General features: G+C 47.3%; 30 protein-coding genes, 1 tRNA gene, 1 pseudogene and 1 riboswitch. Of the genes and pseudogenes, 25 read left to right on the forward strand and 7 right to left on the reverse strand.

Going from position 1 to position 43,177, the window contains the following annotated elements; genetic code table 11:
• Positions 1-224: 224 nt before the first annotated feature.
• The 14 genes and pseudogenes from EPO18_RS02000 to EPO18_RS02065 all read left to right on the forward strand — a co-directional run bounded on the left by EPO18_RS02000 (position 225) and on the right by EPO18_RS02065 (position 20,393).
• Positions 225-1,796, forward strand: a complete 1,572-nt coding sequence (locus tag EPO18_RS02000; RefSeq protein WP_292429808.1) for an FAD-binding oxidoreductase — start codon at positions 225-227, stop codon at positions 1,794-1,796.
• Between the two features lie 390 nt (positions 1,797-2,186).
• A pseudogene (locus EPO18_RS20650) lies at positions 2,187-2,779 on the forward strand (SLATT domain-containing protein).
• Between the two features lie 60 nt (positions 2,780-2,839).
• Complete coding sequence (locus EPO18_RS02010) at positions 2,840-4,075, forward strand: putative sensor domain DACNV-containing protein (RefSeq protein ID WP_292429814.1); 1,236 nt, start codon at positions 2,840-2,842, stop codon at positions 4,073-4,075.
• 312 nt (positions 4,076-4,387) lie between these two features.
• The gene (locus EPO18_RS02015; RefSeq protein ID WP_292429817.1) at positions 4,388-4,975 is read left to right on the forward strand and encodes a Maf family protein; all 588 of its coding nucleotides are present in this window, start codon (positions 4,388-4,390) and stop codon (positions 4,973-4,975) included.
• 507 nt (positions 4,976-5,482) lie between these two features.
• Positions 5,483-7,114, forward strand: coding sequence for a cytochrome P450 (locus EPO18_RS02020; RefSeq protein ID WP_292429820.1), 1,632 nt, complete (start codon positions 5,483-5,485; stop codon positions 7,112-7,114).
• Positions 7,115-7,759: 645 nt separating this feature from the next.
• Complete coding sequence (locus EPO18_RS02025; protein ID WP_292429823.1) at positions 7,760-8,362, forward strand: nuclear transport factor 2 family protein; 603 nt, start codon at positions 7,760-7,762, stop codon at positions 8,360-8,362.
• Positions 8,363-8,447: 85 nt separating this feature from the next.
• Complete coding sequence (locus EPO18_RS02030; RefSeq protein ID WP_292429825.1) at positions 8,448-10,691, forward strand: terpene cyclase/mutase family protein; 2,244 nt, start codon at positions 8,448-8,450, stop codon at positions 10,689-10,691.
• The gene (locus tag EPO18_RS02035) at positions 10,688-12,130 is read left to right on the forward strand and encodes an FAD-dependent monooxygenase (protein ID WP_292429827.1); all 1,443 of its coding nucleotides are present in this window, start codon (positions 10,688-10,690) and stop codon (positions 12,128-12,130) included. The genes EPO18_RS02030 and EPO18_RS02035 overlap by 4 nt, the downstream gene beginning before the upstream one ends.
• A 228-nt stretch (positions 12,131-12,358) precedes the next feature.
• Entirely contained in the window at positions 12,359-13,375 is a 1,017-nt protein-coding gene (locus EPO18_RS02040; RefSeq protein ID WP_292429830.1) for an NAD-dependent epimerase/dehydratase family protein, read from the forward strand.
• Between the two features lie 40 nt (positions 13,376-13,415).
• Positions 13,416-14,522: a Rieske 2Fe-2S domain-containing protein gene (locus EPO18_RS02045; protein ID WP_292429832.1), complete on the forward strand. Its 1,107-nt coding sequence runs from the start codon at positions 13,416-13,418 to the stop codon at positions 14,520-14,522.
• A gap of 209 nt (positions 14,523-14,731) precedes the next feature.
• Positions 14,732-15,328, forward strand: a complete 597-nt coding sequence (locus EPO18_RS02050) for an integrase family protein (protein WP_292429879.1) — start codon at positions 14,732-14,734, stop codon at positions 15,326-15,328.
• A gap of 4 nt (positions 15,329-15,332) precedes the next feature.
• Positions 15,333-15,566 (forward strand): DUF433 domain-containing protein, encoded by a 234-nt coding sequence (locus EPO18_RS02055; protein ID WP_292429833.1) that lies wholly within the window; start codon positions 15,333-15,335, stop codon positions 15,564-15,566.
• On the forward strand, positions 15,563-15,739 hold the full coding sequence (locus tag EPO18_RS02060) for a DUF5615 family PIN-like protein (protein WP_292429835.1): 177 nt from the start codon (positions 15,563-15,565) through the stop codon (positions 15,737-15,739). Before EPO18_RS02055 ends, EPO18_RS02060 begins: the two co-directional genes overlap by 4 nt.
• 343 nt (positions 15,740-16,082) lie before the next feature.
• Positions 16,083-20,393, forward strand: coding sequence for an NACHT domain-containing protein (locus EPO18_RS02065; RefSeq protein WP_292429837.1), 4,311 nt, complete (start codon positions 16,083-16,085; stop codon positions 20,391-20,393).
• A 76-nt stretch (positions 20,394-20,469) separates the two neighbouring features.
• On the opposite strand, the gene EPO18_RS02070 is transcribed toward EPO18_RS02065, so the two are convergent.
• From EPO18_RS02070 to EPO18_RS02085, 4 genes are all read right to left on the reverse strand, one after another.
• Positions 20,470-20,545: transfer RNA gene (locus EPO18_RS02070), tRNA-Thr, on the reverse strand.
• 37 nt (positions 20,546-20,582) lie between these two features.
• Positions 20,583-22,772: a YgiQ family radical SAM protein gene (locus EPO18_RS02075; protein WP_292429839.1), complete on the reverse strand. Its 2,190-nt coding sequence runs from the start codon at positions 22,770-22,772 to the stop codon at positions 20,583-20,585.
• A complete protein-coding gene (locus tag EPO18_RS02080; protein ID WP_292429841.1) occupies positions 22,772-23,581 on the reverse strand; it encodes a spermine/spermidine synthase domain-containing protein in 810 nt (269 codons plus the stop codon). The genes EPO18_RS02075 and EPO18_RS02080 overlap by 1 nt, the downstream gene beginning before the upstream one ends.
• A gap of 523 nt (positions 23,582-24,104) precedes the next feature.
• On the reverse strand, positions 24,105-25,778 hold the full coding sequence (locus EPO18_RS02085) for a formate--tetrahydrofolate ligase (RefSeq protein ID WP_292429844.1): 1,674 nt from the start codon (positions 25,776-25,778) through the stop codon (positions 24,105-24,107).
• Positions 25,779-26,185: 407 nt separating this feature from the next.
• Positions 26,186-26,280, forward strand: a riboswitch (cyclic di-GMP riboswitch).
• Positions 26,281-26,378: 98 nt separating this feature from the next.
• On the opposite strand from EPO18_RS02085, the gene EPO18_RS02090 reads away from it, so the two are divergent.
• A complete protein-coding gene (locus EPO18_RS02090; protein WP_292429847.1) occupies positions 26,379-27,086 on the forward strand; it encodes a VPLPA-CTERM sorting domain-containing protein in 708 nt (235 codons plus the stop codon).
• A gap of 302 nt (positions 27,087-27,388) precedes the next feature.
• On the opposite strand, the gene glyA is transcribed toward EPO18_RS02090, so the two are convergent.
• From glyA to EPO18_RS02105, 3 genes are read right to left on the reverse strand one after another with little or no spacing between them, the layout of a single operon-like run.
• The gene (gene glyA, locus EPO18_RS02095; protein WP_292429850.1) at positions 27,389-28,642 is read right to left on the reverse strand and encodes a serine hydroxymethyltransferase; all 1,254 of its coding nucleotides are present in this window, start codon (positions 28,640-28,642) and stop codon (positions 27,389-27,391) included.
• Between the two features lie 28 nt (positions 28,643-28,670).
• Positions 28,671-29,996 (reverse strand): glycerate kinase type-2 family protein, encoded by a 1,326-nt coding sequence (locus tag EPO18_RS02100; protein WP_292429854.1) that lies wholly within the window; start codon positions 29,994-29,996, stop codon positions 28,671-28,673.
• Positions 29,997-30,014: 18 nt separating this feature from the next.
• Complete coding sequence (locus tag EPO18_RS02105) at positions 30,015-30,872, reverse strand: NADP-dependent methylenetetrahydromethanopterin/methylenetetrahydrofolate dehydrogenase (protein ID WP_292429856.1); 858 nt, start codon at positions 30,870-30,872, stop codon at positions 30,015-30,017.
• 336 nt (positions 30,873-31,208) lie between these two features.
• On the opposite strand from EPO18_RS02105, the gene EPO18_RS02110 reads away from it, so the two are divergent.
• The 10 genes from EPO18_RS02110 to EPO18_RS02155 form a co-directional block, all read left to right on the forward strand.
• Complete coding sequence (locus tag EPO18_RS02110; protein ID WP_292429858.1) at positions 31,209-32,189, forward strand: malate dehydrogenase; 981 nt, start codon at positions 31,209-31,211, stop codon at positions 32,187-32,189.
• Between the two features lie 160 nt (positions 32,190-32,349).
• Positions 32,350-33,405 carry a heat-inducible transcriptional repressor HrcA gene (gene hrcA, locus EPO18_RS02115; RefSeq protein ID WP_292429860.1) on the forward strand — a complete coding sequence of 352 codons (1,056 nt, stop codon included), beginning with the start codon at positions 32,350-32,352 and terminating at the stop codon, positions 33,403-33,405.
• A 65-nt stretch (positions 33,406-33,470) separates the two neighbouring features.
• Positions 33,471-34,082, forward strand: a complete 612-nt coding sequence (grpE, locus tag EPO18_RS02120; protein ID WP_292429862.1) for a nucleotide exchange factor GrpE — start codon at positions 33,471-33,473, stop codon at positions 34,080-34,082.
• 70 nt (positions 34,083-34,152) lie between these two features.
• A complete protein-coding gene (gene dnaK / locus EPO18_RS02125; protein ID WP_292429863.1) occupies positions 34,153-36,087 on the forward strand; it encodes a molecular chaperone DnaK in 1,935 nt (644 codons plus the stop codon).
• Between the two features lie 206 nt (positions 36,088-36,293).
• Complete coding sequence (gene dnaJ / locus EPO18_RS02130; RefSeq protein WP_292429865.1) at positions 36,294-37,433, forward strand: molecular chaperone DnaJ; 1,140 nt, start codon at positions 36,294-36,296, stop codon at positions 37,431-37,433.
• 3 nt (positions 37,434-37,436) lie between these two features.
• Positions 37,437-38,240 carry a 4-hydroxy-tetrahydrodipicolinate reductase gene (dapB, locus tag EPO18_RS02135; RefSeq protein ID WP_292429868.1) on the forward strand — a complete coding sequence of 268 codons (804 nt, stop codon included), beginning with the start codon at positions 37,437-37,439 and terminating at the stop codon, positions 38,238-38,240.
• A 496-nt stretch (positions 38,241-38,736) separates the two neighbouring features.
• Positions 38,737-39,198 carry a DUF192 domain-containing protein gene (locus tag EPO18_RS02140; RefSeq protein WP_292429870.1) on the forward strand — a complete coding sequence of 154 codons (462 nt, stop codon included), beginning with the start codon at positions 38,737-38,739 and terminating at the stop codon, positions 39,196-39,198.
• Between the two features lie 826 nt (positions 39,199-40,024).
• Positions 40,025-40,810 carry a PhnD/SsuA/transferrin family substrate-binding protein gene (locus EPO18_RS02145; protein WP_292429873.1) on the forward strand — a complete coding sequence of 262 codons (786 nt, stop codon included), beginning with the start codon at positions 40,025-40,027 and terminating at the stop codon, positions 40,808-40,810.
• Positions 40,811-41,012: 202 nt separating this feature from the next.
• Positions 41,013-41,954, forward strand: a complete 942-nt coding sequence (locus tag EPO18_RS02150; protein WP_292429875.1) for an ABC transporter substrate-binding protein — start codon at positions 41,013-41,015, stop codon at positions 41,952-41,954.
• A partial coding sequence (locus tag EPO18_RS02155; protein WP_292429877.1) for a TonB-dependent receptor plug domain-containing protein occupies positions 41,947-43,177 on the forward strand: 1,231 nt, incomplete at its 3' end. The genes EPO18_RS02150 and EPO18_RS02155, both read left to right, overlap by 8 nt.

Below are 43,177 nucleotides of genomic sequence, written 5' to 3' on the forward strand. Positions count from 1 at the left end.
AATTCTGGATGAAAGGAGGGTGACATTGATCATGCCATGCCCAATCACTGGGTTATCAAGTATTCAGCTTCGTTAGTTTTAGCGGCCAAAAAAAACAGGCGAATGGCTGTTACCTGCACCAATAAAACCATTATTCCCGGCGAAGACACATTCTTGATGACAACCTTTCTACTCGGCTCATTGTTCAGACCACCTCCGTAACCGAATAATTTAGGATAAATCGAATGACAAAAATCGAGCAGATATTCGAATACGTACTAACCCATTACCGCGGAATATTCGCCACCATTTTCCTCCTGCCCGTTTCAGCGGCCTATGGCGCCTATGCCGGCGTCCGCAACTGGATTTCTTTTCGCCTCAACAGTGCTCCCGCAAAACACGACGCCAGGGTTGAAGCGGTGATCCGGCAAATCGAGGACTGGAAAATGCAAGGGGCGGAACAAAAACTTTGCACCGCAAGGTCAGGCTGGAAAACCATGAGCGAGCTGGTGCCTAAATACAAGCTTTCACACCGGAAGATCGATATCGGGATGTACGACATACTTGAAATCGACGAACATCGCGGAATTGTTCGGGTGGAGCCGCTGGCGACCATGGGCCAGATTTCGCGCAGCCTGATATCCCGAGGTTGGACGCTGCCGGTGGTGCCGGAACTGGATAGTTTGACGGTGGGCGGTTTGATCATGGGATTCGGCGTGGAAACCAGCAGCCACAAATATGGGCTGTTCCAGCACATTTGCGAAGCCTTCGAGATCGTGACGGCGGAAGGCAAGCTGCTGAAATGCACTCCTTCGGAAAATCCCGATCTTTTTTACCAGATTCCGTGGAGCCATGGCACTCTGGGCTTTCTGGTGGCTGCCGAATTGAAAGTCGTTCCAGTCAAAAAGTATATCCGTCTTAGCTACCGGCCTGTCTATACCCTTGATAGTATGGTCAGCGTTTTCGAGCAAGCCAGCCGCGATACCGAACAAAACGATTTCGTCGAAGGACTGGTTTACGGCCGCGACCGGGCAGTCATTATGGTCGGCAATTTCGTCGATGCCGTAGGCCCGGACGGATCTTTGAACGCCATCGGGCGATGGTACAAGCCCTGGTTTTACAAACATGTCCAAACCTACCTGGAGCGAAGAGAGAAGGGCGTCGAATATGTGCCGGTGCGGGATTATTATCACAGACATACCCGCAGTTATTTCTGGGCCATGGAGGAAATCATTCCGTTCGGAAACCATCCGGTATTCAGGGCGTTGCTGGGCTGGGCCGTGCCTCCCCGGATCGAATTACTGAAATTCACGGAAACGCAAACCACCCAGCGGCTCAGGGAAAAATTTCATGTGATTCAGGACATGCTGATGCCGATCCGGTATCTGAAACAGTCTATTGAGTATTTCGACGCGCATTTTTGCTTATATCCGTTATGGCTTTCGCCGATGACGATCAAGGATAAAGGCGGCCGTTCGGGCTTTGTGCATCCTTTCAGGACTGAGGACGGCTCCGTGGACGAAATGTACGTGGATATCGGGGCCTACGGCACTCCGGGCAAGAAAGGCTTCGATAATGCCGTCGCCTTGCCGTTGCTGGAAAAATTTGTCATCGAACATCAGGGCTATCAAGCCTTGTATGCAAGAACCTTCATGAGCAGGGAAGATTTCAGGATGATGTTCGATCATGCCGGCTATGACCTGTTGCGGGAGCGGTTGCCGCATTGCCGGCAAGCCTTCGACGAGGTGTACGACAAGGTTTCCTCGAAAGGAAGGGTTTCACCGGTCGAGATGAGGAGATTGGAAAAAGCGGGGTGAGGACCGTAACTTATATGTAAGAATCTGCACTCATCTGTCAGTTTCATGTTTTAGTTTGGATTTAACCTGGCAGCGATTGTCTCGGCTCGACGCTGTCCGGTCAATATGACTTAATTTGCAAAGACAAGAAATGACAAATAAACTGTCATTCAAAATGTAGGTGCGATTAGCTTGTGTAAACGCACATTTCGAAGCCAACATTCCTTCGATTACTCTATCGTTAATTGGGGTTGCGAGTTCTGCGCGGGCTTCATGCTAGTTAATATGTAAAATTTAACCTCTAATATTTATTAATAAACTATGTCTTATGATATTTATTCTAAATGGCTTTTCAGCCTATACCCCATGGAGCGAAGTATTAATGATCCGGGTGAAAAATTACTTAACAGCATGAGAACTACAGCAAGATGTAGGTTTCATGCAGCGCAACGCTTGAAGAAACAGGGTGATTTTTCATTCTTTACAACAACAATTTTGTCCCTTGGGCTTATCCTTATACCTTTGATACAAAATGCTGAGATAAAGCTAGCATATTCAGACAAAGCGTTAAACATGATGCAGATTTTCTTGCTGTATCAATTCTGGTTTACTCCACAATAAATTCAACAGCTAGGTATGATCTTAGAGCTCAAGTGTTAAGCGAGTGCGGAAATAAGCTGAAAGAATTAATAAGAGAATTAAGAACTGAATTAAAGCAAAAAAATGGCGCCCAGTTAGCTTTAGAGGATTATCACAGAAAATACAATTACATTGTCACCGATTCAGAAAATCACGAGAGAATAGATTACGATTTTTGTGTGCTTGAGATGAATGATGACTATTCAATAACAGGCTTGGTGCGATTATATCGCTATATGGTCGCCTATATAAGGTATTGTTGGGCCTACATCGTTCCTGTATCGGTAATATTGACAGAAACTATAATTATCACAGACATGATAAATTTTACCTCCTTTTTTACTCCTTATCTTTCTAATCACTAGTTTTTTGATACGAATAAATATGAGCTATAGGATATTTATTAAACTATTGTTAATTAGCGAATGTTAGACCCGAAGTTCGCAGAACAAATTATCGATGCGTGGACGGTAGCCCAAACTCGAAATGCTGTGGGGCTATCTGAACGAAAATTGCCGCCGTTTAATGTTATAAAAGAGTTCATTGATATTGCATTTCTTGCAACTTTGAGGGATGAAGAAGGACAACAAGCTCGTTTCTCTGTCGCGTTGGTTTCAGAGGAAGAGCTTGCTAGCCCCCAAAATCCAAGAATGCTTACTCCAATACAATTAGAGTTATCGAGCGACTTCTCAGCCGAAACCCTTGTGAAACTTGCGGGAGCGTTTGAGCCAGAATTGACCACAATTGTTGTAACATGGAAGGCAAATAAAAAAAGTTTTTCTTATTGGGGAATTATATTTCATGCGCCGGGCCTAAATAGATTTACTGAGATTCCTGTTGGAGTTGACGGTGGAGCAAACTTTCTCCCCGACTATTTTACTGTTATATCAAAAGGCAGAGCTGCACTAACCATTGCCAGAGGAAGGGCACAAGTTGGAATACTGCAAGCTGGATACTTTGTTGCAGCATCACCAACACCCTTTACAAGCTATTCTTTGGGTAAACATGTCCACGCAGTAATCCAGAGCGATCCACTATTCAGTACCTTTGGGAACCAATATTGGCTTTATGCTAGAGATGCAATTCAACAAATATTGTCCGAGGCTTCAATTCGGAGCCATGGTGGTTCAATTATATTTATCCCTTCAGACATACCACCAAATTCATGTCTATATAAGAGTAAATATGTTGTGAATGGAATGTATGGACTTCAAGCGACACTCCAGAAATGTATTGAGGCAGAGGGGACGAATAGAGGCAATCAGATTGAAAGCCTACAAGCTAATATGTTGATGAGTATAGCCTATCGCAAAATTGCCAATGAAACTATTCAACGTATTGCAAAACTTTCTGCGATTGATGGGGCTCTTTTAATAACTTTTAGTTTTGAAGTAGTTGCTTTTGGTGCAACCCTCACTCCTCCACCATCAACTCTCTTGCCAGTTATCGGACCAGATGGATATGGTCATAGCCCCGCTAATTCAGTGTTTGAAATTAACCGTTATGGTACGCGCCATAGATCTGCGTTTGAATTTGTATCTGCACTCCCAGGCTCGATAGCTTTCGTTATATCGCAAGATGGACCAGTACGAGCATTTCGCCGTGAGAATGACACTACTGTTCACGTTTGGCCTGATTGTACTTCGTCAATGTTTGTATAAGCTGCGCCAGATTTGTTTCACTAACGCTGTAAGGCGGATTCGCGTAGCAATCCGCCATGAAAAGTACTTTGAACCTGATTCTCGCCCGGATTGTTCCAATCGGCATTTTTTATGTCCAATCGATCGGATATTCTGCGTCGCCTAAAGCGCCTACTGTTGGCGGTTTGCTAGCGCGAAACCGCCCTACGATCTACCGCTTTTGGCCGATCCAAGACGATAGGACTTATTCAACAAGTATAAGTCGAGCTTGAAGCTTATTTCTGAAATGCCGGATTGGGCTCAGATTTCTATAATTTTTAGATACTTATCATTATGACTACTGCCATTAAATTGGTCCTCGCATCGGGTTCGCCGTACCGCCGCGAATTATTGAAAAAACTCTGTCTTACTTTTGATACGGCTAACCCGGATATCGATGAGACGCCGCTGCCCGATGAAGCGCCAATGCAGACCGCAATGCGTTTATCGCTGCAAAAGGCGGCAGCGCTGGCGCCTAAATTTCCGCAACACCTGATTATCGGCTCGGATCAAGTGGCGATGCTGGAAGACAAACCGCTAACCAAACCCTGCTCCCGCGAAAACACTATTGCGCAATTGGCGGCTGCCTCGGGTAAAACGGTGCACTTTTATACCGGCGTCTGTGTTTACGACAGTCGTAACGGGCAACATCGAGTCGACTGTGATCATTGCGCCGTAACGTTTAGAGTGTTATCGCGAGAGCAAATCGAGCACTATGTCGATCTTGACGAGCCTTTTAACTGCGCGGGCGGATTTAAAGCGGAAAGCTTAGGTATTGCATTGTTTGAGCGAATCGAGGGTGACGATCCGAATACGTTGATAGGTTTACCGTTGATCAAGCTGATCAGATTACTGGAAGCCTTCGGAGTCAAGGTGATTTAACTTCGACTCCAACGCGATAAGGTGCGCTAACTATAGGATGCTCTCGTCATTCCGATAGTTCTTGATTTGGCGTTAGGCGAGAAACGCGCCGATAGGCAGACCTTCCAGGTTTTTAAAACCTGGAAGGTCTAACCGTGGAGTATGCGAATGAATGCCGGCTATAGCGCTGTCCGCGACAAACCTACAGCAGGTATTTTTTCGTGCCTTTTGTGCTTTTCGTGGACAATGCGTAACATCAATTATTTAAAAAATAATGTCAGAATAAGTCCGAACTTGATTTCGCTAAGTCAGATCAGATTTTTACAGCTTATATTCGCTCAAACCTCTCGCTGGCAGCATGGTTTTTCCTGCGCTGCCTGGAGTGTTAAAAGAGAATTTTTTCATGATTGATTGAATATAAATTTAATGAGGTTTATTGTTGAGTTCGAATGCTAACGCTTTCCGAGGAAATAGGAATTTATAGCGTCAGCGTTATCTAATGCACAAATACATCAGATGGAGCGAGCTATGGTTGCAATTAATACCCAAAAAAACGTTTTGTCCGGCAAAGAGCCTCCTAAAATGCCCGGCGCATTGCCTCTTCTAGGGCACATGCTTGAATTCGGCAAAAATCCTTTCGACTACATGATGAGACTCAGGAATAAACTGGGAGAAATCGGTGAATTCCGCATGTTTCATCAAAAAATGGTGCTGATGACCGGCCCTGAAGCAAATGAAGCTTTTTTTCGCGCGCCCGACGCTCAGCTGGACCAAAGCCAGGCGTATAAAATCATGACGCCTATTTTTGGCAAGGGCGTGGTTTTTGACGCGCCGCCGCATAAAAAAGACCAGCAGCTTAAGATGCTGATGCCGGTATTGCGCGATAAACCGATGCGCGGCTATGCCCAAGTGATCGTCCGGGAAGTCGAGCAAATGATTGCCGATTGGGGCGATAGCGGTGAAATTGATTTGCTTGAGTTTATGAAGGAACTCACCATTTACACTTCCAGCCACTGCCTGCTTGGCGATGAGTTCCGTTACGAACTGAATGAAGAGTTTGCGAAAATCTATCACGATCTTGAAAAAGGCGTAAATCCGCTGGCCTTTGTTTTTCCCTATTTGCCGTTACCTGTATTTCGCCGCCGTGATAAAGCGCGCGCAAGACTTCAGGAACTAGTCACCGGCATCATTGCCAAAAGAGCACAGAAACCGGAAAAAAGCGAAGATGCGTTTCAATTACTCATTGATGCCCGCTATGACGACGGCAGCCGCTTATCCGCTCATGAAATAACCGGCATGCTAATCGGCACCATCTTCGCAGGGCATCATACAACAGCAGGGACAGCCGCCTGGACCTTGCTGGAATTGGCGCGCCGGCCTGAACAGTTGGCGCAGGTACTGAATGAACTGGATGCGCACTTCGGTGCCGATGGCGAAGTGACTTTTCAATCTTTACGGGAAATTCCGGCACTGGAAAATGTCATTAAGGAAGTGCTGCGCTTGCATCCGCCGTTGATATTCTTAATTCGCAAGGTGATGCAAGACTTTCAGTTTAAAGATTACACGGTCAAAGCCGGAAAATACGTTTGCGCCTCGCCACGCGTATCGCATCGCATTGCGGATGTTTTTCCGGACCCGGAAAAGTTCGATCCCGATCGTTACTCGGAAACCCGCCAGGAAGATGCCGCGCCTTTTAGTTGGATTGCCTTCGGCGGCGGTAAACACAAATGCAGCGGCAATGCTTTTGCGATGCTGCAACTCAAAGCCATTTTCAGCATTTTGCTGCGCCGATATACCTTTGAACTGATCGATAACAAGGATACTTATCAGGATGACTTCACTCAAATGGTCGTGCAACCGCTATCGCCTTGCCGTGTTCGATACAAAAAACGCTCGCTCATTAAAGAAGCTGCTGTCTGGTCAACGACAGACATCGTCCAGGAAAGAGTGCAATCAGGTCCGCACTTTCAAATAACAATCGACAGAGAGCTATGCCAAGGCCATGCAACCTGCATGACTGAAGCGCCTGAACTTTTTCAGGTAGACGATGCAGGGAATGTAACCGTCTTGCAAGAGAACCCGCCGCTGGAGTTGCTGAAAAAAGCGCAACAAGCCGAAAAATACTGCCCGGCCAAGGCGATTAAAATTAAATCCAACTAGAGCAATTATCAGTTATTTAAGATCAATCATATAGTTAAACAATAGCTGTTGAGCAGTAGTAATTTGCTAGGGTACGGATTGTGTCCCGTTTGCCGCGCCGAGCACCGGAGCTTTCGCCGGGATAATGCCCGTTAGGGGCGCGGCAGGAAGCCGCTCGTTGCCAGAGGGCCAAGGATGGCCCTTCTGGCAGCCCCCGGTGAAAGCGAGGAGCGCACGATTCAAGCGGGCAACGGGTCGCCTTTTCTTTGGTTACTTTCTTTTGGCGAAGCAAAAGAAAGTAACTCGCCTTCGGGTGCGAGGAACCCGATTCAAATAAGCGTCGCGGCAGCGACACCTCAATAACAACGTAGCGTATAAAGGCGGGAAGCTGGAGCTTCCGACACTGAATTCCCAAGCTGGAGCTTGGGAACTAGCGAAATCACTATTTTTGGCCGTCAAGCCGTTCGTGCTGAGTCCTTCGATAAACTCAGGAGAGCCCTGTCGAAGCCTGTCATGAGCTTGTCGAATGGCATGATCGGCTTGACGCGGTAGGCCGAAATTTTTCCGCCCACCCTTCGACAAGCTCAGGGCGAACGGAAAAATTTTATTCGATCCATGTGAGGAGTTATTTCTAACCAAATCCCTAACACACAAAAGAGGCAAATAATGACTACATATCCCAGAGCAGAACTTGAAGAAATGGTTGAACGTTGGTTGCAGGCGAATCGTGACGCTGAAAAAGCAGGCAACTGGCCTAAATATTTGGGCGCGATGTATACCGACGACGCAGAATATCGCTGGAATATCGGGCCTAATGAAGAGTTTGTCGCGCGCAGCCGCAAACAAATAGAAGAATGGGCTTTAGGTGTGCAAATGGAAGGCTTTGAAGAGTGGCGCTATCCGTACCACCGCATATTAATCGATGAAAAACAGGGCGAAGTGATTGGCCTCTGGCGACAGGTGTCGCCTGCGCTGCGGGAAGACGGCACGCATTATGAAGTCGCAGGCATAGGCGGTTCCTGGTTTCGCTATGGCGGCAATTACAAATGGGAATGGCAACGGGATTTTTTTGATTTAGGCAATGTGAAAGCCTTGTTTTTCGAATTAGCCGCTGACGGTAAGCTCGATCCGGCCGTGAAAAGAAAAATAGGTAAATTGGCCAAAGGGCAATTGCTGCCAGGCCATGAGCGTTTGCGCACCCCCCCCGGTTTATTGAAAAAAATGAAAGGCTTCCTAGTAATGTTACGTATTGCTCTGCTTAATAAATAAATTAAAAATATCGTTGCCATTCATCCATCCATTCAAGCATGGCATCTGGCGTTTAACCAAGATAATAGTCAATACACAGGAACCTATGCTGAATATAAAATCTGGTTGGAAAAACTGGCAACTACTCACTGAAGAAGGACGGCAAGTTTGGGCGTTCAAGCCCAGCTCGAACGATATCGATGCACATTTACAAAATGTCGATAACATTACAGAGCAAGAAATAGCGCAGTTTGCGGAAGATTTTCAGTTTGATAAATCCGGCAATCCCAATTCCGGCGACAAGGTTTTCAGAAATACAGCCACTGACACGAAGTTCCAGAAATTTACCGGGCAAATACCGCAGTTAGAGAACCCCTATGAGCAAAAAGTCATCGATGCGCTTATCAAGGGAATGAATTACTACTCTTATTTGCAAAGTGAAGACGGTCATTGGCCGGGTGATTACGGCGGCCCGCTATTTCTTTTGCCCGGCCTGCTTATCGCCTCTTATATTTCAGACACACCGTTTCCCAAAGCGCACCGGGAAATGATGAAACTTTATTTATTCAATCATCAAAATAAAGATGCCGGCTGGGGCATGCATATCGAGGGCGAATCGACGATGTTCGGCACCGTCATGCAATATGTGTCATTGCGTCTTCTTGGCGTCGATAAAAATCATCAGCAATTGGTCCAGGCTAGGACGTGGATCAAAAACAATGGCGGTGCGACCGGCATTCCCTCCTGGGGAAAGTTTTATCTGGCGGTGCTGAATTTATATGACTGGCAAGGCTTTAACAGCCTGTTTCCTGAAATATGGTTGTTTCCCCGGTGGCTGCCGGTCCACCCATGGCGTTACTGGTGTCACACCCGCATGGTCTACTTGCCGATGGCCTATTGCTATGCGCAGCGAATTAAAGCGCCCGAAAATGAATTGATTTTGTCCTTAAGAGAGGAAATTTATAGCGAGGATTTCGCGTCGATTGACTGGCGGAAACAACGCAATGCCGTGTGCGAAAAAGACTGTTACACGACGCCGTCTCCGGTGCTGAAGTGGATGAACTTTTTTACCAATAACTACGAAAAGTTCAAATCCACCTGGTTAAGAAAAAAGTCCACGGACTATATTTTAAAATATATTAATGCCGAGGATCAGCAAACCAACTACATCAATATAGGCCCCGTCAATCAAGCCATTAATTCCATTTGTATCTGGCATGCCTACGGCAAGGATTCCGGGCAATTCAAAAAGCATGCGGCGCGCTGGTTTGATTATTTATGGGTGGCCGAAGATGGCATGAAAATGAACGGCTACAACGGCTCGCAGCTTTGGGATACCGCTTTTGCAACCCGCGCCATGCTGGAAAGCGACTTGGGCAAACTATTTCCTGCGACTATCGCAAAAAGCTATCGGTTTATCGATCTGTCGCAAGTCAAGGCTGAACACCCGACGCATGCCGAGTTTTTCCGTCATCCGATGATCGGCAGCTGGCCTTTTTCAACGGCAGAAAACGGCTGGCCGGTTGCCGATTGCACGGCCGAAGGTCTAAGCGCCAGTTTGGCCGTTCATCATTCCGGCTTGGTTAAACCGGCGATTGACGATCAGCGCATCAAACAGGCCGTAGACACACTCCTTTCTTATCAAAATAGCGATGGCGGCTGGGCAACGTATGAACTAACTCGCGCACCAAAATGGTTGGAAAAACTCAACCCGTCCGAAGTGTTCGCCGACATTATGATCGATTACTCCTGGACGGAATGTACTGCGGCTTGCGTTATTTCATTAATGGAAGTTCAGGAAACTTATCCAGCCTATAAAAATAGCGAAATAAGCAAAGCCATAAGGGCAGGAATCGATTTTATCCTTAAGCAACAAAAACCGGATGGCTCCTGGTACGGCGGCTGGGCGGTCTGTTTCACCTATGCGACCTGGTTTGGCGTGGAAGCGCTCAGTAAGGCTAGGGGTAAAAGCTATTATGACGATACGATCTTAACGGCCAGTATTAGCAAGGCCTGTGATTTTTTAGCCGGCAAGCAAAAAGCGGATGGCGGCTGGGGAGAGACGTTTAAATCCTGTTCGACATTGACTTATACCGAAGCTGGCTCGTCTCAAGTGATTAATACGGCTTGGGCGTTGCTGGCACTGATGGCCGCTGATTTTGGCGATAAGACAGTTACCGAAACGGGTATCAACGTGTTGCTGAACAGGCAGACCGACATCGGCGATTGGCCCCAGGAAAACATTTCCGGCGTATTTAACTACAACTGCATGATAACTTACGCCAATTATAGGAATATCTTTCCTATCTGGGCGTTGAATCGACACTTTAAGTTGGACGTCCAAAAATGATAAAACAATTACTGCAGTTTAAAAGACGTACCTCAAGTAACTTGGAAGAATCAGGGTTCGATATCTGTATTATCGGCGCAGGCATGGCGGGGGCAACTATTGCCGCTTATCTAGCTCCCAAAGGTGTCAGGATCGCGTTAATCGATCAGTCCTTTGAAGAAAAAAAACGCATTGTCGGTGAATTGTTGCAACCCGGAGCGGTGTTGTCGCTTAAGCAGATGGGGCTTGGGCATTTACTGGACGGCTTTGATGCGCAGCCGGTTGAAGGCTACGCCATCCTGCAAGGCGACGAGAGAATCACCATTCCTTATCCTAACCATTGTAAAGGAATGGGCTTGCACAATGGCCGGTTTTTGCAGCAAATCAGGGCTTCCGCGCTGCAAAATACAACGGTTACGCAAATTCATGGTAAAGCATTACAACTTCAGGAAAATGAACGGCACGAGATTACCGGCATCAGTTACCGGGACTCGCTTACGTCCAAGATTAAGACCATACATGCGGCTTTGACCATTACCAGTGACGGGTTCTTTTCAAACTTTAGAGATCATCTCAGCAATAATGAAAAAACCGTAACGTCTTACTTTATCGGCTTGATTTTAAAAGATTGTGAAACGCCTTTTCCAAAACATGGCCATGTGTTTTTATCAGGGCCGACGCCGTTCATTTGTTATCCGATTTCCAGTTATGAAGTCAGGCTGTTAATCGATTTTCCAGCCGAACAGCTTCCCAAAAAGCAGTTGATACAAACCCATTTGGATGTCAATGTGACGCCTTATATCCCTGATTGTATGCGTAACAGCTATCAACAAGCCTTGCAGGAAGGCGGATTTAAGGTCATGCCCAACCATTACATGGCGGCAAAACCCATCATACGGAAAGGAGCCGTGCTGCTGGGAGATGCGCTGAATATGCGCCATCCCTTAACGGGCGGCGGATTGACAGCGGTATTTTCGGATATCCAAATATTGAGCGCGCATTTATTGGCTATGCCTGATTTCAGTAATACCGATTTGATTCACGAAAAAATCGAAGCCTATTATCGGGAAAGACAGCACGCCAATGCCAATCTTAATATTCTTGCTAATGCACTCTACGGTGTTATGTCTAACGATTTGCTTAAAACGGCGGTATTCAAATATCTGCAATGCGGCGGTATGAATGCGCAAGAGTCGATTTCCATGCTGGCCGGCCTGAACAGGAACCATTACACGTTGATGAAACAATTTTGTTTTTTGACAGCGTTCGGCGCCTGCAATTTAGTGCAGCACAGCATTTCGAATTTACCCAAGGCGTTAAAACTGCTTTCGGATGCGATTAGTATCATTAAGCCCTTGTTAAAAAACGAGGTTCCGTTGGCAGTGCTTTTTTATCATTATCTCGAAAAAATAAATTACCGTGCTTATTCCGGTTATGGCGCAAATGTTCAACGGCCTTGAGCTGTGCTGTTTGCGGATGAAACGATCCGCTGAAGCCATAAACCGCTTGTTGCCTAATAAAAGGTTGGAAACATTAAAAATGAACTTACAACTGAATTGCAAAAGACAGAATAACGCAATGGCTATGATATTTTGCCAAACCGATTTTAAAACAAGCCCTATGGCATCTGAATTCCCCGGCTTGATCTGTCGTCTCCCTCCTCGGAGGCGCTACCTCGGGCTGATGCAATGAGCGCTGGAATCACGCTCGTTACTGGTGCCACCGGACACCTTGGCGCTAACCTGGTGCGCCGCCTGCTCGAAGAGGGCGAGCAAGTGCGGGTGATGATGCGCTCCGAACGCGGCAACGACGCATTGGAAGGTCTCGACGTGGAGCGTGTGTTTGCCGACCTGCGCAACAGCGAGGCAGTATCCGCCGCCGTGCGCGGCTGCGCCCGCGTTTATCATTGCGCCGCTCTGGTCTCGACCATCGAAGGTAATGCGGCCCATAAGCGCGAAATATTCGATACCAACGTCCGCGGTACCATCCATATCCTCCAGGCGGCCGAACGCCACAGCGTCGACAAGGTGGTAGTGTCCGGATCGCTGAGCGCCACCGGCTACGAGCCGGACCGTTCCAGCCACGAGGGCATGCCGTTCTATCCCTTCGAACGCCATCTGCCTTACGGCCTTACCAAGCATCTCACCGAGCATGAGTGTCTTAAGGCACACGCCAACGGTCTTAATGTAGTAGTCGCTACTTCCTGCGCTATCATCGGACCCCACGATTACGTGCCTTCGCGCATGGGCCGCGTACTGATCGATTACGCTCACGGCAATCTGCGCGCTTATATTCCCGGAGGCTTTGAGTTCGTATCCGGCCGCGATATCGCTGAAGGTCATGTATTAGCCATGCGGCATGGGCGTTCAGGACAGAAGTACATCTTCAGCACCGCCTACGCCAGCGTGGACGATCTGATGGCGCTGTTTAGGGAAACCACCGGCCGTCCATTGCCCCGGTTGCGGCTGTCGCCATACCTGATGGCCATGCTGGCCGAAGTGACCGACAAGACCTGGTATAGGGCATTCCCCAACTTACCCAGACGCTTTACGCCGGGCGCAGTGCGCTTGCTCCAGATGCGGCGCCGGGCCGACCATGACAAGGCGAAACAAGAATTGGGCTACCAGCCCACCCAATTATCCCAGGCAGTGCAGGAAGCCTATGAGGATTTCGTACGCAGGGGTTTGATCACCCTTGCCAAGTAAACAATCGATCCTTCCTTAACCACGAACCGGAGTCCCGAAGATGAACAGCGTGCAGACGAAATCCCCACCTCCTTCCTTTGCGGAAGCTAAAAATTCTCGGCAAAAGGCCCGCGCTGCTGGAATGGACCCTGACCGCTGGTACGTAGTGGAATACGATAGCGCAGTAAAAAAAGGCCAGGTCAAAGAGGTGATTTTTTGGAATACCTCGATTGCGCTTTATCGCGGCGAAGACGGCGAACTCGCGGCCATGCGCAACCTTTGCATACACCGTCAGCTAAAGCTTACCCATGGCGCGGTGGACAAGTGCAATTTGCGCTGCGCCTATCATGGCTGGGCCTACAATAGGGAAGGCTGGCTGGAGGATTACTCCCACGACAGCTTTGGCAACCCGTTGATCAAGAAACAGCTGCGGACTTATCCCGTGCAAGTCCGCTATGGCCTGATCTGGTTGTTCCCCGGCGATCCGGAATTGGCCTCCGAGCATAAGATTCCGGACATACCCGAACTTACCGGGGATGACACTTGGGCCAACTTTGCCGTTGATTACACTTGGCGCACTCATCATTCCATGGTGATCGACAATATCTGCGATTTCTCCCATGCCTTCCTGCACCGTAAATACAAGCCTTTCATCGATGCCAAACTGACTCATCACGAGGCCGATGAAGACAGGGTTTACCTGACTTATGACGCTTATATGGCCGGCGGCCGGATTTCCGGGGTTTTCGTTGACCGCAACCGGGTCAATACCCGATCCATCGAGTTGTGCTATGAGTATCCCTACCAATGGACCAACACGGGCGACAGTATCAAGAATTGGTCGTTTATGCTGCCAATCAACGAGAAGACCACGCGGGTGTTTTTCCTATTTTATTTCGATGCCCTGAAGATTCCGTTGATTTCCATGAAAACCCCGAAGTGGCTGACCCAATGGGTGTTGAATATTGCCAAGCCATTGGTGTTCAAACCCATACTCGACGAAGACGGCATCGCTCTGGAAGCAGAGTTATTGAGCTATGAAACCTACTGGAATGCACCGCCCATCGAACTCAACCCCGTGGTGCCGATGTTCCAGCGCTTGACCGCGCGGAAGTGGGAAGGCTATTTGGAGCGCGCCAAAAACACGCAAGCTGTTTGCGCGGATTGATGAACGGAATCTCCCGCCAATGAAAATCACCTAGCGCATTGCCAGGCTCGCCGAATACTCCGCCCGAAACCCTTATAGCACTATTAGCCCTTGTTACATATAGGTTTGTTATTATAATTAAGTCAGATGGTCTTTGAATGGCTTTTAAATAATATGCCTATTAATTACCTATCAAATTTTGGCGGGGGAAGGATGAAGATTAGAAAAAAATCACCAAGACTTTTGTTGATAGTCTGCCTTACCCTGATAAAGGACAAGTATTTTATTGGGATGCCGACTTGATGGAGTTTGGCGTTTACGCCGGGACAACATCCAAGACTTGGTTTGTTGAAAAACGTATCGACAACAAAACCAAACGCCTATCACTGGGTAAATATCCAGTTCTGACAGCCGAACAGGCCGGAGCGAAAGCTATGGAGCAACTGAGTAAAATGTCAGTCGGTATTGATCTAGTAAAAGAAAAGCGTGAGAAGAAAATCAAGACGGTCACTTTGGGCGAGGTATTCACGGCGTTTCTGGATGCTCGAACGCTTAAACCCAAAATCATTGAAAAAACGGAGCTGCCTTTCAGTATGCACGACTTACGCCGAACCTTTGTCACCATAGCCGAATCGCTGGATATTTCATCCTTTGCAGTCAAGGCTCTGGTGAATCACAAACAAGGTGATGACGTGACCAGCGGCTATATTCAACTGAACGTGGAGCGATTGCGGCAACCGATGCAGATCATTACCTATTTCATGTTAAAGTCGGCAGGCCTAAAACAATCCGCCGAAATTGTCCCACTCAAACAAAACAGAGGTTAATACAATGACTATCGACTATCACGATATTATTACCATAGAACCCGGCAAGCGTAGCGGCAAGCCCTGCATCAGAGGGCTTAGGATAACGGTTTATGACGTACTTTCCTGGCTGGCTGAGGGCATGAGTCGTGATGAAATTATTGACGACTTCCCGGAACTCAGCAACGACGATATTACTGCGTGTTTGCTGTTTGCCGCCGATCGGGAGCGCCGTTCAATTACCATCAAGGCATTATGAAACTGTTGCTTGATGAAAATTTATCACGGCGTATAGTGCCTTTTATCCAAGACAGTTACCCCGGCTCAACGCAAGTAGCGCTGATATGTATGGAACAGGCTGATGATAAAACCATCCGCCAATATGCTATTGATAACGGCTACGTGATGACCACCAAAGATGCCGACTATTAAAACCTTGTTGGATAATTGTCACATCATAGAGCAGGCATTGTGCCAAGACGATAAGGATTACATAGAGATTTTATAATCAAGGCCACTGGATAAAAACCTATCCCCAAAAATAATGGCAGCCCTAGCGGCATTTTCCCTGATTCGGCACATGTTGAGTCGATTGGTTTAGGCGGCGGATAGGATAATGACGTTTGGCGTTACGCCGGTGAGCTGGGCGAATGACTCTTGAAGATTTTACTTGCGACAGGCTGCAATTTGTTTGACTTCATTGTATTCAGCCTACCAATCAATTAAGCAAACTATCAAATACACAACTTAACTCGGTTTTTCCATCAGATATTTTATGAGCCCTATTGGCAATTACATTGAACTTGATCGCCGATTTACGGAATATACACCCACCGAAACTCCTGAGCGATTAGCGGAACGTAGCTACCTTGCCGCTTTTCATGGATTACAGCAGGGCATTTCCTGGGACGAGTTGTTGCAACACAGGTTGGTAGTGATCTTGGGTGAGCCCGGCAGCGGAAAAACTCAGGAATTACACACCCAACAGCAAAAACACCGTTCGACTCATTTTTTTCTACCATTGAATAGACTGGTCGATGAAGATGTGTCCGCCATTCTCGACGATGACGAAACTCGCAGATTCGACCAATGGAAATCCAAATCCTACGATGCGACATTCTTTCTGGATGCGGTTGACGAATCCAAATTGAAGCAAGACAACGATTTCTTTACAGCCCTTGACCGGGTTAGAAAAGCTATCGGTCCGTCAATGATACGCGCTCGTTTTGTTATAAGTTCACGGATCAGCGAATGGCGGCCGCAAACCGATCAGCATGGCGTCATTCAACGGCTTGGCGAGCCGCAAAATTACCGAAAGCCTGATTCGGCAAATGATAGACAAGGCGAAACACCGGAAACTCCACCCATCAAGATCGTAACGTTGCTGCCGTTAGATGCTGAACAGGTAAAGCGATTTGCCGCAGCCCAAGGTGTCCGCAATCCGCAACTATTCATCAATGCGCTAAACGAGAATAACGCTTTGGCTTTTGCGGGACGACCACTGGATGTCAGGCATTTGTATGAATATTGGAATGAAAAAGGCCAACTGAGTAATCTGACTGATCTATCGGAATTTATGATTCAGCGCCTTTTAGCTGAAGTCGAAAACAAGGAAAAGCAAGATCCGCTGACACCAAAAGAAGCCCGTCTCGGCGCAGAACATTTAGCGGCTGCGGTGATATTTTGCCGGAATTTGAGAATACGGATAGCCGACGACAGCGGATTGCCCGATAAAACGATGATCTCGCCAGCCGCAGTGTTACCGGAGAACTGGTCAGCCAAACAGCGCAGAGCATTACTTGATCGCGCCTTGTTCGATGCAGCCAGCCATGGCGCAATTTCATTTCATCATCGCTACCATACGGAATTCCTGGCAGCCTCATGGATAGACTCTTTGATGGTTAACAACTGTGGGCTAGAAGCATTGGAAGGGCTATTGTTTGCACGCATTGACGGTGAACGCGCATTACGCGCAACTCTTGCGCCTGTTGCGGCTTGGCTGGCGAAATCCGGCGATGAGCCTTGGAGGTCACGACTACGGCAATGGTTGCTGGAAGCAGCACCGGAAATCCATTTGCGTCACGGTGATCCGGCATCACTGCCGCTGGACTATCGCCGTCAAGTGTTGAGTGTTTTGATCGAGCGGTACCAAGGGCGTCGTTTGGTTAGGTTAAATGCGGACCGAGCCGCTTTGGCGCGTTTTGCCAATAAGGAGTTAAAGGACGATATCACTCGCTACCTATTGGACTCGAATATAGGCGAGAGTTTGCGTGCCGATCTGTTATTACTCGTTTGCGACGGCAAACTATTCGATTGCGTTCCGGCAGCGCTTGAGCTGTTTGCCGAGCCAACTAGTTCGGATAGTTTAAAAACATACGCCGCCATGGTAGTTAGGGATATTGGCAATACACAACATCGCCGTCAACTGTGGCAATTGTGCATCGGTCAATCGGGTATGTCTAATACGCTGACAGGCTGTTTATGTGATGCTTTGTTTCCGCAGGCGATTGGGGTTGATGGATTGTTGGAGTTAATACGGAAAAGTCAGCCCATCAAAGAGTACGGAGTTGATCTTTCCTATGGGCTCAGGCCATTACTTGAACAGGAACTGAAGGCAGCCGATGCGAAAAACCTGCTGGAAGGGATATTGGCGCTAGTTAAATCACCGCCTCTGCTGGAACATACCAACCTATCAGAACACTTTATCTGGCTGACCGACCTGATACCCATTTGTCTCCAGCGCTTGCTTTCCATACCTGAATCGAGCAATGAAGAAATTGATTTGGCGGTAACCGCTATTTTGGTACTCGAACAAGCTCACAGTCATGGCAGCACATATCTGTTACGTAAAGAAAAAGAGCATGATGCCAATTTAATAAAACAAGCAATGTCCTGCAATGTGGCTTTAAGGAGTGGCCTATATTGGCGACGCGTTAGCAAATATAGGGAAAAGCATGGGAAGGAACCGGAGATTTTTAAACTTACCGGTTATCGCAATGATTCGACTACCATCTCACAGGACGATGTGGCTTGGCTGCTTTCGGAGGCCGGTAACGATTTGTCTTTGCCTGACCGATGCTTAGCATTCGAAACCGCAGCATACTTACTTCAGAATAATCAGGATTCGCTCGTGAAATCGGCATGGCAGCTGTTACGGCATGCCGGGAGCAACTTTACCTTATTGAGGATCTGCCGCCGCAATTTCTGGAACCGGTTACGTGCTCCGGTTATGAGAATATGGCTTTATCAATTCCGGAATAAATTGTTGGAAAAATATTGGTGGGATCATCGTCTTTACAGGTTGAGTCAATTTAAGTGGAAAATTTACGATAAGGTTTGGTTATGGCGTCATCGTGGCGATTTGCAAAAAGGATTCTATCCAAACACGTTGTGTCACTTTGCTAGACAGGTCGCAGACAGAGATAGCAGTCAATACAGCGGTTCAGATTGGGAGCGTCTAACGAACGACTGGAGCAAGTCAGTTGTTGCGTCGGTCAAGCAAGGTTGTACAGTTGTCTGGAAAACTTTCGCTCCACCATATCCACATGAAAAAACAGACAAACATGCTGTAGATGATCGGGTGGTTGCTGGGTTGGCCGGTTTACAAACGCTTTGGCATGGAGGTTGTTTAGATTTTGCCCAGTTGCCTGCGGACGAAGTTGATCTGGCGATTCGCTACGCATGCAATGAACTAAACGGTCTACCCGAATGGTTTCAATTTCTGGTGGAATCACGCCCAGTCGAAGCCGCTAAATCGTTGGGGGTAGCCGTGGATGGCGAGTGGCATCTGCCAGTGGAGTTGGAGCATGTTAATGATGTAGTCGCCAAACTGGCTAGGCCGGATAATACGGTCGAAGCTGTTACTCAGGTTATTTCGACTTGTTTACGTGCTAAAGACCCTATTCATCCGAGGATCTTGGAATATGCATTGTCGGCCATTTTGCGACCCGGCTGCGCTGCCGTCGATGAACTCAAAACACTTGCCGAAATTCGCATCAGGCAGTATTCCTGTGAACAGCCTCAGTGGGTCACTTGGATGAACATATGGTTGCAACTGAATGCCTTAGCAGCGCTAGATTATCTGGAAAACCTGATTGAAACACTCTCAGCGAAGAAATCGGATGCATTGATGCTGCGCTTGTGCGCTTCCATGGCTAATGACTATGGTGTGCGTTATGGAGCTGATCAATCGTCTTCTCTCGAGCCGGCGGCGTTGCTGCGGTTTATTCCGTTGGTGTGCCGGTATATTAGGCCTTCAGAAGATATAGATCGGTTTAATCAGGGAACCTATTCGCCAGGATTGAGAGATCATGCCCAGGATTTACGATCCGGTTTATGGGAAAGATTAAAAAATCATTCAGGATCGGAAGCTGATATAGTGCTTCGAATCTTATTGGACGATCCGGTTGTAGAGAATGAACGCGATTGGATGTTGCATCTTCTAGACAACCGTAAGGGCTTGAGAGCGGATGATACTGCTTGGCAAGCGAGCGATATCAGAGTTTTTACGACGCTACATTGCTTCGAACCGAGATCGGATTATCAATTATTCGGAAGAATTAACCGCTTGCTCAACGACATCAAGGATCATATCGAACGTTCTGATAATGCTGCCAACCGGCTACAGCTTAGAGATGGCGATTTAGAAAAGGATCTTCGCGGATTTATTACACAGGAATTGCGCGAACGCTCTCGGAATTGGTTTGTCGTAACCCAAGAGAACGAAGTAGATTTGGAGCAACGACCTGATATTACAATTGATCGACCAGAGCTCAACTCTGTACCCATCGAGGTTAAACTTGCCAACCTCAAGCACTGGAGTTTGGATAAGCTCTTGGAGCGTCTTGAAAATCAATTGGTGGGTCAATATCTGAGGCCGTCAACTATTCGACATGGCATTTACGTACTCGGCAATACTGATCCCAAACGTAGCTGGAAAGATCCTGTAACAAATGAAAAGTTGAACTTCGAACAGTTAGTTCTGCGTATTCAGGCTCGTGCAGTCGAATTACAAGCTGAATTGCGAGAAGGCGTCGATGGGGTAGAAGTTATCGGTATCGATTTTTCTGATCCGCGAGAAAGATAATGGCACTTACACCTAAATACACATCCTTCTGGGCATAAAAAAGGCCTAGGTGGTTTCCACCTAGGCCTTTGATATATGGAGCTGGCGATGGGAATCGAACCCGCGACCGGCTGATTACAAATCAGCTGCTCTACCGACTGAGCTACACCAGCGAAGAAGCGCGTATTATACACAACAAATTTTTCTTGGCTAGTACTTTTTGGGCTTTCTTTTTGCTTTGTTTTTGTTGGCCGGATGGGGCTTGCTTTTCTCAGAACGGTTGTTGTCCAGTCCGGTGTGCTTGGTTTTAAAGCGTTGAATTTTTTCAGGCGTTTCAATCGTGCCTTTGGGCTGAAAGCTCGGAATCAAATGCTGCTTGCCGTTGCCGATCAAATCGCTGCGGCCCATATCTTTTAAGGCTTCGCGTAATAGCGGCCAGTTTTTGGGGTCGTGATAGCGCAGGAAGGCTTTATGCAGGCGGCGCTGCTTGACGCTTTTGGGTATCGGGATGTCGGCGACGGTGCGGCTGACTTTATGCAGAGTGTCTTTGCCGGAGTGGTACATCGCGGTGGCAATTGACATTGGCGAAGGCAGGAAGGCCTGCACTTGATCGGCCCTGAAACCGTTGCGCTTTAACCATAATGCCAGGCTGAGCATGTCTTTGTCGGTCGTGCCGGGATGCGCGGCGATAAAGTACGGGATCAGGTATTGCTCTTTGCCGGCTTCCTTGGAAAACTTGTCGAACATGCTTTTAAACCGGTCATAAGTACCCATGCCCGGTTTCATCATTTTGGATAACACGCTTTGTTCGGTATGTTCGGGGGCGATTTTAAGGTAGCCGCCGACGTGATGGGTAACCAGTTCCTTGACGTATTCCGGCGATTCCACGGCCAAGTCGTAACGTAAGCCGGACGCGATGAATATTTTTTTGATGCCGGGCAAAGCGCGGGCTCTACGGTAGAGTTTAATCAGCGGGGTATGGTCGGTGTTCAGGTTGGGACAAATGCCGGGATAAACGCAGGACGGCTTGCGGCAGGCGGCCTCGATTTTCGGGTCTTTGCAGGCCAGCCGGTACATGTTGGCGGTCGGGCCGCCCAGGTCGGAAATATGGCCGGTAAAAGCGGGCGAGGTGTCGCGGATGGCTTCGATTTCTTTGATGATTGAATCTTCCGAACGGCTTTGGATAATCCGTCCTTCATGTTCGGTGATCGAGCAGAAGGTGCAGCCGCCGAAGCAGCCGCGCATGATGTTAACCGAATGCTGGATCATTTCAAAGGCGGGTACGTTGGCGTTGCCGTATTCGTTATGCGGTACGCGGGAGTAGGGCAGGTCGAACACGCCGTCCATTTCTTTGGTGGTCAGCGGAATCGGAGGCGGGTTAATCCAGACTTGCCGAGTTCCATGCAGTTGAATCAACGGGCGCGCGTTGCCGGGACTGGTCTCGCCGTGCATGACTCGCGAGGCATGGGCGTATAGTATCGGGTCGTCTTTTACGTCTTCATAGGCAGGCAGACGGATCACGGTTTTTGCTCTTTGATCTTTGATCAGTTGCCTGTGCGTTCCCAAGCTGGAGCTTGGGAACGAGATCACTTTTTCGCCGGTATTATCGGCAGGTTTTTTATCGCAAGCCGGCGCTTCTTGATAAGGGTTTTGCGGCGGTATAACCGCTCCCGGATGATCAATATCGGTGGAGTCTTTAACCGCAAAGCCTTCCGGTATTTGTTTGACAAAGTGCACGGTGCCGCGAATACCTTTCAGATCCGATATAGCTTCGCCGCTCGCCAAGCGATGGGCGATTTCGACAATCTGGCGCTCGGCATTGCCGTAAACCAGCAGGTCGGCTTTGGAATCCAGTAGTACCGATTTCCTGACCTTATCCGACCAGTAATCATAATGCGCAATGCGCCGTAAACTGGCTTCGATGCCGCCAATAATAATCGGTACATCTTTATAAGCTTCGCGGCAGCGGTGCGAGTAGACATTGACGGCACGGTCAGGGCGTTTGCCGGCCGCGCCGTTCGGGGTGTAGGCATCGTTGGAGCGGATTTTTTTATCCGAAGTGTAACGATTGACCATAGAATCCATATTGCCGCCGGTCACGCCGAAAAACAGGTTCGGACGACCGAGTTTCATGAAATCCGTGGCGCTGGTCCAGTCGGGCTGGGAGATGATGCCGACCCTGAATCCTTGCGCTTCAAGCAGTCTTCCAATCAGCGCCATGCCGAAGCTCGGGTGGTCGATATAGGCATCTCCGGTTACCAGAATTACATCGCAGGCATCCCAGCCGAGTTCGTCCATTTCAGCTTTGCTCATCGGCAAAACAGGGGCAATGCCAAAGCGGTGCGCCCAGTATAAGCGGTAGCTGAAAAGGTTGGGTTCAGTTTGTAAGGCGGTAGACATTATTTCTGTATCGAGTTGTTGATGACGCTGGAATTGTGTTTGGCTATATCTTTTAAATAAGAGATAAATTCGATCTGGTAGAGCTGTTCAAGAATGATAGCCCTGGTTCTCAAATCTTTCATGGAATGGATCGGGGCATTCTCATTAAAAGCTAGGCCGATAATATTGCCCCGGCCCTTGACCGGAAGAAACAAAATTCTCCAATCGAAAGTGCGGCCCAGCCACAGAGCGACTTGTTTGAATAGAGAGTTGCCGGTACCGCCCCAAAGATTGATGATTAACATGCCGTCTTTTTTTAATAGCATTTTGCAGGCGTCGAAAAATGCATGATTAGAAATAGATGGCGCCATGCCTTCATGATCGAACGCATCGATAAACATTAGACTGTATTGTTCGCTTTGGCTTTCTGTTCGTTGGCGTACATATTTTGCGCCGTCATCGACAATAACTTTAAGGCGCGGGTCTAGGGGTAGGCCGAAATGACTGCGTGCAATTTTAACTACGCTTTCCCTGTATTCAATGACTTTTAAGCGGCAGTCCGGGAAATGATGCAGTAGATGCTTAGTTAATGAACCGCCGCCCAAGCCGATGATTAATGCCTCGTCATCAAGCGTGGGTTTGAATAACATCCAGCTGGTCATGGCCCGCACATAATTCAGGTACAGTTTGTCCGGCTCGGCCAGCAGCATGCTGCTTTGCCGGGGGAATGAGCCAAAGTGCAGCGATCTTACGCCATCGCACTCGACGACTTCCAAAATGCCGTCATCATCGTGGCTTTCGTGGATAATCCTGCCTTCATATCTATACATAAACGCGGTAGGTTGTTAAAAGAGTGGCTAAATATTATATAGGAGATAAGGGTTAGCTGGTGTGCCGATCGGCTCTTGCTGACGATTCAGCGAGCGGCGGGAGGTAAACACAATTGCCGGGGACAGGAAGCTTACCTTGGTATACTTCGTGTCCATGCCGGAGTACAAGGCTTGCCTTGTACAATAAACCGTTCAACCTGAAAATAGCAGTTGAGCCACGAATGGACACGGATTTACACAGGTGAACAATGAGTTACATGAGTTCTTTGCGGCACCCGTTGGGTGAACCGCTAGTCTTGCATAACTCAATGTATTATCGGCGTTTATTTGTGTAAATCTGTGGCTAACTGATTTTTCTAGGTTCAAAGCTAGCTTTGAACTCCGAATAGACTGTCACTCACAGAGGTCAGAATGAGAATGGAATAGGTCCGAACAACTCCTTATCACTGCGTGTAACGAGCCGAATTTTTGGGTCTGTCAAAGAAAAATAGATAGGGGCTCAATATATTGAGCCCCTATGCGCTTAGAATAAGCCGGTGATTTTACCGTTATTATCAATATCAATTCTTTCCGCAGCAGGCACTTTAGGTAAGCCTGGCATCGTCATCATGTCTCCGGCAATCGCTACAATAAAACCAGCGCCGTTTGCCAGACGAACATCCCTTATTTCAATGACATGCCCGGAAGGCGCGCCTTTGGAATTGGGGTTGGTTGAAAACGACATTTGGGTTTTTGCCATACAAATAGGGAACTTGCCGTAATCTGCATTCCATGCAGACAACTGCGCTTTCACTTTGGGACTGGCAGTGACGTTTGCTGCTCCATATAGCTTGGTGGCAATGGCTTCGATTTTTTCCCAGAGGCTTAAGTTTTCATCGTAAACGAATTTAAATCCCGGCTCGCGATGATCAACAATATCGCTGACTACCTCGGCCAGTTCCTCAGCACCCGCGCCGCCTTCCGCCCAATGCTTGGAGACTACGCACTTTGCGCCCAGGGCTGCGCATTTTTGTTGTAGCAAGGCGATTTCCGCATCGGTATCGAATGTGAAATGATTAACGCACACTACACAAGGTAGGCCGTAATGTTGGGTAATGTTGTGGTAATGACGCTCAAGATTTGCAAAGCCTTGCTCCAAGGCAGTCAGATTCTCCTGGTTCAATTCTTCTTTAATCACGCCGCCGTGGAATTTAAGCGCTCTTACGGTAGCGACCAACACTATGGCAGACGGTTTGAGTCCGGCCATGCGGCATTTAATATCTATAAATTTTTCAGCGCCCAAATCGGCCCCGAAACCCGCTTCGGTTACTACATAATCAGCCAGTTTCAACGCAGTTTTGGTGGCGGTTACGGTGTTGCAGCCGTGAGCGATATTGGCAAACGGTCCGCCGTGAATAATCGCGATGTTGTTTTCCAATGTTTGCACCAGATTGGGTTTTATCGCGTCTTTTAGCAAGGCCGCCATCGAGCCTTGAGCGTTCAGATCGCTGGCGTAAACCGGCGTTACTTTGTCGGATTTGTAGCCTATCACGATGCGGCCCAGCCGTTCTTTAAGGTCGCCCCGGCTGGTCGCCAGGCATAAAATCGCCATGACTTCGGAGGCGACCACGATGTCGTAACCGTCTTCACGCATATAGCCGTTGGCCGGGCCGCCCATGCCGACCACGATGTGACGCAGGGCGCGATCGTTCATATCGACAACGCGTTTCCATTGGATACGTCGTGGGTCGATGTCCAACTCGTTGCCGTGATTGATATGGTTGTCGATCAACGCCGACAGCAGGTTATGCGCCACGCCGATCGCGTGAAAGTCGCCGGTAAAATGCAGGTTGATGTCTTCCATCGGCACCACTTGCGAGTAACCGCCGCCCGCCGCGCCGCCTTTTACCCCAAAGCACGGGCCTAATGACGGTTCGCGCAGGCACATCATGGTTTTTTTGCCGATGCGGTTCATCGCATCGCCGAGGCCCACCGTAGTCGTGGTCTTGCCCTCACCGGCCGGGGTAGGGCTGATCGCGGTAACCAGAATCAGTTTGCCGTCTTGTTTATCGGACAGGCTGTTGACGTATTCCAGAGATAGTTTAGCTTTATAATGACCGATAGGGTCAAGGTGTTCAGCATCAATGCCGAATTGTTCTTTAGTCAGACCTATAATGGGCTTCATACTGGCTTTTTGTGCGATTTCTATATCGGACATTAATGTTTCCTAACTTGTAATATGGATATTTCTAGCAGATTAAACTTTTAAAAAACAGTTTCTTAGCACTAAATTTTTGGCTTTTTTCAGCGCGCATTCAACCTCTTCCTCAGTCAAGAGGAGGGTGTGCTATTGCTATTTTTATAGTCATGGGGTTACTTCTAGTTTCAGGGTATCTATTTGGATACCGTTTTTTAAACCATTGCCGGTAAGCAATGGTCTAATGATTTCTAAAGTTTATAAAGGGATCTCAAAAATCTCTTTTTTATTCATCTCCCTCCAGAAGAGAAAGTTATCTTTTCTAACTGAGCGGTATTGTAGTAGGGAATGAGGGTTATATCGAGTCTATTTCATGTTTCATTGCCCATTAAAATAATTGACATCGAAATGTCATTTAGGTGCTGTAGACTCCGATTAGCCAACTCTGCCGTGAGGCAGAGGTCGGAAAGCCACGAATCTCAAATATCGGGTTGAGATGTTTATAGATAGTCGGGTTGCCTTTCTAAGTGATGGAGAGGGTCGGGCACAGAGATCTGGAAAGAATTCGGTGCTGCGGGCATCACTGTTTGTTTTGGAAACATAACTATGATGAGAATTACTATGAAATCAACTTTTAAAATGCTGGCATTGGCTGGTGCAATGAGCAGTCTGTTGGCTGGTGAAGTCCAGGCGTCTACTTTAATTTATACGCTGAATCAATCCAATGTGGATTCTGTGTTGAGTGACGGTGTGAATTATCTCACGGTTAAGATCGAGGATGGTCTGGCTTTCGGTACTGACACGAACGCTGTTAAATTTACCGTTAATATTCTTGACGGAGTTTTCAACTTCGGTACACATACCAGTTATGGCATTCAGGCATTCGGATTTAATCAGGCAGTTGGTGCGCCGACGCTTTTAGACGCGAACATCGTTGGGCCATCCGGATGGTCTGGAAATGTACCAAATCCGCCTAATCAATTCGATGGCTTCGGCAAGTTTTTTGGCGCCACCGCTGGAAGCGGAGTGACGCGATTTAATCCGCTGGAGTTCTGGATTACTGGCGTGGCTGGCGATACGGCGAGCAGCTATGCTGCGGCTTCCTCAGGTAATGCCGGTCAAGGCAATGCTTGGTTTGCCGCCCATGTGGCCGGTTTCATAATCGACGGCAGCGCTATAACCAGCGGTTATTTCGGTGGTGGCAACGGTATCACGCCTCCTCCTGTTATTAATGTTTCCGAGGTGCCGCTTCCTGCTGCAGCATGGATGTTGGGGATTGGTTTGATGGCGGTATCGAGCTTGAACCGTCGTAAATCATTGGCTACATAAGTTTCGTAGGGCGGGCATGCTGTTTATGTCCGACATTCCTATGTTTTAATAACAGCGCGGATTTTGGGGTTGCCCGCTGTGTTTCATCGTCAGCTAAAATATCGAGCAACGAAAAGCAGTCGTCTCGGCAATTGCTCCTGCATTGCTCTCGGCAACCGCTCCTTGCGTTGCTCTACCTCCCCCATCCGTGGGGTCGTACCTCCTGCATGACCCACAGGGATGTGGGAAATGCAGAGAAATGACTGGATCATTTCCTGTCCATACATTAATAAAGCGCCTACTTTGGGTGCCCGATCTACCCATTAACTATAAACCGGAAATCGCGCACATAGATTGCTGACTTTCTCGCGTACTGCAGCAAGCACATTTTCGTCTTCCATATTTTCCATCACGTCGCACATCATATTGGCGATTTCAGTCATTTCCGCTTCCTTAAAGCCGCGTGTGGTTGGCGCTGGCGTACCAACGCGAATGCCGCTGGTCACGAATGGCGATTGCGGGTCGTTAGGCACGGCATTTTTGTTAACGGTGATATGTGCTTTGCCTAGGGCCGCGTCAGCCGCTTTGCCGGTGATTCCTTTGGCAATCAGCGAAACCAGCATTAAATGATCGTCGGTGCCGCCGGAAACCACGTCAAAGCCGCGTTTCATAAACACTGCGGCCATGGCTTGGGCGTTTTTGATGACCTGTTGCTGGTAAACGCGGAACTCCGGTTGCATGGCTTCTTTAAACGCAACGGCTTTGGCCGCAATCACATGCATCAACGGGCCGCCCTGGATGCCGGGGAAGATGTTGGAGTCGAATTTTTTCTCCAATTCCGGGTTGCTCTTGCACAAAATCAAACCGCCGCGTGGGCCGCGCAAGGATTTATGCGTGGTGCTGGTAACCACGTCGGCAATAGGCACGGGGTTAGGGTATAAACCTGCCGCAACCAAACCGGCGACGTGCGCCATATCGACAAACAGGTAAGCGCCCACTTTATCCGCGATGTTGCGGAATCGTTGCCAATCCCAGATGCGTGAGTAAGCCGAAAAGCCAGCGACAATCACTTTAGGTTTGTGTTCCAGTGCCAGGGCTTCAACTTGCGCATAATCGATTTCACCGGTTTCAGGGTGAAGGCCGTATTGTACTGCGTTGTAGATTTTGCCCGAGAAATTGGGTTTAGCGCCGTGAGTTAAATGGCCGCCATCGGCAAGGCTCAAACCCAATATGGTGTCGCCGGGTTGAACTAAAGCCATGAATACCGCCATGTTAGCTTGTGAGCCTGAATGCGGTTGTACGTTAGCGTAATCGGCGCCGAACAGTTCTTTTGCGCGGTCGATGGCTAATTGCTCGACTTTATCGACAAACTCGCAACCGCCGTAGTAACGCTTGCCCGGATAGCCTTCGGCATATTTATTGGTTAATTGCGTGCCTTGCGCTTCCAAAACTCGTGGGCTGGCGTAGTTTTCAGAGGCGATCAGTTCGATATGATCTTCCTGGCGTTGACGTTCTTCTTCGATTGCCTGAAACAATTCATCATCGAAGCCTTTGATGGTCATGGACTTTTTAAACATGGTGTTCTCCTGAATTAATATTTGTTATTTAAGATGCGGGCTGTATCAGCAATATTTGCAGATCGGCGACATTGGTGCCTGTCGCGCCGGTATTCACTAAGTCGTTAGACGTTTTTAAAGCAGTATAGGAATCGTTATTCTCAAGCAGATTGATCGGATTTACGCCAGCTTGAGCCATGCGTTCTATGGTATATCGGTCAACAAGGCCACCCGCCGCGTCGGTAGGGCCATCGCGGCCATCGGTGCCGCCGCTAAGAAATACCCAGTTGCCGGTTAGGCCGTGTTGTTTGGCGGCAATCGCAAAAGCCAGCGCCATTTCCTGATTACGGCCGCCGCGTCCATTACCTTTTAATGTGACTGTGGTTTCACCGCCCGCCAACAGGGCTGTGGGTTTGCTTATCGTAAGCGCTTTGGCGTGAATAACCAATTTTTCAGCTTCCTCTCTGGCTTCTCCGCATAAACGATTGCTGTACAGTTTTATCTCGTAGCTCTGATTCTGAGCGGCTTGCAGCATTGCGTTAACGCTGATCGCATTGCTGCCGATCAGGGTATGTTCATTATGCTTAAACGCGTCGTCGCCCGGCTTTGGCGTTTCGGCAATAATGCCCAGTTTGCCCTGTTCCAGATACTGCCGAACATTGATCGGTGCCTGATCCCAAACGCCTTTGGCTTTAAGAATCTCGACGGCATCGGCGAAAGTGGTGTTGTCAGCAATGGTAGGGCCGCTGGCAATAGTACTTAGATCATCGCCTAATACATCGGATAAAATAAGCGCATGCAAATGGGCAGGCACAGCCATTCGGGCTAAGCCACCGCCTTTTAGTCGCGATAAATGCTTGCGTACACAGTTAATTTGGTTGATGGTCGCTCCGGAGGCTAACAGCAGATCGGTAGCGGCAATCTTTTCCTGCAAGGTAATTTGGTCGGCAGGGTAGGGGATCAGCGCCGAGCCGCCGCCGCTCACCAATACCAGTACCAGTTCATTTTTTTGCGTATTTTTCATACGATCCGCAATGATGTGCGCAGCTTTAAGGCCTGTTTCATCGGGCAACGGATGCGATGCGCCAATCACATCGATATTGTCGATGCGGGTTACATTCTCATAATTGGTGACGGCTAAGCCTCTGCTCGCCAGCATTCCGGCAGGAATGATTTCTTGAGCCGCCTTTGCCATTGCGCAGGCGGCTTTGCCGAAAGCGATAAGATGAACTTTTGAACAATTGCCAAAGAGCGTGGGGGCAAGATAGTGTTTTACGGCTTGGTAAGGATCAGCCGCCGCTATGCCTGCCTGAAAAATGCTAAGAGCATCTTGTCTTATTGATGCCAAGCCGGCTTGATCTTCTAGATCGCTCATGTCAGGCTCTGTAGCTGTTTACGCCATTTCCTTAGCCAGCGCAAAGATATTTTCGGCATCGAAAACCTGTTTGTTATCCTCAAATAGTTTTGCGATACAGGCTCGGTGCAATGCCAGCTTTAACGATCCGAAACCGATAGCGCCCCAGATGATTTTGCCGTTGCGGACAGTCCCTTTGTCCATTACCTCTATTCCGCCGATGCCTAAAGGAGGCGTAGCATTGGCATCGGCCATCATTTCAATGTTGGTATTATGCTGCCATTGATCGGCCGAAAGCAGTTCTACACCTGCCGCGCCGGTGGCAAAAACGATATTTGCATATTCAATGGCCTTGGCTCGGGCATCGTTATCGAATGCTTCAACAGGGGTCAAATCTACGCCAAAGCGCGCTTTCATGTTGTCGCAGGCTTGAACGGCACGCGCCATTTTGCGGCCGGTCAATGTGACTTCTGCGCCTTCTTTAGCCAGCATTGCCGCGGCACGTTGACCTACCGGGCCGGTACCGGCCAAGACTACCGCTTTTTTACCGGCCAGGGTGCCGCTGGACGCAAGTTTTGCAACAGCGGCGGCGGCTGTGGTATTGCTGCCGTTACTGTCGAGCATGACCGACACCTGAAAGCCTGGAAAAAAGTGTTTTTGCACGGCAATAAATAGCGCCTGACCGGCTATCATGTCACTGCCGCCGACAAAAATGGCGGTATTTTTCTTGTCTTTAGGCGCACGAGTAAATATCGCGCCTTCTACCAGAGCCGATATATTTTCAGGCGTCAATCCTCCGTGTCCGATCACATGATCTGCACCGCCATCATAGGCTACAACAGTATCGAAAACTGAAGGGTGAGTGTCTGTATCGAATTGGAATAACAGTTTTTTCATTAAATTACTCTAAATTACTCGTGGTGGATTTGGCTAGTATGTATGAATGCGGTTATCAGACCGGCATATTATACTCAATAAACAAAACACTGCCTTATTTAGGCCGCTTACTATTGGATATGGCTTGTAATCTTGGCGTCTTTTCTCGATATGCTTGCTTGCTAAGGCTTATCTTCGTTATTATCTGTGAAAATTAAGTTATATTGCAGTTGCCGGGCATTGTTGGCACACCGCTATGTTACTCCCGCATCATCCAATCGTCGGGAATGGGGTATTTTTCCGATTATTTTGGTGTCTTTCGGCTAATCTTAGGAAATAAAATTAAAGGAGAAACAGATGAAAACACCCGTTCACATTGCTGTCACAGGCGCCGCAGGGCAAATTAGTTATTCTCTGCTGTTTCGATTGGCTGCTGGTGCGTTGCTCGGAGCCGATCAGCCGATCATATTGCATTTGCTTGAAATACCCTCTGCAATGAACGCCTTGCAAGGTGTGGTCATGGAGTTAAAAGATTGCGCTTTCCCCTTACTGCATCGCATTAAAGTTACAGATGATCCTAGAGTAGCATTCAAAAATGTCGATTATGCGTTTTTGGTCGGCGCACGTCCAAGAGGGCCGGGCATGGAGCGCAAGGATTTATTGGAAGTGAACGCAGAGATATTTGCGGTTCAAGGCAAAGCCTTAAGCGATGTCGCAAGCAGAAAAGTAAAAGTTTTGGTAACTGGAAATCCTGCAAATACCAATGCCCTGATTGCGCTGAGCAATGCGCCGGACTTAAGGCCGGAGAACTTTTCCGCAATGACAAGGTTGGATCATAACCGGTCTCTAAGTCAATTGGCGGAAAAATGCGGCGTTTTGCCGGTTGACGTAAAAAACATGACTGTCTGGGGCAATCATTCGACTACTCAGTATCCCGATATCTTTCATGCCAAGGTCAAGGGACAGGATGCGTTGTCTTTGGTTGGCAACGATTGGTATGTTAATGAGTTCATTCCGGTTGTTCAGCAGCGGGGGGCGGAAATCATCAAAGCCAGGGGGCAGTCCAGTGCCGCCTCGGCCGCAAATGCAGCGATAGGTCAGATGAAATCTTGGGCTATGGGCACAGAAGCTGGTGACTGGGTGAGTATGGCCGTGTTATCGGACGGTGCTTACGGCATTGAATCCGGGCTGGTTTATTCTTTCCCGGTAACAGTAGTCGACGGCGAGGTTAATATAGTAAGAGGTCTGGATATTAACGATTTTAGCAGGCAAAGAATGCGGATCACCGAGGCTGAATTAAAAGAAGAAAGGGACGCGGTTAAGTATTTATTGAAATAGAGAGACGGTTTTAAACCAAGTTCATCGTCATTTTAAATTAGGAGTAAAGGTTTGTTGTTGCTTAACTTTTAGGTTTATTGACAATAGTTCGATGAGCTGATACTTTGCGCCGCTGGCACTCGTCCTAATGGAGTGCTAATTTTAGTCGCAGAGGTTGGGTGTGGGTAATACGCAGGTTTTAAATGAGCGGTCGCTACAGCTACTGAAAATGCTGGTCGAACGCTATATCAATGATGGTCAGCCGGTGGGTTCACGGGCTTTATCCAAAGATTCGGATTTAAATTTAAGTCCGGCGACTATTCGCAATGTCATGGCCGATCTGGAAGATTTGGGCCTGGTGCATTCACCGCATACTTCGGCGGGCCGGGTGCCTACGGTCAGCGGCTATCGTTTGTTTGTCGATACCTTATTAACGGTTAAGCCGTTGGAATCGAAAGATTTAACCCTGCTACATCAAAGTTTGTCGGTAAGCGAGGACACCGGCGATGTGATCGGCGTTGCGTCGCGGCTGCTTTCGGAATTAACACAAATGGCCGGAGTGGTGACCTTACCCAAAAGAGAGCTGGTATGTCTAAGGCATATTGAGTTTTTATCTTTATCTCACACCCGCGTGCTGGTCATTTTTGTTACCAATGAGCAGGAAGTCCATAACAAAATCATCCACACCTCCAAAGTTTTCAGTCCCGCCGAACTACAGCAGGCGGCCAATTATTTAAACTCGATTTATTCCGGGCGCAGCCTTGATGCGATTCGCAAAGCTGTTTTAAAAGATTTGCAGGAAGATCAGGAGCGCGTCAGCCAAGGTATGTTGGATGCGGTGAAAATGGCGCAGCTGGCGTTCGATCATAGCAATAAAAAAGATGATTATGTGCTGACCGGCGAAACCAATTTGATGGGGTTTTCCGAGTTATCGGATATGGATCGGCTAAAAAACCTATTTGAAGCATTCAGCCAAAAGCAGGGCGTTATCCATTTGCTGGATCAATGCATGAAAGCCGACGGCGTACAGATTTTTATCGGCGAAGAATCCGGCTATCGGGCTTTCGATCATTGCAGTTTAGTGACTTCATCGTATTCGGTCAGTGATGAAGTGGTCGGGGTGCTGGGCGTCATTGGCCCGACACGCATGGCCTACGAGAAAATTATCCCTTATGTCGATGTCACGGCAAAATTGTTGGGCGCCGCCTTGAATCCAAAATCGACGACCCCATTATAAATAATATCTGTTGTTTGTGCCGTTGGGCATGGATATTAATTTTAAATGTTAAGGAGCTATAAATAATGAGTACTGATCAGGAAGCGCCTGAATCTCAGGTTAAAACTGAAAGCGAAACGGTTAATGAGCCACCGCATACCGAATTAATCGAGCATGAACCCACGATTGAGGAGTTACAGCAGGCGTTGGTTCAGGCTGAGCAAAAAGCGCAAGAGAATTGGGATAAAGCGGTTCGCGCACAGGCAGAAATGGAAAACCTGAAAAGAAGAACGCAAAAAGACCTGGAAGATGCGCACAAATTTGCTTTAACGGGTTTTGCCAAGGAATTATTGCCGGTATTAGACAGTCTGGTGTTAGGTTTGCAGGCTGCAACAGGCGATAGCGAAGAAGTGAAAAAATTCCGTGAAGGCAGCGAACTCACAATTAAACAGTTCGAATCAGTATTTGCGAAATTCAAAATTGAAGAGATTGATCCGATTGGCCAGCCGTTTAATGCCGAACTGCACCAGGCTATGGCCATGCACGCAGTAGAAGGCGCTGAACCCAATACCGTGGTTAACGTTTTCCAAAAAGGCTATGTGTTGAACGGGCGCTTGCTCCGCCCTGCGATGGTTTTGGTCGCCAAAGCAGTCGAAAAAAAGCCGGAAGATATTAATAGCATTGATGAACAGGCTTGAAATCAAATAAAGCAGCCTCATATTTGTAACAACTTTTACTTTTTAAATAAATTCAAGCCCGGAGAATTCAATGGCTAAAATAATCGGCATAGATTTAGGAACAACAAACTCGTGCGTCGCAGTTTTGGAAAACGGCGTAGCAAGAGTAATTGAAAACAGCGAAGGTGCACGTACCACACCTTCCATTATTGCTTTTACCAGTGACGATGAAGTATTGGTTGGACAATCTGCAAAACGCCAAGCCGTTACCAATCCCAAAAACACATTATTTGCGATCAAACGTTTGATCGGCCGCCGTTTTAAAGACGATGTCGTACAAAAAGACATTAAAATGGTGCCTTATAAAATCGTCGAAGCTGAAAACGGCGATGCCTGGGTTGAAGTGCATGGTAAAAAAATGGCGGCTCCCGAGGTTTCGGCTCGCGTCTTGATGAAGTTGAAAAAAGACGCTGAAGCCTATTTAGGCGAAGAAGTTACTGAAGCGGTAATCACGGTACCGGCTTATTTTAATGATTCGCAACGTCAGGCCACTAAAGATGCCGGCCGTATTGCCGGTCTTGAAGTTAAACGTATTATCAATGAGCCGACTGCGTCTGCATTGGCTTTCGGTATGGATAAGCCTAAAGGCGATACCAAAATTGCAGTGTATGACTTAGGTGGCGGTACGTTCGATATTTCGATTATTGAAATTGCCGAGATAGAAGGCGAGCACCAATTCGAAGTGTTATCGACTAATGGCGATACTTTCCTCGGTGGTGAAGATTTCGACTCAAGAGTCATTGAGTATCTTGCGTCAGAATTTAAAAAAGAAAGCGGCGTTGACTTGCATAACGATCCGCTGGCTTTACAGCGTTTGAAAGAAGCGGCCGAAAAAGCCAAGATCGAATTGTCTTCAAGCCAGCAAACCGATGTGAATCTGCCTTATATTACCGCAGATGCGTCAGGCCCTAAGCATTTGAACGTTAGATTGACCCGCGCCAAACTGGAATCGCTGGTTGAAGAGCTGATTAACCGTACTAAAGGCCCCTGTGAAATAGCCCTGAAAGACGCGAAGCTAAAGGCCTCGGATATTAATGACGTGATTTTGGTCGGCGGTCAAACCCGTATGCCGAAAGTGCAGGAAATGGTAAAAGCCATTTTCGGTAAAGAACCGCGTAAAGACGTTAACCCCGATGAAGCGGTAGCTTTAGGCGCGGCGATCCAGGCTGGCGTTTTGGGCGGTGAAGTTAAAGACGTGTTGTTGTTGGATGTTATCCCGTTATCGCTGGGTATCGAAACAATGGGCGGTGTGATGACTAAACTGATAGAGAAAAACACCACGATCCCGACCAATGCATCGCAAGTGTTCTCTACCGCGGACGACAATCAAACCGCAGTGACCGTTCATGTATTGCAAGGCGAGCGCGAAGTCGCATCGGCGAATAAGTCGCTGGGACGTTTTGACCTGGCCGATATTCCACCTGCGCCGCGCGGTGTGCCGCAAATCGAAGTCGCATTCGACATCGATGCCAACGGTATTTTGAACGTGTCTGCCAAAGACAAGGCGACCGGCAAAAAACAATCCATCGTCATAAAAGCATCCAGCGGTTTATCGGATGACGAAGTTGAACGCATGATTAAAGATGCCGAAGCGCATGCCGATGAAGACCGTAAACTGGCGCAATTGGTGGCAGCGCGTAACCATGCGGACGGTATGATTCATGCGACTGAAAAATCGCTGAAAGAACTGGGCGATCAAGTCAGTGCCGATGAAAAAACCAGCATTGAGCACGCGATTGAGTCGCTAAAAGCCGTAATTAAAGGCGATGATAAAGAGGCAATCGAAGCCAAAACTCACGACTTAACCGAGTTATCAGGTAAACTGGCCGAACGCGTTTACGCGCAAAAATCGGCGTCTGAAGGTGAAGCGTCCGGCGCACATGCTTCTTCAGAGCATCATACTGCGGCGGATGACGGTGTTGTCGATGCCGAGTTTGAAGAAGTTAAAGACGACGAAAAGAAATAAAATGTAAATTGGGGTGTACCTTATCCCCTTATGCATTAACTTAAGGCATAAAACCACGAAGAACACGAAGCTCGCGAAGAAAAAACTTCGTGTCCCTTCGTGTTCTTTTTGCGGTTTAGTAACCCGTCTCTTATCCTCTTCACGGGGTATCCCGGACAAAATCAGACGATGATAATCATCAAAATCCAACAATAGAATATTGAACCATGGCAAAAGAAGATTTTTATAAGCTTCTCGGTGTAGACAGAAACGCCAGTGATGCAGAGATTAAGAAAAGCTATCGCAGCAAGGCGATGAAATTTCATCCGGATAGGAATAAAGACAATCCGGTGGAAGCTGAGGCCCAGTTTAAGCAGATTAAAGAGGCTTACGAAGTTTTGTCCGACCCTAAAAAACGCGCTGCTTATGATCAATTCGGCCATGCTGGGGTTGACTCTTCGATGGGCGGTGGACGTGGAGCCGGCGGTTTCGGCGGTTTCGGCGCAGGCGAAAGCTTCAGCGATATTTTCGGTGATATTTTCGGCGGAGGGAGACAGCAGCGGAGCAACGTTCAGCGCGGTTCGGACCTGCGCTACAATCTGGAATTAACGCTTGAAGAAGCCGTATTCGGCACCGATGCCAAAATCCGCGTACCGGTGCTGGTTACCTGCGGCGAGTGCAGCGGTTCCGGCGCCAAAAAGGGTTCCAGTCCTATCATCTGTTCGACTTGTCACGGTCATGGTCAAGTTAGAATGCAACAGGGTTTCTTTTCGGTTCAACAAACCTGTCCAACCTGCCGCGGCACCGGCAAACAAATAAAAGATCCTTGCGGCGTGTGCTATGGTCAGGGTCGAGTCCAGGAAAATAAGACCCTGTCTGCAAAAATTCCAGCAGGTGTCGATACCGGCGATCGCATACGTCTGGCCGGGGAAGGTGAGGCCGGAGAACACGGTGGACCGGCAGGCGATCTTTACGTTCAGGTTCAAGTAAAAGATCATGAGATTTTTACCCGCGATGGCGCAAATTTATATTGCGAAGTGCCGATCAGCTTTCCTACCGCCTGCTTGGGCGGTGAATTGGAAGTGCCTACCTTAAACGGCAAAGTGCTATTAAAAATCCCTGCTGAAACGCAAACCGGCAAATTATTCAGGTTGCGCGGCAAAGGCGTTAAGCCGGTCAGAGGAGGGCCGGTCGGCGATTTGATGTGCAAAGTGCAAGTTGAAACGCCGGTACATCTAACCAAAGAACAAAAAGCCTTGGTTGAACAGCTCAGCGATTCCTTGTCCGGTAGCGGTAAGCATCATAGCCCTCAAGAGTCCTCATGGACGGACGGCGTAAAGAACTTTTTCGATAAACTCACAGGATAAGTCATGATGCGTATTGCTGTAGTAGGTGCGTCCGGCCGTATGGGCCTTTGCTTGATTAAAGCAGCGGCGCTGGCTAAAAATGCCGAATTGGCCGTTGCGGTGTCCCGTCCGGAAAGTCTTGCCATAGGCCGCGATGCGGGTGAACTGGCGGGCATCAGTGTGGTCGGCGTCAAAGTCGGCGATGACTTGGCGTCGGTCATCGATCAATTCGACGTGTTGATTGATTTTACCCGCCCCGATGCGTCGATGGCATTCATCGACATTTGCCGCGAGACTGGGAAAAAACTGGTCATCGGTACTACCGGCTACAGCGATCAGCAAAAAGCCCAAATCAGCGAAGCGGCAAAGGATGTGGCGATCGTGATGGCGCCGAATATGAGTGTCGGCGTTAACCTGTCGCTCAAATTGCTGGAGATGACCGCCAAAGTTATGGGTGATTACACCGACATTGAGGTAATCGAAGCCCATCACCGCCATAAAGTCGATGCCCCGTCCGGCACCGCATTGCGCATGGGTGAAGTGGTCGCCAACGCGCTAGGCCGGGATTTAAAAGACTGCGCGATTTACGGCAGAGAAGGCAATACCGGTGAGCGCGACCGGAAAACCATCGGTTTCTCAACGATACGCGCCGGAGACATCGTCGGCGAGCATACCGTGATGTTTGCTGACGACGGCGAGCGTGTAGAGATTACTCATAAAGCCACCAGCCGCATGACTTTCGCCAATGGCGCAGTCAGGGCTGCGGTCTGGCTGGCGGATAAAAACACCGGCTTGTACGACATGCAGGATGTTTTGGGGCTTTCTTGATTGGGGCGATATGTGGAGCATAAACAACATGTACCTATCTGGCTATCGTTAGAGAAAATAGCACATTGACTAAATCCCTTTATGAATCAAAATAGCTTTTTGGTACTTGATATAAATATATGGGTGCATAAACCCGACTATTAAGCACTTTCTTGGGAGCCGTAAAGAAAATTCAGGAAAATTATCGGTTAATTGAACAATTGATGAGGCGCGAGATGATTTTATAATTCCATCACACGTATTTTGAGCTTAATTTATAAGGGGCCACAGATGAAAATTCTACTTACTCTCGCCGTTGCTTTCATGCCTATTGCGGCATGGCCTCAATCTGAGCCCCCCTACTTCGGTGCCTGAATCCGAAAGTATTGAATTGGAATTCTTATGTTTTTGTTAACCCATAAGAAACATAAGTAAGTAATCAAGTTCTTGACCCATATTGGTTATGTATGTGTCTGTTTTATTGAATCTCAAACTCAGATGGTAAAAACATTCTGCCATGACTGACGGTTGGTATCGGAATATTCGGCTTGCAACTTTAGTTGGTCTGCTGCTGATTCTTGTGTTTTTTTTATTACTTCCTCCCAAACTATCAAGCCAAACTTTGTGGATTGGGCCTTATAATTTGCAGGCAGATTTAGCGATTCGCGAAGAAGACCAACAGCGCGGTTTACAGTTTCATCTGCCATTGGATGACGGTGAGGCTATGCTTTTTGTATTGCCGCAGCAAAAAAAACTATGTATGTGGATGAAATATACCTTCATGCCGCTTTCAGTAGCTTTCATTCGGAGCGACGGAATGATCGTCAATATGGCAGATATGTATCCTCTTAGCACTAAAAAGCATTGCGCGAAAGAAGAAGTGCGTTATGCATTAGAAGTACCGCTAGGGTGGTTCGATGATAGAGGAATCGGCAGTGGAATGGTTGTTAGGCGAAACGATGGAGTTCGATTCGATTGATGTGGGTATGACGGGAAACAGGTAGGGTCAAAACAGGCCTTACATTTGACATTATTTGTCTTCTTTTCCATCTGTTCCTGCCCGGTTCACGGTGGCTTAACTCATACCAAAATATTCACCCACTTGGGCAAGTGTATAGTATCTACTCCGATACGCTTGGGTCATACTTTCGTCGCGGGTTTGATCGCGCTCAGCAAAATAGCTCAATGGTTTTATGGGGGCTGTTTTTGCTTTTAGGATATGTCTTTAAGCGATTGCTCGGGGTTGAGCTTGCATTGTATATTTTTTCCAAAATAATCATCGCCCAGAAAAATCTGGTTTTTCAACTGTTACCAGGGTGAAGGCTGTCCTTTACTTTGAGGAACTTCATGCCTTTGGACAAGGTTGGCGTGTTGGTTTCAATCAGCAAATGATAGTGATTGTTCATTAGGCAATAAGCGTGGCAATATCAATCGTAGCGATTGACCGTATTATGCAGCAACGCCAAAAACTGCTGACGATTAGCATCGTTACATGACAAGCTTTGGCAGACTATCGGCAGAGTATGGATCCGTTCCACGCCGAGAAATGCCTGAATGTTTTTAAAAACGTAAGTTATGCTTTTGACTAACGAAGAAATGCTCTAATTCAAATTGTTCGTGCATCATATTTGACTATATCTCAATTTATTCAGCCGAACCATATGTTCAGGGGATTATTTACAGTGATTTATTTCTCTTTAAGGGATATTATTACTAATTTTTATAAATTTGAAGAATATTAAATGTTCAACCCTAAGCTTTCTTTTCTGGCAAGTAAAATGCGGATTTAACGAAAGATACTAAAAATGAAACGCATTTTTTCTATTTTCTTTATCTTTTTCGTATTTATTACCGGAGGTTATTGGTCTGCCTATTCGAATGTAAGGCCGATTATTTATTTCTACAATACAGAAACAAACATCAATAATTTTGCCACGTTAAAAATGGCTTTTGATATTTATTTGGTGAACCATGGTGGCTATTACTTCCAGCCTTTCGATCTTAGAGAAAACTTTGAAGCAGCAATCCAGAAAAAAGGCGATATTTATTTATTATCCAGTTGGCATTTAAAAGCTTTACAGCAGAAGAAAGTGCCGCTGGAAATTGCCTTAATCGGAACATCCAAGGGTAATACAACACAACGAAAAGTATTAAGCGCGAAAAAAGACATTATCGATGTCGCGATGCTTAAAAATACTGTAGTCGCCGGAGCAGGAAGCGAAGAATACATCCAAAGTGTATTGAAGCAAATACTCGGTAAAGAGCACGAGGCATTGCTTAAAGACATCAAAATACTCATTGTACCTAAAGACATCGATGCAGTAATGGCGGTGGGTTTTGGCATGGCAACCGCTGCCATTTCCGCAGAAAGCGGTTTAGATAAGCTGGCGATGATGAATCCTAATCAATTTCGAGAACTACATAGCTTAGGTTTTAGTGAAAAGGATTATTTACTAATCGCAGCAACACTGAAAAAACCGGATCAACAAGAAGCTCAATTACTTGAGGTGTTACGCAAAATGTCCGAGACAGAGGAAGGTGAAGCAAATTTAAAATTATTGGGCATAGATGGCTGGAGAACATTGAAATGAAATACCCTTTAATAATCACTCCAGCATTAATCAACAACATATCACCTATAGCATTATACAAAACCTGTATTTTCTATATCACTGTGAGCTATGCAGGAGATACAACCCGAAGGATGTGGAAATTAATGCCGCGTCTGAAGCAGCAACCCAAAGCAATACAGATGCAGCATAGCAGTACGTCGAATAAAGACAGGGATCAACTATGAAAATGATAAGTTTTTGTAAATTCCTAATCCTGTTGACTCTTTTTTTGGCTAATGCCGGTTTTGCCCAGTCGAATAAAATACTGATAGTTAACAGCGACAATGCTGTCTATCGATATGAAAAAATCGCTAGTGAATTTAAAAAAGTCTTACAACAGAATGGCTATCAATGGGCAGAATTCAACTTAGACACTCATGCCGATGCCGAGGCGGAACTGAAGCAATTAATCCAGCAAGAAAATCCAGTGCTTATTTATTGCATAGGAACCAAAGCTTATTCGTTAGCGCGAAATTATGCTCCTAACAAAAAATTGGTATTTTCAGCTGCTATAAATTGGCGAAGATTGAACATCAGTGAAAAAACTTATGGTGTAGCTAACGAATTATCGTCGGCACAAGAAATATCTTTATTACGCTATTTCTTTCCAGCAGTTAAAACGATAGGTTTATTCTACAGTGACAAATTTAGCCGTGAATACATAGAAGCCATTAAAAAAGATGCCTTAGCCTTAGGCATAAATATCATTAATCGGCCCATTAATGATGCACAAGAGATTAATGATGCACTCAATGAATTGCTGCCGAAAATAGATATGTTCTGGATTATTCCAGACCCTGTAGTCTTAAGCAGTAAAGAAGCGGTGCAGCAAATTTTCCAATCGGCGAAACAACAAAAGAAGCCCGTATATGCCTACAGTGATGTGTTTATAGAGCAAGGTGCGGTTTTGGCCATTTCTGCGGATATTGCAACGCTTGGGCGGCAGTCTGCGAATTTAGCCCTGATGATGGATAAGGATAAAGTGTCGGCGGGTACAGTGCAAAGCCCTGCAGGCTCAACGGTAACTTTAAACAAATGCGCTATCGACGCATTACAACTCAACTTCAATCAAGACGCCCTGGATTCGGTTAATAAAATTGTGGGGTGTGATAAGCATGATTAAATATTTATACATCTTACCGGTCGGAGCCCTGATCTTGAGTTCGAGCGCTTTTGCGGAAATATCAGCGGAGCATGACAGCTTGGAAAACGAATTGGCTTATCTGGCTGCTGAAAGACAGGTCGTGGTCACTGCCTCGAAAATTGTAGAGCATGTGGACAAGACTATTGCCACAACGACAGTTATTACCCAAGATGATATTGCGCATATCGGTGCACGTAATTTGTTGGATGTATTGCGTTTAGTTCCGGGTATCGGTATTACTCAAAATCAGATTGGAATTCGTGAAATTGAAGTTCGCGGTGTTAAAACATCGTTATCCGAAAAAGTGCAGATTATGTTGAATGGTCATCCGTTGGATCATAATCTGCAAAATGCCGGCAGTACTTGGGTTTACGATGATTTACCGGTTGATACGATCAAGCGCGTGGAAGTTGTGCGTGGACCGGGTTCGGCTTTATATGGCGCTAATGCTTTTCTTGCCGTGATTAATATCATCACTCAAAACGCCAAGGATTTGAATGGATTGCATACCTCAGCCGGTTGGGGGAGTTTCGATACCCAGCAATACCGGGCATCTTGGGGCAAGCAATTTGACAATAGCGCCGAAGCCGCATTGCATTTTAATTTTACCGATACCAACGGTATTAATTCGCCGATACCCGCCGATAGTTTGAGCATACAAGGCCTTACTTCTTCGGCTCCCGGTAGAAGCCAACTTACTGAAGGCCGATATGACTTGGAATGGCAGTTAGGTTATCAGGACTTTAAACTGGACGGGCGTTATATAAATAAAAAGACAGGCACATTTTTTGGGGCAACATCTATTCTCAGCGATGACAGGACTCAACAGGATTATAACGATTATTTCCTGCGCTTGAGCCGAAACTGGAAAATTAAAGATAATTTAACGGTAGATACCCAAATATTTCACGATTTTTTTAGCATTGATAACATATGGCAACTTGCGCCAGCTCAATTTGCTCGTTTCGGTCTCCAGGACACACGTACTGGAGGTGAAATTCAAGCCAATTATCATGTCAGTAACGCGCAAACCGTAATTAGTGGATTTTCCTATGCAAAAGAGCAGCAGGGGAATCTTATAGATCAATCTGGAATTGATCCGGCCCATTTGATGCCGGCATCGTCTACTACCGCCAAAGAAAGAACGCGAGAGCGCTGGGGCGTTTATATTGAAGATGTTTGGAATCCGTTAAAAAGTTTAC

Source organism: Methylobacter sp. (assembly GCF_004322395.1).
Lineage (GTDB): Bacteria > Pseudomonadota > Gammaproteobacteria > Methylococcales > Methylomonadaceae > Methylobacter_A.

Bases quoted from the DNA above. Each gene is read 5' to 3' on its own strand.
- EPO18_RS02030 (WP_292429825.1), top strand. From the start codon at position 8,448: ATGCTGAATATAAAATCTGGTTGGAAAAACTGGCAACTACTCACTGAA.
- grpE (WP_292429862.1), top strand. From the start codon at position 33,471: ATGAGTACTGATCAGGAAGCGCCTGAATCTCAGGTTAAAACTGAAAGC.
- EPO18_RS02085 (WP_292429844.1), bottom strand. From the start codon at position 25,778: ATGTCCGATATAGAAATCGCACAAAAAGCCAGTATGAAGCCCATTATA.
- dnaK (WP_292429863.1), top strand. From the start codon at position 34,153: ATGGCTAAAATAATCGGCATAGATTTAGGAACAACAAACTCGTGCGTC.
- EPO18_RS02105 (WP_292429856.1), bottom strand. From the start codon at position 30,872: ATGAAAAAACTGTTATTCCAATTCGATACAGACACTCACCCTTCAGTT.
- EPO18_RS02045 (WP_292429832.1), top strand. From the start codon at position 13,416: ATGAACAGCGTGCAGACGAAATCCCCACCTCCTTCCTTTGCGGAAGCT.
- EPO18_RS02150 (WP_292429875.1), top strand. From the start codon at position 41,013: ATGAAAATGATAAGTTTTTGTAAATTCCTAATCCTGTTGACTCTTTTT.
- EPO18_RS02090 (WP_292429847.1), top strand. From the start codon at position 26,379: ATGAAATCAACTTTTAAAATGCTGGCATTGGCTGGTGCAATGAGCAGT.
- EPO18_RS02020 (WP_292429820.1), top strand. From the start codon at position 5,483: ATGGTTGCAATTAATACCCAAAAAAACGTTTTGTCCGGCAAAGAGCCT.
- EPO18_RS02025 (WP_292429823.1), top strand. From the start codon at position 7,760: ATGACTACATATCCCAGAGCAGAACTTGAAGAAATGGTTGAACGTTGG.
- EPO18_RS02075 (WP_292429839.1), bottom strand. From the start codon at position 22,772: ATGTCTACCGCCTTACAAACTGAACCCAACCTTTTCAGCTACCGCTTA.
- EPO18_RS02035 (WP_292429827.1), top strand. From the start codon at position 10,688: ATGATAAAACAATTACTGCAGTTTAAAAGACGTACCTCAAGTAACTTG.
- dnaJ (WP_292429865.1), top strand. From the start codon at position 36,294: ATGGCAAAAGAAGATTTTTATAAGCTTCTCGGTGTAGACAGAAACGCC.
- EPO18_RS02140 (WP_292429870.1), top strand. From the start codon at position 38,737: ATGACTGACGGTTGGTATCGGAATATTCGGCTTGCAACTTTAGTTGGT.
- EPO18_RS02065 (WP_292429837.1), top strand. From the start codon at position 16,083: ATGAGCCCTATTGGCAATTACATTGAACTTGATCGCCGATTTACGGAA.
- EPO18_RS02080 (WP_292429841.1), bottom strand. From the start codon at position 23,581: ATGTATAGATATGAAGGCAGGATTATCCACGAAAGCCACGATGATGAC.
- EPO18_RS02040 (WP_292429830.1), top strand. From the start codon at position 12,359: ATGAGCGCTGGAATCACGCTCGTTACTGGTGCCACCGGACACCTTGGC.
- EPO18_RS02000 (WP_292429808.1), top strand. From the start codon at position 225: ATGACAAAAATCGAGCAGATATTCGAATACGTACTAACCCATTACCGC.
- EPO18_RS02145 (WP_292429873.1), top strand. From the start codon at position 40,025: ATGAAACGCATTTTTTCTATTTTCTTTATCTTTTTCGTATTTATTACC.
- EPO18_RS02015 (WP_292429817.1), top strand. From the start codon at position 4,388: ATGACTACTGCCATTAAATTGGTCCTCGCATCGGGTTCGCCGTACCGC.
- EPO18_RS02110 (WP_292429858.1), top strand. From the start codon at position 31,209: ATGAAAACACCCGTTCACATTGCTGTCACAGGCGCCGCAGGGCAAATT.
- dapB (WP_292429868.1), top strand. From the start codon at position 37,437: ATGATGCGTATTGCTGTAGTAGGTGCGTCCGGCCGTATGGGCCTTTGC.
- glyA (WP_292429850.1), bottom strand. From the start codon at position 28,642: ATGTTTAAAAAGTCCATGACCATCAAAGGCTTCGATGATGAATTGTTT.
- EPO18_RS02060 (WP_292429835.1), top strand. From the start codon at position 15,563: ATGAAACTGTTGCTTGATGAAAATTTATCACGGCGTATAGTGCCTTTT.
- EPO18_RS02100 (WP_292429854.1), bottom strand. From the start codon at position 29,996: ATGAGCGATCTAGAAGATCAAGCCGGCTTGGCATCAATAAGACAAGAT.
- EPO18_RS02010 (WP_292429814.1), top strand. From the start codon at position 2,840: ATGTTAGACCCGAAGTTCGCAGAACAAATTATCGATGCGTGGACGGTA.
- EPO18_RS02055 (WP_292429833.1), top strand. From the start codon at position 15,333: ATGACTATCGACTATCACGATATTATTACCATAGAACCCGGCAAGCGT.